Source organism: Sulfuriferula multivorans, from assembly GCF_003851125.1.
Taxonomy (GTDB): Bacteria; Pseudomonadota; Gammaproteobacteria; order Burkholderiales; family Sulfuriferulaceae; genus Sulfuriferula; species Sulfuriferula multivorans.
In genome coordinates this window covers 1-57,671 of the sequence record NZ_BGOW01000001.1, presented here as the reverse complement: position 1 = coordinate 57,671, position 57,671 = coordinate 1, and the positions used below count along the sequence as shown (strand labels likewise).

General features: G+C 55.8%; 51 protein-coding genes and 1 riboswitch (1 of these 52 running past the window's edge). Of the genes, 19 read left to right on the top strand and 32 right to left on the bottom strand.

Annotated elements, in window-relative coordinates:
* The 3 genes in view from EI185_RS00255 to EI185_RS00245 are tightly spaced (at most 32 nt apart) and all read right to left on the bottom strand, a layout consistent with a single transcriptional unit that may run on beyond the window.
* Nucleotides 1-1,232, bottom strand: the 5' portion of a protein-coding gene (locus tag EI185_RS00255) for a TolC family outer membrane protein (RefSeq protein ID WP_124703105.1). Its footprint begins 73 nt before the window's first position; only the first 1,232 of its 1,305 coding nucleotides appear in the window; it begins with the start codon at nt 1,230-1,232; its stop codon lies off the left edge, out of view.
* Nucleotides 1,233-1,264: 32 nt separating this feature from the next.
* The gene (locus EI185_RS00250; RefSeq protein WP_124703104.1) at nt 1,265-1,588 is read right to left on the bottom strand and encodes a rhodanese-like domain-containing protein; all 324 of its coding nucleotides are present in this window, start codon (nt 1,586-1,588) and stop codon (nt 1,265-1,267) included.
* A gap of 7 nt (nt 1,589-1,595) precedes the next feature.
* A complete protein-coding gene (locus EI185_RS00245; protein WP_124703103.1) occupies nt 1,596-2,249 on the bottom strand; it encodes a protein-L-isoaspartate O-methyltransferase family protein in 654 nt (217 codons plus the stop codon).
* Nucleotides 2,250-2,309: 60 nt separating this feature from the next.
* A riboswitch (TPP riboswitch) is annotated at nt 2,310-2,412 on the top strand.
* Between the two features lie 29 nt (nt 2,413-2,441).
* Between EI185_RS00245 and thiC the strand changes: the two genes are divergently transcribed.
* Nucleotides 2,442-4,358: a phosphomethylpyrimidine synthase ThiC gene (gene thiC, locus EI185_RS00240; protein WP_124703102.1), complete on the top strand. Its 1,917-nt coding sequence runs from the start codon at nt 2,442-2,444 to the stop codon at nt 4,356-4,358.
* A gap of 104 nt (nt 4,359-4,462) precedes the next feature.
* The gene (locus EI185_RS00235; protein WP_124703101.1) at nt 4,463-5,284 is read left to right on the top strand and encodes an undecaprenyl-diphosphate phosphatase; all 822 of its coding nucleotides are present in this window, start codon (nt 4,463-4,465) and stop codon (nt 5,282-5,284) included.
* 84 nt (nt 5,285-5,368) lie between these two features.
* On the opposite strand, the gene EI185_RS00230 is transcribed toward EI185_RS00235, so the two are convergent.
* From EI185_RS00230 to EI185_RS00205, 6 genes are all read right to left on the bottom strand, one after another.
* On the bottom strand, nt 5,369-10,834 hold the full coding sequence (locus EI185_RS00230) for a FimL-related protein (protein ID WP_124703100.1): 5,466 nt from the start codon (nt 10,832-10,834) through the stop codon (nt 5,369-5,371).
* Between the two features lie 62 nt (nt 10,835-10,896).
* Entirely contained in the window at nt 10,897-13,035 is a 2,139-nt protein-coding gene (locus EI185_RS00225; RefSeq protein ID WP_124703099.1) for a methyl-accepting chemotaxis protein, read from the bottom strand.
* A 54-nt stretch (nt 13,036-13,089) separates the two neighbouring features.
* Nucleotides 13,090-13,602, bottom strand: a complete 513-nt coding sequence (locus tag EI185_RS00220; RefSeq protein WP_124703098.1) for a chemotaxis protein CheW — start codon at nt 13,600-13,602, stop codon at nt 13,090-13,092.
* Nucleotides 13,603-13,634: 32 nt separating this feature from the next.
* The gene (locus EI185_RS00215) at nt 13,635-13,997 is read right to left on the bottom strand and encodes a response regulator (RefSeq protein ID WP_124703097.1); all 363 of its coding nucleotides are present in this window, start codon (nt 13,995-13,997) and stop codon (nt 13,635-13,637) included.
* 22 nt (nt 13,998-14,019) lie between these two features.
* Nucleotides 14,020-14,385 carry a response regulator gene (locus EI185_RS00210; RefSeq protein WP_124703269.1) on the bottom strand — a complete coding sequence of 122 codons (366 nt, stop codon included), beginning with the start codon at nt 14,383-14,385 and terminating at the stop codon, nt 14,020-14,022.
* Between the two features lie 161 nt (nt 14,386-14,546).
* Complete coding sequence (locus tag EI185_RS00205) at nt 14,547-14,723, bottom strand: rubredoxin (RefSeq protein ID WP_124703096.1); 177 nt, start codon at nt 14,721-14,723, stop codon at nt 14,547-14,549.
* A 76-nt stretch (nt 14,724-14,799) separates the two neighbouring features.
* Here EI185_RS00205 and thiD point away from each other — a divergent pair, with 76 nt between their 5' ends.
* From thiD to hemL, 3 genes are read left to right on the top strand one after another with little or no spacing between them, the layout of a single operon-like run.
* On the top strand, nt 14,800-15,624 hold the full coding sequence (thiD, locus tag EI185_RS00200) for a bifunctional hydroxymethylpyrimidine kinase/phosphomethylpyrimidine kinase (protein ID WP_124703095.1): 825 nt from the start codon (nt 14,800-14,802) through the stop codon (nt 15,622-15,624).
* A complete protein-coding gene (gene thiE, locus EI185_RS00195) occupies nt 15,621-16,247 on the top strand; it encodes a thiamine phosphate synthase (RefSeq protein WP_124703094.1) in 627 nt (208 codons plus the stop codon). The genes thiD and thiE overlap by 4 nt, the downstream gene beginning before the upstream one ends.
* Nucleotides 16,248-16,252: 5 nt before the next feature.
* On the top strand, nt 16,253-17,536 hold the full coding sequence (gene hemL, locus EI185_RS00190) for a glutamate-1-semialdehyde 2,1-aminomutase (protein ID WP_124703093.1): 1,284 nt from the start codon (nt 16,253-16,255) through the stop codon (nt 17,534-17,536).
* 58 nt (nt 17,537-17,594) lie between these two features.
* On the opposite strand, the gene grxD is transcribed toward hemL, so the two are convergent.
* The gene (gene grxD / locus EI185_RS00185; RefSeq protein WP_124703092.1) at nt 17,595-17,900 is read right to left on the bottom strand and encodes a Grx4 family monothiol glutaredoxin; all 306 of its coding nucleotides are present in this window, start codon (nt 17,898-17,900) and stop codon (nt 17,595-17,597) included.
* 201 nt (nt 17,901-18,101) lie between these two features.
* Here grxD and EI185_RS00180 point away from each other — a divergent pair, with 201 nt between their 5' ends.
* Complete coding sequence (locus EI185_RS00180) at nt 18,102-19,034, top strand: DnaJ C-terminal domain-containing protein (protein WP_124703091.1); 933 nt, start codon at nt 18,102-18,104, stop codon at nt 19,032-19,034.
* 5 nt (nt 19,035-19,039) lie between these two features.
* Complete coding sequence (locus EI185_RS00175) at nt 19,040-19,339, top strand: chaperone modulator CbpM (protein ID WP_124703090.1); 300 nt, start codon at nt 19,040-19,042, stop codon at nt 19,337-19,339.
* Here the strand turns inward: EI185_RS00175 and EI185_RS00170 are convergent.
* The 16 genes from EI185_RS00170 to EI185_RS00095 form a co-directional block, all read right to left on the bottom strand.
* Nucleotides 19,336-20,421, bottom strand: coding sequence for a nucleotidyltransferase domain-containing protein (locus tag EI185_RS00170; protein WP_223247579.1), 1,086 nt, complete (start codon nt 20,419-20,421; stop codon nt 19,336-19,338). The genes EI185_RS00175 and EI185_RS00170 overlap by 4 nt on opposite strands.
* Complete coding sequence (locus tag EI185_RS00165) at nt 20,408-21,307, bottom strand: HprK-related kinase A (protein WP_223247578.1); 900 nt, start codon at nt 21,305-21,307, stop codon at nt 20,408-20,410. The genes EI185_RS00170 and EI185_RS00165 overlap by 14 nt, the downstream gene beginning before the upstream one ends.
* A 20-nt stretch (nt 21,308-21,327) precedes the next feature.
* Complete coding sequence (locus tag EI185_RS00160; RefSeq protein WP_124703089.1) at nt 21,328-21,627, bottom strand: HPr-rel-A system PqqD family peptide chaperone; 300 nt, start codon at nt 21,625-21,627, stop codon at nt 21,328-21,330.
* Nucleotides 21,628-21,642: 15 nt separating this feature from the next.
* Entirely contained in the window at nt 21,643-22,305 is a 663-nt protein-coding gene (locus EI185_RS00155; RefSeq protein WP_124703088.1) for a hypothetical protein, read from the bottom strand.
* 169 nt (nt 22,306-22,474) lie between these two features.
* A complete protein-coding gene (gene prmC / locus EI185_RS00150; protein WP_223247577.1) occupies nt 22,475-23,329 on the bottom strand; it encodes a peptide chain release factor N(5)-glutamine methyltransferase in 855 nt (284 codons plus the stop codon).
* Nucleotides 23,330-23,331: 2 nt separating this feature from the next.
* Nucleotides 23,332-24,411, bottom strand: a complete 1,080-nt coding sequence (prfA, locus tag EI185_RS00145; RefSeq protein ID WP_124703087.1) for a peptide chain release factor 1 — start codon at nt 24,409-24,411, stop codon at nt 23,332-23,334.
* Nucleotides 24,408-25,658 (bottom strand): glutamyl-tRNA reductase, encoded by a 1,251-nt coding sequence (hemA, locus tag EI185_RS00140; RefSeq protein ID WP_124703086.1) that lies wholly within the window; start codon nt 25,656-25,658, stop codon nt 24,408-24,410. Before hemA ends, prfA begins: the two co-directional genes overlap by 4 nt.
* A 96-nt stretch (nt 25,659-25,754) precedes the next feature.
* Entirely contained in the window at nt 25,755-28,985 is a 3,231-nt protein-coding gene (locus tag EI185_RS00135; RefSeq protein WP_124703085.1) for a transglycosylase domain-containing protein, read from the bottom strand.
* A gap of 18 nt (nt 28,986-29,003) precedes the next feature.
* Nucleotides 29,004-29,909, bottom strand: a complete 906-nt coding sequence (hemF, locus tag EI185_RS00130) for an oxygen-dependent coproporphyrinogen oxidase (protein WP_124703084.1) — start codon at nt 29,907-29,909, stop codon at nt 29,004-29,006.
* A gap of 10 nt (nt 29,910-29,919) precedes the next feature.
* The gene (gene tsaC, locus EI185_RS00125; protein WP_223247576.1) at nt 29,920-30,477 is read right to left on the bottom strand and encodes an L-threonylcarbamoyladenylate synthase type 1 TsaC; all 558 of its coding nucleotides are present in this window, start codon (nt 30,475-30,477) and stop codon (nt 29,920-29,922) included.
* Nucleotides 30,452-31,729: a phosphoribosylamine--glycine ligase gene (gene purD, locus EI185_RS00120; protein ID WP_124703083.1), complete on the bottom strand. Its 1,278-nt coding sequence runs from the start codon at nt 31,727-31,729 to the stop codon at nt 30,452-30,454. The genes tsaC and purD overlap by 26 nt, the downstream gene beginning before the upstream one ends.
* A 17-nt stretch (nt 31,730-31,746) precedes the next feature.
* Nucleotides 31,747-33,309, bottom strand: a complete 1,563-nt coding sequence (gene purH / locus EI185_RS00115; RefSeq protein ID WP_124703082.1) for a bifunctional phosphoribosylaminoimidazolecarboxamide formyltransferase/IMP cyclohydrolase — start codon at nt 33,307-33,309, stop codon at nt 31,747-31,749.
* 114 nt (nt 33,310-33,423) lie between these two features.
* Nucleotides 33,424-33,618 (bottom strand): helix-turn-helix domain-containing protein, encoded by a 195-nt coding sequence (locus EI185_RS00110; RefSeq protein WP_124703264.1) that lies wholly within the window; start codon nt 33,616-33,618, stop codon nt 33,424-33,426.
* Between the two features lie 76 nt (nt 33,619-33,694).
* Nucleotides 33,695-34,732, bottom strand: a complete 1,038-nt coding sequence (gene dusB, locus EI185_RS00105) for a tRNA dihydrouridine synthase DusB (RefSeq protein ID WP_124703081.1) — start codon at nt 34,730-34,732, stop codon at nt 33,695-33,697.
* On the bottom strand, nt 34,696-35,625 hold the full coding sequence (locus EI185_RS00100; protein WP_124703080.1) for a M48 family metallopeptidase: 930 nt from the start codon (nt 35,623-35,625) through the stop codon (nt 34,696-34,698). The genes dusB and EI185_RS00100 overlap by 37 nt, the downstream gene beginning before the upstream one ends.
* Nucleotides 35,626-35,757: 132 nt before the next feature.
* On the bottom strand, nt 35,758-36,537 hold the full coding sequence (locus EI185_RS00095; RefSeq protein WP_124703079.1) for an outer membrane lipoprotein-sorting protein: 780 nt from the start codon (nt 36,535-36,537) through the stop codon (nt 35,758-35,760).
* A 45-nt stretch (nt 36,538-36,582) separates the two neighbouring features.
* On the opposite strand from EI185_RS00095, the gene EI185_RS00090 reads away from it, so the two are divergent.
* Together EI185_RS00090 and EI185_RS00085 are read left to right on the top strand one after the other, a co-directional pair.
* The gene (locus tag EI185_RS00090; RefSeq protein ID WP_124703078.1) at nt 36,583-37,329 is read left to right on the top strand and encodes an ABC transporter ATP-binding protein; all 747 of its coding nucleotides are present in this window, start codon (nt 36,583-36,585) and stop codon (nt 37,327-37,329) included.
* Between the two features lies 1 nt (nt 37,330).
* The gene (locus EI185_RS00085; protein ID WP_124703077.1) at nt 37,331-38,932 is read left to right on the top strand and encodes a DUF1302 family protein; all 1,602 of its coding nucleotides are present in this window, start codon (nt 37,331-37,333) and stop codon (nt 38,930-38,932) included.
* A 27-nt stretch (nt 38,933-38,959) separates the two neighbouring features.
* Here the strand turns inward: EI185_RS00085 and EI185_RS00080 are convergent, their stop codons facing one another.
* From EI185_RS00080 to polA, 3 genes are all read right to left on the bottom strand, one after another.
* The gene (locus tag EI185_RS00080; protein WP_124703076.1) at nt 38,960-40,171 is read right to left on the bottom strand and encodes an ABC transporter permease; all 1,212 of its coding nucleotides are present in this window, start codon (nt 40,169-40,171) and stop codon (nt 38,960-38,962) included.
* A gap of 12 nt (nt 40,172-40,183) precedes the next feature.
* A complete protein-coding gene (locus EI185_RS00075; protein ID WP_223247575.1) occupies nt 40,184-41,419 on the bottom strand; it encodes an ABC transporter permease in 1,236 nt (411 codons plus the stop codon).
* A 99-nt stretch (nt 41,420-41,518) separates the two neighbouring features.
* Entirely contained in the window at nt 41,519-44,248 is a 2,730-nt protein-coding gene (polA, locus tag EI185_RS00070) for a DNA polymerase I (RefSeq protein ID WP_124703075.1), read from the bottom strand.
* A gap of 11 nt (nt 44,249-44,259) precedes the next feature.
* Here polA and EI185_RS00065 point away from each other — a divergent pair, with 11 nt between their 5' ends.
* Genes EI185_RS00065 through EI185_RS00050 form a run of 4 tightly spaced genes read left to right on the top strand, consistent with a single transcriptional unit; the run spans nt 44,260 to nt 47,145 of the window.
* On the top strand, nt 44,260-44,988 hold the full coding sequence (locus tag EI185_RS00065; RefSeq protein WP_124703074.1) for an LOG family protein: 729 nt from the start codon (nt 44,260-44,262) through the stop codon (nt 44,986-44,988).
* Between the two features lie 58 nt (nt 44,989-45,046).
* Complete coding sequence (locus tag EI185_RS00060) at nt 45,047-45,385, top strand: DUF2782 domain-containing protein (protein WP_124703073.1); 339 nt, start codon at nt 45,047-45,049, stop codon at nt 45,383-45,385.
* A gap of 55 nt (nt 45,386-45,440) precedes the next feature.
* Nucleotides 45,441-46,391, top strand: coding sequence for a homoserine kinase (locus EI185_RS00055; RefSeq protein ID WP_124703072.1), 951 nt, complete (start codon nt 45,441-45,443; stop codon nt 46,389-46,391).
* A gap of 25 nt (nt 46,392-46,416) precedes the next feature.
* Complete coding sequence (locus tag EI185_RS00050; RefSeq protein WP_124703071.1) at nt 46,417-47,145, top strand: BPSS1780 family membrane protein; 729 nt, start codon at nt 46,417-46,419, stop codon at nt 47,143-47,145.
* A gap of 116 nt (nt 47,146-47,261) precedes the next feature.
* Here the strand turns inward: EI185_RS00050 and ccsB are convergent, their stop codons facing one another.
* The 3 genes from ccsB to EI185_RS00035 form a co-directional block, all read right to left on the bottom strand.
* Nucleotides 47,262-48,404, bottom strand: coding sequence for a c-type cytochrome biogenesis protein CcsB (ccsB, locus tag EI185_RS00045; protein WP_124703070.1), 1,143 nt, complete (start codon nt 48,402-48,404; stop codon nt 47,262-47,264).
* A gap of 4 nt (nt 48,405-48,408) precedes the next feature.
* Nucleotides 48,409-50,433, bottom strand: a complete 2,025-nt coding sequence (locus EI185_RS00040) for a cytochrome c biogenesis protein ResB (RefSeq protein WP_124703069.1) — start codon at nt 50,431-50,433, stop codon at nt 48,409-48,411.
* Between the two features lie 84 nt (nt 50,434-50,517).
* Nucleotides 50,518-51,147 (bottom strand): c-type cytochrome, encoded by a 630-nt coding sequence (locus EI185_RS00035; protein ID WP_124703068.1) that lies wholly within the window; start codon nt 51,145-51,147, stop codon nt 50,518-50,520.
* Nucleotides 51,148-51,236: 89 nt separating this feature from the next.
* On the opposite strand from EI185_RS00035, the gene yihA reads away from it, so the two are divergent.
* The 6 genes from yihA (at nt 51,237) to EI185_RS00005 (ending at nt 57,235) form a co-directional block, all read left to right on the top strand.
* Nucleotides 51,237-51,962, top strand: a complete 726-nt coding sequence (gene yihA, locus EI185_RS00030) for a ribosome biogenesis GTP-binding protein YihA/YsxC (RefSeq protein ID WP_124703067.1) — start codon at nt 51,237-51,239, stop codon at nt 51,960-51,962.
* 61 nt (nt 51,963-52,023) lie between these two features.
* Nucleotides 52,024-53,046 carry a porphobilinogen synthase gene (gene hemB, locus EI185_RS00025; protein WP_262982366.1) on the top strand — a complete coding sequence of 341 codons (1,023 nt, stop codon included), beginning with the start codon at nt 52,024-52,026 and terminating at the stop codon, nt 53,044-53,046.
* A 172-nt stretch (nt 53,047-53,218) separates the two neighbouring features.
* Entirely contained in the window at nt 53,219-54,004 is a 786-nt protein-coding gene (locus tag EI185_RS00020) for an N-acyl amino acid synthase FeeM domain-containing protein (protein WP_189836213.1), read from the top strand.
* A gap of 36 nt (nt 54,005-54,040) precedes the next feature.
* Nucleotides 54,041-54,928 (top strand): ThiF family adenylyltransferase, encoded by an 888-nt coding sequence (locus tag EI185_RS00015; protein ID WP_124703065.1) that lies wholly within the window; start codon nt 54,041-54,043, stop codon nt 54,926-54,928.
* 10 nt (nt 54,929-54,938) lie between these two features.
* Nucleotides 54,939-56,018, top strand: a complete 1,080-nt coding sequence (locus tag EI185_RS00010; RefSeq protein ID WP_223247574.1) for a nitroreductase family protein — start codon at nt 54,939-54,941, stop codon at nt 56,016-56,018.
* Between the two features lie 377 nt (nt 56,019-56,395).
* Nucleotides 56,396-57,235, top strand: a complete 840-nt coding sequence (locus EI185_RS00005) for a PEP-CTERM sorting domain-containing protein (protein WP_124703064.1) — start codon at nt 56,396-56,398, stop codon at nt 57,233-57,235.
* The last annotated feature ends 436 nt before the right edge of the window (nt 57,236-57,671 follow it).

Below are 57,671 nucleotides of genomic sequence, written 5' to 3'. Positions count from 1 at the left end.
AGGCGCAGGCCAGATAGAATGTAGTTGTAACGCGCAGCGGCCAGATCGCGTTTCGCAGAATACAGCTGTTGTTGTGCATTGAGTACATCCACCGTGGTGCGCACGCCGACTTCGAAGCCGAGCCGGGTGGAGTCGAGTGAAGTCTGGCTGGATATCAGCGCCTGTTCCAGTGCCTTGACCTGGGCTTCGCCACTGGTTACGCCGAGGTAGGCCTGGCTGGTATTGAGGTCGACCTGGCGCCGCGCGTCTTCGAGGTCTGCGCGCGCCTTGTCCTGGTTGGCCACCGCTTCGCGCACGCGCGAACCGACCAGGCCGCCCTGATACAGCGGCAGGTTGAACTCCACCCCGATTACCGCATTTTTGGTGTTGACCTGGAATCCGCCAAAATTCTGGTTGCGGTTGTCCGAGTAGCTGGCGACTGCATCCAGGGTCGGATAGTGGCCGGCGCGGTTCCGCTCGACCTCGCGCCGGGCGATCTCATAACCGGCGAGCTGAGCCTTGAGTACCGGGCTGCCCAGCTCGGCGCGGGCGATCCACACGTCCATGTTGGCGGGATTGGGCGGGGCCAGCTGCAGTTTATCCCCAAGCGCGTCGAGTTTGGGCGGCATTGTGCCGATGATGCGCTGCAGTGCGCGCTGCTTGATTTGCAGGTCATTGAGGGCGGCGATTCCCTGGGCATTGGCGAGATCGGAACGCGCCTGCGCTTCGTTGCTGTCGGTAATGGTGGCGGTGCCGACCTCGAAATTACGCTTGGCTTGTGCCAATTGCTCGCCGATGGCGGCCTTCTGTGCGCGCACGAAGTTGATGTTGTCCTGGCTTTGCAATACATCAAAGTACGCCTGTGCGGTGCGCAGGATCAGATCCTGCGCACCGCTGGCGAGTTGTGCCTCGGCTGCGCTGACTTGTTGCTTGGCCTGTTCGTACTGTTCCCAGTTCTGCTTGCGGTAGATCGGCTGGGTGACGGTGACAGCGGCGCTCCTGGAGGTGTAATTCATGTTGCCGAAAAGCGATGACTGGGTGTCGTTATTGAGCACGCTGGCGTTGAGGCTGGCTTGCGGCAGCAAGCCGGCGCGGCCTTGCGGCAGTTTTTCCACGCCGGCGCGATAAGCCGCACGGGCGGAAGCATAGGCAGCATCGCTGTTTTGTGCCTGATGATAAATATCTGAGAGGTTGGCGGCGAGCGCCAGGTGGCTAAATCCGATACCAATGAGTGCAAGAGACAATTGTTTCATAAAGGCATCTCGCAAATAGGTATTGATGGGTTTCAGTACGTACGCATGCCGGTGTCCACCACCCGGGCCCAGCTGTCCACGCCGCCTTGCAGATTGTAGACCTGTTCAAACCCGGCATGTTCGAGGTAACGCGCCACTTGCATGCTGCGTACGCCATGATGACAGATCACCACAATGTGCGCGTTTTTGTCGAGCGTGTCGAGTTTGCCGGGTACGCTCTGCATCGGCACCAATCGGCTATTGTCGATATGACAATACTCATATTCCCAAGGCTCGCGCACATCCAGCAAAAACGGACTGACGCGGCTTGAGTCCTGTATCCATTGCTGGAGTTCATGCGCGCCGATTTGCTGCATGCGGGGGTTAAAACACGAAGCGTTCGGGTTGCTGAGCGTTGATGAGCGGCTGAATGCTGGTTTCAAACAGTGTTACGGTATTGTAGGCGCCTTCGGCCATGCAAGTGACGAGCTGGGCCTGCATCGCGGGAGCATCACCGACAATGGCGAACATTCTCCCGCCGGGTTTCAGGTCATGCAGGAAAACTTCCGGCAATATCGGTATGGAACCGGTGAGCACAATCACGTCATACGGACCATGCCGCGACCAGCCGCGCGCGGCATCGCCCACTTCCAGCGAGGCATTGGCAAAGCCATGCGCCTTGAGTTTGGCTTCGGCGCGTGTCTTGAAGTCCGGCACGATATCCACGCTGTGAACATGATGTCCCTGATGTGCCAGTAACGCAGTGAGGTAGCCGCTACCGGTGCCGATTTCGAGAATCTTGTCGGTTTTTTTGATGGACAATTCCTGCACGATGCGTGCTTCGAGCTTGGGCTGCATCATCAGCTGGTTGTGGCCGAGCGGAATTTCCATATCCACAAACGCCAGGGTGCGATATGTCTGCGGGACAAATTCCTCACGCTTGACCTTGGACAACAGGTTGAGGATGTCCTGATCCAGCACATCCCAGGTACGGATCTGTTGCTCGACCATGTTGAAGCGGGCTTGTTCGATATTCATTGTTAAACACCTGGACGCATATTAATCCCTTGCGATTATTCCATAATTCCTTTAATTTAACACCTCTGCTAGGGGTCTGCGCGGCAGTTGGTCAGCGCAGTGAGACACACCCTTTGAACCTGATACGGGTCATACCGTCGTAGGGAAGCATCTGGCCGTGCTCCTTACGCTATTCTGCTTAAGGATTTTTTCATGAATGCCAATCCCCAGTTTATTGCCGCCACCGCGCATGTTGACGAAGCTGCTGTCCAGCCCTTGCCCAATTCGCGCAAGGTGTATGTCGAAGGCAGCCGTCCCGATATCCGCGTGCCGATGCGCGAAATCAGCCAGGCCGACACCACGGCTTCGTTTGGCGCTGAACCCAATCCGCCCATTTATGTATACGACTGCTCCGGCCCCTATACCGATCCCGCAGCACAGATTGATATCCGCGTTGGGCTGGAATCGGTGCGCGCCGGCTGGATAGAGGAGCGTAATGACACCGATGCGCTGACCGGCTTGAGTTCCGAGTACGGCCTTGAGCGCTTGAATGATTCCGCGCTGACCGCCATGCGTTTTCCGGGGCTCGCCCGCCAGCCGCGCCGTGCCAAGGCCGGCAAAAATGTTACGCAAATGCATTACGCGCGCCAGGGGATCATCACGCCGGAAATGGAGTATGTGGCGATTCGTGAAAATCTGCGCCGCAAGGAATACATCGAGTCGCTCAAGGCTGCCGGCCCCACCGGCTTGAAAATGGCGGAGTTGCTGGGCCGCCAGCATCGCGGCCAGAATTACGGTGCAGCACTGCCGGAGGAAATCACGCCCGAATTTGTGCGCGATGAAGTGGCGCGCGGCCGCGCCATCATTCCCGCCAACATCAATCACCCGGAAACCGAACCGATGATCATCGGGCGCAATTTCCTGGTCAAAATCAACGCCAACATTGGCAACTCGGCGCTCGGTTCCAGCATTCAGGAAGAAGTCGAGAAGATGACCTGGTCGATTCGCTGGGGTGGCGACACGGTGATGGATCTCTCTACGGGCAAGAACATTCACGAAACGCGCGAGTGGATTATCCGCAATTCACCGGTGCCGATCGGTACCGTGCCGATTTACCAGGCGCTGGAAAAAGTCGACGGCAAAGCCGAAAACCTGACCTGGGAAATGTTCCGCGACACCCTGATCGAGCAGGCCGAGCAGGGTGTGGATTACTTCACCATTCACGCCGGCGTGCGTCTGGCGCACGTGCCGCTCACCGCCAAACGCATGACCGGCATCGTGTCGCGCGGCGGCTCGATCATGGCCAAGTGGTGTCTGGCGCACCACAAGGAGAGTTTCCTTTACACGCATTTCGAAGACATTTGCGAAATCATGAAGGCCTATGACGTGAGCTTCAGCCTCGGCGACGGCCTGCGCCCCGGCTCGATTTACGACGCCAACGATGAAGCGCAACTGGCCGAACTGAAAACCCTGGGCGAGTTGACCCAGATCGCCTGGAAGCATGATTGCCAGGTGATGATCGAAGGCCCCGGCCACGTGCCGATGCAGCTCATCAAGGAGAACATGGATCTGCAACTGGAATGGTGCGACGAAGCGCCGTTCTATACGCTGGGGCCGCTCACAACCGACATCGCGCCGGGCTACGATCACATCACCTCGGCGATTGGCGCAGCGCAGATCGGCTGGTATGGTACCGCCATGCTGTGCTATGTCACGCCGAAAGAGCACCTCGGCCTGCCCGATAAGAACGATGTCAAGGACGGCATCATGGCGTACAAGATTGCAGCGCATGCTGCCGATCTCGCCAAGGGCCATCCGGGCGCGCAAATACGCGACAATGCCTTATCCAAGGCACGTTTCGAGTTCCGCTGGGAAGACCAGTTCAATATTGGTCTTGACCCGGACAAGGCGCGCGAATTTCACGATGAAACGCTGCCCAAGGATTCCGCCAAGGTGGCACATTTCTGCTCCATGTGCGGGCCGCATTTCTGTTCCATGAAAATCACCCAGGATGTGCGCGATTATGCCGCCCAGCAGGGCTTGTCCGACCAGGATGCCTTGCAAAAAGGCATGGAAGTGAAAGCGGTTGAGTTTGTAAAACAAGGTGCGGAAATCTACCGTAAGGCATAATCTGCATAGTTGCCTAAATTAACCGCCGCGCTGTTGGTTAAGCGCGGTTTTTTTTGTCCTGGGATGATTCAGGTCCTTAAGGACGCCTTTTTATGCGGGGATCAATGGACAATCTGATATATCTCAAGGCCTTTATCATGGGCTTGGTGGAAGGAGTGACGGAGTTTTTGCCGGTATCGTCCACCGGCCATCTGATCATTGCTGGCGACTTGTTGAATTTCAACGATAACGTAGGGAAGGTGTTCGAGATCGTTATCCAGCTCGGCGCGATTCTGGCGGTGGTGTGGGAGTTCCGGGAACGCATCGGCAAGGTGGTGAGAGGGCTCGGCCACGACCCCGTGTCCCAGCGCTTTGCCGCAAATATAATGATTGCCTTTTTGCCGGCGGCAGTTTTCGGGCTGCTGTTCATCAAAGCGATCAAGGCGCATTTGTTTACCCCGTTCTGGGTCGGGGTATTTTTTATCCTGGGTGGCTTCGTGATTTTTGCGGTGGAACGCTACGCGCGCAACCCACGCATTCTTCACGTGGATGACATGACCTGGAAAGATGCCCTCAAGGTGGGTTTTGCCCAGGCGTTTTCCATCATACCGGGCACGTCGCGCTCAGGTGCCACCATCATGGGCGGGATGATCTTCGGGTTGTCGCGGCAGGCAGCTACGGAATTTTCCTTTTTCCTCGCCATTCCCACCATGTTTGCGGCCACCTTCTACGAGCTGGCGAAACATTGGCATGAACTTCATGCCCACGATTTTGTAGTGTTCGGGATTGGCTTCGCCACGGCCTTCGTCAGTGCATTTTTCGCCGTACGCGCGCTGCTGCACTATATTTCCAACCACAGCTTCGCAATATTCGCCTGGTATCGCATCGTGTTTGGCGTGCTATTGCTGATCTATTTCCGCGATACCTTATTTGCCAGTGCGGCTTGATTGGTATGGGCTTTGGCGCACAGGGTGAACTGGCGTAGCGAGTGGCAAGGGGAAACGGCCCGCTCAGTAGCGGGCCTGTTGAATTCAGGCCGTTTCCGACAGTTGCATGTAATGTGCAACTTGAGCCAGCAACTCTTCTTCCTGGAAGGGCTTGCCGAGGTAGGCATTGACCCCCAGGCTCATGGCGTGGTCACGATGTTTATCTGCAGTGCGTGATGTGATCATGATAATGGGCACACCGGCCAGTTGCGTGTCGGCACGCATGGTTTTGGTCAGCTCAAAACCATCCATGCGCGGCATTTCGATGTCCAGCAACATCACGTCCGGGATCACGTCCTGCAGCATTTGCAATGCATCCAGGCCATCCTTGGCGGTGATGACTTCATAACCTTCACGTGCCAGCAGACGGCCGGTAATCTTGCGTACGGTAAGTGAGTCGTCTACAACCATCACCACTTTGGTGCGTACAGGTGCTATTTCTACGATGGGTGCTGGCGTAGTTTCTGTGTGTTCGCCCTGACGCAGTGCCAATTGCACCGGGTTGAGAATGAGCACTATCTGGCCATTTCCGAGTACCGTGGCGCCGGCGATACCGCTGACCCGAGCCAATTGCGGCCCGATATTTTTCACCACGACCTCGCGGTTTCCTATCAGATCATCCACAAGAATTGCGCAGCGTTGCATACCGCTACGCAGCAGAATGACCGCGTTGTAACGCTGAGTGAGGTGGGCTTGCTCTGTCTGACCCAGGAGGTGTGGCAAGTAGAACAGGCTATAGCGGTTACCCTGCCATTCGATGGCGCCGGTGGCGAGTAATTGGGCCAGGGCCTCGCTCTTGTATTCCTGCACCTGTTCGACCATGGTGGAAGGCAGGGCATACAGATGGTCAGCGGCTTTTATCAGGACTGTCTGAGTCACTGCGAGCGTGAGCGGCAGGTAGATCATGAACTGCGCGCCTTTGCCCGTTTCGCTGGATACTTCAAGGCGTCCGCCGAGACCGGTGATTTCGCTTTTCACCACATCCATGCCGATACCCCGGCCAGATAATTCGGTGACAGTTTCAGCCGTGGAAAAACCTGGTGCAAAAATAAATTGCATCAGTTGGTTGGGTGCCACGTGTATTTCTGGTTGCAATAAGTCTTTAGCAATTGCGCGAGTACGGATCGCCTCCAGATCGAGCCCGCGTCCGTCATCGCGCAACGACAGCATGACTTCGTTACCCTCCTGGCGTGCGTGTAGCACAATCTCGCCGTATTCGGATTTGCCTGCCTGTACCCTGTCTGCAGGCAGTTCCAGGCCGTGAGCAACGGCATTGCGTAACAGATGTTCGAAAGGCGCAACCATTTTTTCCAGTACGCTGCGATCAATTTCGACCTGTTCGCCGATTATTTGCAGGCTGGCTTTCTTGCCCATATCCTTGGCCGCACGCCGCACCGTGCGGTGCAGGCGATCGGCGATGCTGGACAGTGGCACGATACGAATATGCATCAATGCCTGTTGCAGGTCACGCGTCATGCGGCCTTGCTGCGTTAATGCGATTTCGGTTTCACCGAGGCCGATGGAGATGTTTTGCTGCACGGTACCGACGTCATTAATGCTCTCGGCAATCATGCGGGTAAGTTCCTGCAGTCGTGTGAAGCGGTCGAATTCCAGGGGATCGAACTGCTGGTCATCCATTTGCATATGCGACAGCGTGGATTGCATCTGGCTTTCCGCCTGGATTTCAAGTTCGCGCAACTGGCTGCGCAAGCGTCCAATATTTTCCGCCAGTTCACCCGCGTTTTGTTTGATGCCGGAGACACTGCTTTCCAGACGCGAACGCGTGATACTGATTTCGCCGGCCTCGTTGACGAGGCGATCTACCGTGTCAGCGCGGATGCGCAACATTTGCGCACGGGACTCCGACTCGATGAAAGCCACGGCCGGCGTGTGCACATGCAGTGCCTCTGGCTGAGCTGTTTGCGGCTCCTCTGTCTCGATTGGCGGCTTGATTTCCTCTGGGTTCAGCAACTGATTCAATGCATCGTTGAGACGATCCAGCTCGATTTCAAACTCATCGAAATACGCTGCTCCCAAGGCGCCAGATTCAAGCGCGTTGACCACATGGGTTTCCATGACATGGGTCAGCTCGCCAAGACGCATGGCACCGGCCATACGCGCGCTGCCCTTGAGTGTGTGCAACAGTCGCTGCAAGCTGGCAGGGGCTTCACCCTGGGTGGGATTGGCGCGCCAATTGCGGCTTTCAGCACTGATCTTCGGCATTAATTCAGCCGCTTCCTCAAGGAAGATCGGTAGCAACTGATCATCCAGGTCATCCACAATATTGCGGCGCGCCTGTTGCTCGTCGGCAGTGGCGAGCAGCGTGTTGAGGTGCGGAATGTCGGTGGCAGCTTCGATAATATTTATCGGACTGATCGAGGTGGTATCAGCCGGGCCAGCTACGATTTCGATACCAGACTCTACTACGGGTTCAATACTAACTGCATCGCTGTCGGTCAGTTGCGCTTCGTATTCGAGGGTAGCGGTCTGCAGGGCTTCCAGCGCGGCGATGAGTTCATGCGCCGGTACGGGTGGTGTTTTTGCGCGGATGTTGTCCAGCATTGCACCCAGCGCAGTGATGGTGTCGTCAGTCAACCTGCTGTCTGACGGCAACGGCGCAACGCTTTCCTGTAACTGGGTAAGCCATGCTTCAAGTGCGTGTGCGAGATCGGCCGCGGCGGTGAAACCCGTGGTGCCGGCGATGCCTGCCAGTGTATGCGCCGCACGCATGAAGTCGTATGCGACGGGTTCGCCGGGGTTGGCTTGCAGGCGTACGAATTCGCGACGCAACGTGGCGTGATGCTGCTCGGCTTCGCGCAGGAATATATCCAGCAGGGGTGCAGAGATCAGATTGGTGCCAATGCTGATACGATCATCTTCGGGGGGTGCAATCTCAACAACCGTCATTTCTTCTGCGGTGTTGAGGTTGCCGAGATCCGTCTCGGCTATTGCCGTAACAGACGAGTCATCCGTAACGGCAGGCTCGGATTGGCCGACAGTTTCTATGGGCTCATGTACCGCGCTCTCGAGTTCTGGTGTAGCGCTTTGCTCCGCCGGAGGCAATTCGGCTTGTTCGACAGCAGGTTCGGGTAATTCGCCAGTGCGCAATTGAGTTGCCCTTGCCACTAGCTCGTCAGCGACAATGTGGGCTTGTCCGCTGGATTTTAGTGATTTGATCCAGCCGTCAAAATGAACATGGGCGTCGCTCAGAACTTCCAGAACAGCATCGCTGGCAGATTTTTCATCCTGCAGCCACTGATTGAGCAATTGTTCAATGCTCCATGCAACTTCACCCAGATCCGTGAGGCCCACCATGCGTCCGCTACCCTTCAGGGTATGGAAATTGCGGCGCAGTGTAGTAAGGCTGTCGTGGTTATGGGGCTCGGCCCGGGAAATTTCCAGATGGCTGGCAATGCTATCGAGAACTTCGCCGGCTTCTTCCAGGAAGATTTCCAGTAGTTCGGCATCAATAGCCTGATTTGTGGCGGCGTCGGCAGGTGCTTCAACGGCGATTTCATGCGGTGCTGATTCGCTGCCGCTGATTTCCTGAATGGCTTGGCTCAGTGCTGGATTGGGGCCGCTGTCAGCAAGCTTGAGTGCGTCGGTTGTCTGCTGTTTGAGCGCATAGTCCCCGATGAGTTCGGCATCTTCTTCGAGCTCATGCAATGCGCTCAAAAACTTTTTTTGAGCATTTTCCTCTTCGGGGGCTTCTTGCCAGGCGCTATGCTGTTCCCGAACGTCAAGTTTCAGCGCATCCAGGCTGTCTTCAACACTGGGTGCGGACAGATCGGATGATGTGTCAGGTTCCGGTTCCCACAGACCCAGTTGCTGAAGTGCGGGGAGCAGAATGGTGTCCGCGTCGCTGCGTTGATGACGTAGTGCATCAATAAAGAGGCCGAGACTGCTCAGGGCGTCAGCGAGCACTGCAAAATCGGTCTCGTTAATCGGAAGCTGGGCATCCTGAAAACCCGACACGATATTGCGCGCAGCGCTGAGCAGCTGGCCAGCCTGGTCAAGCTGCAGAATGCTCAGTGCACCCTGTACCTGTGTCAGCGGTGCATTGATGCTGACCAAGGTTTGACGGTCATGCTCAGGGTCACGGAAAAAGGCATCCAGCACTTCTTCGGCCTGCTTCAGGTTGGATTGAATTTCTTGCGCAACCTGTGCTATGAGCAGACGTTCTTGGGCGCGGCGCGACATTTCGTCCAGCAGCGGGATTTCAGGTATCTGCGAGACATCTACGTCGCCATAAGCGGCAGCGCGCAGGCGCAGCATTTGCACATCGGCTTGCGCTACCAGCTCACCCGTGACGTTCTGGTAGTTTTCCAGGGTGTTTTGTATCAACAGCAATGCAGTGGCCATTTCCAGCCCGAGCGATTCGGTTTTGTCCGAGGCAAGCGACCCGATGGAGTTGGCGATTTCGCTGATCAGTGTCAGTAAATTCAACAACGGTGTGCTTTTGAGTTCAGCAATGCGAGTGTGCAACGTATTGATATGGGATTGGAATTGCACCAGGCTGTCGCGATTGCCGGCAGTGAATTTGAGCCAGGACTCCTTGGCTGGCGCGAGCAGGTTACGCAATTCTTTCAGCAATGGCATCAGTGCCGCCATTTCACCGGATTCACCCGCATTGTCCGGCATGATGTGGTCAAGCGAAAACGCTTCTTTGACGGCTTTGACATGGTCGCTGACATCGCCGCTTTTAGCCACAAAATAGAGAATATCCTTGAGCAGGCGTTCTGCTACCTTGTTGGAGCCCTCGGCCAGACGGCGCATTTGCAAGTCAATGCGGCCGCAAAGTTGCTTGACTGCAAAATTGGGCTCGATAGCGTGGTTAGCCAGGCAATCCACGAATGCCGTCGCACCCCACCACAATGTGCGATTGGCCGGCAGTTCCATGGCCTGTTCGATTTCGTGCACAGCCACACGCATAACCGCCAGCCCCTGGTCTGCATTCTGTTGACGCAAAAACGCCAGCAGGCCGCGCTGAAATTGGACGCGTGACTTTTTGACCAGCGCTGTCAGTTCCGCTTCGGTACGCGATGCAACAGATTGGGTCTTGGGAGCGCGTTGGCTCAGATCAGGAAAAAACAGGTCGCTTTCGGCACTATTTTCGATGCCCAGAGTGGTGCGAATTTCCTGATATAGCGGAAACAGACGCAACTCCAGATTGGGTTTGCCTTTGACCAGATCGTCCAGATAGATGCATATTGCATCAATGGTGCGTTGCAACAGATCAATCGCAGCGGCATTGACTGGCAGGGACTGGTTTTCCAGTTGTTCCAGCAGTTTTTTCGTGTCCTGGGACACGAGTGCTACGCCTTGCAAGCCGACCATCTCGATGGCGCCGCTGACCTGATTCAGGTAGGTGCGCGCATTGCGCAGTTGCGCTGGGTCGTCTTCCCCGGGGCGGAACTTGCTCAGGGTGTCCCGGGTTTGCTGCAGGGCATGGTCAATTTCGCTTTTTACCCAGCTCAGCGGGCCAGTATCATATTCCACAGTTGCGCTCATGGTGTGTCCTGTTTAGTCGGCTAATCACGGCGGCGTGCGCCATGCGCACGCCGGGAGCTGCGTTAGGCCAGTTTGAAGCCGGCAATTGATTTCTTCAGATCGGTTGCCAGGTCGCTCAAAGCACCAATCGAAGACGCGGTCTGGTTTGTGCCGTTGGTTGTCTGCTCGGTAATACTTTGGATGTCCTGCATGGTACGGGCGACTTTGGTGGCTGCAGCAGCCTGGGCTTCGGTTGCGGTTGAGATGTTTTCGATCAGTGCGGCCAGATTGCGGGACACCTGGCTGATCTCGGACAGCGCCTGGCCGGCAGCGTCGGATAGCTTTGCTCCCTCAACCACACCCTGGGTACTGGTTTCCATGGCGGCAACCGCGTCCTGCGTATCTGACTGAATGGTCTTCACAATCGCTGCAATCTGCTTGGTAGCCTGGCCGGAGCGCTCTGCCAGACGTTGCACCTCTTCCGCAACCACCGAGAAACCGCGTCCTGCTTCACCAGCCGATGCCGCCTGAATGGCAGCGTTCAATGCCAGCACGTTGGTCTGTTCGGTAATGTCGGAAATCAGTTCCACAATTTCGCCGATTTCCTGTGACGATTCGCCCAGGCGCTTGATGCGCTTGGATGTTTCCTGAATCTGCTCACGAATCCCGTTCATGCCGGAGATGGAGTTTTGTACCGCGTGCGTGCCTTTTTCTGCGGCTTCCAGTGACTGGTGCGCCACCTGTGCAGACTGGCTGGCACTGGCGGACACTTCATTAATGGATTCCGACATATCCAGAATAGCGGCAGAGGTATCTTCGATTTCACGTGACTGGCGCTGTGCGGCAGACAGGAGTTCGTCCGATACCAGTTTGGCTTGGGTGGTTGTCGAATTGACTTGCTCAGTAGCTTTATCGATACCCACAACCAGTGAGCGCAACTCATCAATAGTGAAGTTGATGGAGTCTGCAATCGCGCCGGTGATATCTTCGTTAACCGTAGCGCTGACGGTCAGATCGCCTTCCGAGAGGTCGCCCAACTCGTTCAATAGCCGCAGAATGGCTTCCTGGTTACGCTTGTTCTCGGCTTCACCTTGCAGGGCGCGACGTTTGGCTTCGTTGATGTTGATATATCCAAACAGCGCCAGACTGGCCAGCCCCAACACACCAAACAAAATGGCCAAAGCATTGCCAAGTGCCCCCAGCCCTTGATAAGCAGTGGTGATTTTTTGTGTGTCGGCCAGCAGTTTATCGCTCTCGGTAAAAATACCGTGTCCAGCCAGCTTGGCTTCCACCAGTGGCTGCATATTGGCGAGAATGTTGTTGACGTCGACCTCGAACCCTTTATAGGCAGTGATAATATCCTGCAGCTTGGCGCGAACGTCCTGGTCTGTGGCGGCGGTCAAGCGCAGCTTTTCGCTGCCGTCATTCAACCCGTTCATGATGTCCTTGTAAGTGGTCGCATCCTTGCCGAGCTGAAACGCGACGTCCTGGTCGATCACTTCACTGGACAGCAGCGTGTTGGCGTTTTTGGCCATGCGTTGGGTCAACATGACCATTTCGCTGGCCAGTGAGGTGGGGCGCTGCGGCGAATTGGCATCGTTCATGCGGCCAACAAGCTGTTCGGATAGCTCCAGCAATGTACTACTGGATTTATTGATGTTTCCCACACTTTTATGCAAACCAACCAGGGTTTTTTCCTGACCCAGAATCAAGTCGATCTGGCCGGTCATCGGCTTCCAGTCTTTGTCGAGTTGAGCCAGTAGCGGCTGAATCGAATTGGGCGAAGCAGGGATGCTGCTGTTGCCGTTTATCAAACCTGACAGGCTGTTTTTGAAGATGGTGCGGCTGTCCTGCAGTTGCTTGAATGCCTCAGGGGTGCCCAGCACAGCCTGTTGTGCACCCTTGGCGATACGCTGCGAAAGCATCTGCATTTCGGTGGAAGTACCGATATATTCGGTTTTATTACCTGTCTGAATGGTGCTGTATGTCACCAAGCCTGCTGCCAGCACGAGCAGAGCCAAGGCAGCACCCAGCGTGAGCATGTACTGCTTTTCGATCGGCAGGTGGCCAATGAGTGGTGTTTCTCCAGGGGTTTTGGCAGAAATTTTGCGTAATCCACTCATGATAAGCGTGGTGTGCTCGGGTACGTCGCGAGCACTCCTGGATTTGGCAGTTTTATCCTTGGAGGACTTAAGATTGAAACTGGGAAAGCTGATAGCCATGCTTTTCTCCGCTTAATAATTGATTAAATGAATTATTATTATGATGAAATGCGTCTAGATGCCTGCCTGGAGAAATGCCGGATGCGAAACGAGCGCGCCCATGTCCAGAACTTTCCAGAAAACATCCTGCTCATCGCGATAATGACGAGATATCCATTCCGTATCAGACACGCTGGTTTCTTTGTGACTTGTCTGTTCCGTGCTGCGTAATCCTAATGTCCGGTCGACGAGCAATGCGGCATTCACCGCGAATCGGCTGTGTACCAGCAATAATCGGGTATCCGGCCCAGGTGTAACCGTCGCGTGCCCAGAAAAAGCGGACAAATCGACAACGCTATACAATTTTCCGCGGATATTTGCGACACCCAGGAGCCAGGCCTTGGCAAGCGGCACCCGCACCCATGGACCCGGTGCAATGACTTCGCTGATATTGCCAAGTTCGACCAGCCAGTTTTCATCGCCAACGCGCACTCCCAGGCTGGTTGCCAGGGTAGTGCGGGTATTCGCATCTTGAAGACGGGTGCTCAGGTCTTGCTGGAATTGTTTGAGACTGACGCGTTTTGACATGGCTGTATGTGAATTGTCAGAAAACAGGAGACTTATAAGGTACGAATCTTTTGCAGTAAAGCAGGGCCATCAATGGGTTTGACCATATATTCAATGGCGCCTTGACGCATTCCCCATATTTTGTCGGTTTCCTGGTTTTTGGTGGTGCACAGGATGATGGGAATATGTTTGGTATCGTCGTCGCGTGTAATCGCACGAGTGGCCTGAAAACCATTGAGGCCAGGCATCACCACATCCATCAGAATCAGGTCTGGCTTGGTTTGCTTGGCTTTATCCAGCGCCTCGGTACCATTTTCAGCCATGCTGACTTCATAGCCATTTTTTCCGAGCAAATCGGCCAGGAAAAAGCGCTCGGTGGGGGAGTCGTCTACAATCAGGATGCGTTGAATAGCCATGGTAATAATCTCGTCTTAAAGGTCAGGCAGCTAAATGCTGGGTGGTGTGGCGTTGTACTGCGGTTAACAGGGTGTCTTTGGTAAATGGTTTGGTCAGGTATTCATTGGAGCCGACCATGCGCCCGCGCGCCTTGTCGAACAGGCCGTCCTTGCTTGACAGCATGACTACCGGCGTGGCTTTGAAATGGGCATTCTTCTTGATCAGCGAGCAGGTCTGGTAGCCATCCAGGCGCGGCATCATGATGTCTACAAAAACGACATCCGGCAGGTGCTCGGTGATTTTTGCCAACGCGTCAAATCCATCTTCGGCAAGAATGACCTGACAGCCGGCCTGATTGAGAAAAATCTCTGCGCTACGGCGGATTGTGTTGCTGTCATCAATCACCATCACTTTGATGCCAGCCAGATTTTTGGTGTCGCTCACGCTGTATCCCGTCCTGGTTATGTCGGTTTAAGCCTACTTAATGGTGCAGATGCAATAAGCACCAGTACAGGCTTTGAGTAAATATCGGACTGCGCGGCGAAATCTTTAGTAATTGCTGTGGTTAACTATATCTGGATTAACTCAAAGTCATCCTTGCGTGCCCCGCAATCAGGGCAAGTCCAGTTGGGTGGCACATCTTCCCAGCGGGTCCCGGGAGCAATGCCATCATCCGGGCAACCTTTTTCCTCTTCGTAGATAAAACCGCAGATCACGCACAGATAGCTGTTGAAGGGGGGTGCCATTGAGTCTCCACTTTTAAGTTAAAATGCATATTCTAACTCCTTATGCACTGAATTATTTAGTGCCGCCTCCTTGACCATGACCAACGAACTCCCGCCCATCGTACTCACTTTTGCCGCGACAGATCCTAGTGGGGGGGCAGGTATTCAGGCTGATATCCTTACGCTGACCAGCATGGGGTGTCATGCGTTGTCGGTAGTGACCGCGATAACCGTGCAGGACACGGTTGGCGTGGAAGATTATCTGCCCATCGATGCCGACTGGATTGCCGACCAGGCGCGCAGCGTACTCGAGGATATGCCGGTGGCCGCATTCAAGATCGGCCTGTTGGGCAGTATTGAGGCCATCGCCGCAATTGCCGAGATCGTCAGCGATTATCCCGATGTGCCGCTGATATTGGATCCGGTTCTGGCATCCGGGCGTGGTGATGAGCTGGCTAGTGACGACATGCAGGCGGCGCTTCTCGATATGTTGATCCCGCAGACGACCATCCTGACCCCCAATAGTATGGAAATTCGGCGTCTGTTGCAGGACGACAGTGAAGATAATGCCGAGCTTGATCTGGGTGAATGTGCCCGACGGCTGATTGATATGGGTTGCGAATATGTGCTGATTACCGGCACCCATGAGAACACCCCTCAGGTCTTCAATACGCTCTATGGTGAGAATGGTGTGTTGCGCCGAGATGCCTGGGACAGATTGCCGGGCAGTTATCATGGCTCGGGTTGTACGCTGGCATCTGCTATTGCCGCTGCTTTGGCACACGGCCTGGATCTCCCCGAGGCAGTCCGCGAAGCACAGGAATTTACCTATGAAGCGCTGCGCGCCGCGTTCCGCCCCGGCATGGGGCAGTTCATTCCGGATCGCCTGTTCTGGGCGCGTGAAGGCGAAAAGCCACAATGATCGGCGGACTTTATGCGATCACGCGCGAAACCGACGATAGCGCACGGTTATTGAACGAGGTTGAGGCGGCGCTCAGGGGCGGCGCCGCAGTTGTCCAGTACCGTGATAAAAGCGGCGACGTGGCGCGCCAGCACGAGCAAGCCAGCGAGTTGCTGGTTATATGCAAGCGCTACCGGGCGCCCTTGATTATCAACGATAGCCTGCGTTTGGCTGACCTGGTGGGTGCGGACGGCGTCCACCTTGGTCGCGACGATGGCGGCATTCGCGAAGCGCGCATAGTGCTGGGTCCGGAAAAAATTATTGGTGTGTCATGCTATCAAAGTCTGGATCTGGCATTGGCAGCTCAGGCTGCAGGTGCCGATTATGTGGCGTTTGGCAGTTTTTTCGCATCCACCACCAAGCCCGCTGCGCCGCGCGCGGATATCGCCCTGCTGCAACACGCCAGTCACATGATGCACCTGCCCATCGTGGCAATAGGCGGTATCGCGCCTGACAATGCAGAGTCGCTCATCGAGGCGGGGGCGGATGCGATTGCGGTGATTCATGCCTTGTTTGAGGCGGCCGATATCGAAGCGCGCGCGCGTTGCTTCGCCGATTTTTTCATTGCTGAAACAGAAGACTGAAAACCATGAGTAAAAATGAAGAGCTGTTTGCCCGCGCCCAGCGCCATATTCCGGGTGGGGTCAATTCACCGGTGCGCGCGTTTCGTTCGGTGGGCGGTACGCCATGTTTTTTTGAACGTGCGCTTGGTGCGCGTGTATGGGATGCCGATGGCCGCGAATACATCGACTATGTAGGTTCGTGGGGACCGATGATCGTTGGCCACAGCCACCCTGAGGTTTTGCAAGCCGTGTATGAGCGCGCTGCGCGCGGTCTGAGCTTTGGTGCACCGACGGGCCTGGAAGTTGAAATGGCCGACCTGCTGGTTGAACTGGTGCCGAGCATGGACATGGTACGTCTCACCAGTTCCGGTACCGAAGCGACGATGAGCGCGATTCGCCTGGCGCGTGGCCATACCGGGCGCGACAAGATCATCAAATTCGAGGGCTGCTACCATGGGCACGGCGACTCGCTGCTGGTCAAGGCGGGTTCCGGCGCGCTCACTTTCGGCCAGCCCAGTTCCGCCGGGGTGCCTGCTGAACTGGCTGCGCTCACGCTGGTGCTGGATTACAACGACACGCAGCAACTGGCGGATACCTTCGCCCGCATCGGTCATGAAATCGCTGCGATAATTGTCGAGCCGGTGGTGGGCAACATGAATCTGATTGCGCCGCGTGCGGAATTCCTGCAAGCCATGCGCGATTTGTGCACGCAGCATGGCGCGGTGCTGATTTTCGACGAGGTGATGACCGGGTTTCGCGTTGCGCTGGGCGGGGCACAGGCGCTGTATGGGATTACCCCGGACCTTTCCACCTTCGGCAAAGTCATTGGTGGCGGTCTGCCAGTAGGCGCATTTGGCGGGCGGCGCGAGATCATGGAAAAACTCGCGCCGCTGGGCCCGGTTTATCAGGCAGGCACGTTGTCGGGTAACCCGGTTGCAGTGGCGGCGGGTCTGGCGACACTTGGTCTCATTCGTGAACCGGGTTTTCATGAACGACTGGCTGCCACCACCACAACCCTGGTGACCGGACTGGGCGACGTTGCTTCCAGCCATGGTGTGGTGTTTTCAGCGCAGGCAGTGGGCGGCATGTTTGGCTTGTATTTCCGCGCCACAGCGCCACAAACCTATGCGGAGGTGATGGAATGCGACAAAGAGGCCTTCAACCGCTTTTTCCACGCCATGCTGGATGAGGGCGTTTACTTTGCCCCCTCAGCGTTCGAGGCCGGGTTTGTGTCTGCTGCGCACGGCGCCGCAGAGATTGAGGCCACACTGGCGGCTGCGGATAGGGTATTTGCGCAAATGGCGCGGTAATCGCTGGATGCCCAATAAAAAACGCAGCTCAGGCTGCGTTTTTTATTTGACGATTCAATCAGGCCAGCAGTTTTTGCAACTCGCCGTTCTTGAACATTTCTTGCATGATGTCGGAACCGCCAACAAACTCGCCATTCACGTAAAGCTGCGGGATGGTCGGCCAGTTTGCATATTCTTTAATACCCTGGCGAATTTCGGGGTCGGCCAGAACATTTACGGTAAACGGATCGGCTACGCCGCAGGACTTGAGAATTTGCGTGGCGTTGGCGGAAAAACCGCACTGCGGGAATTGCGGTGTACCCTTCATGTACAACACGACTTTGTGAGAAGTGACTTGCTCGCGGATGGTGTCTTGTGCGCTCATTGTTGCTGGTACTCCATGAAAATTAGGTTATAACGATGCGGGGGAATACCCGACTAAATCAATCAGGAATAATACGCGCGAGCAGACGCCCGCGTCAAGCCTCACCGGAACGCTTATTTACCAGGCTTTGCTTGAAATTGTGAGACGACAGTCCAAAATGAGAGCGTATACAAACTTGGGCACAAAAAAGGAAAAACTGCTGTGGAATATAAGGATTATTACAAGATTCTGGGGGTGGCGCGAGACGCATCGCAGGATGAAATCAAACGAGCTTATCGCAAGCTGGCGCGTAAGTACCATCCGGATGTAAGCAAGGAAGCCGATGCCGAAACACGCTTCAAGGAAATCAATGAGGCCAACGAGGTGCTCAAGGATGCCGAAAAGCGGGCGGCCTATGATCAACTCGGCAGTCGCTGGCAGGCAGGCGAACAATTCCGTCCGCCGCCTGATTGGGATGCGGGTTTTGAATTCAGCGGCGCTCCCCATCAGCGGGGACAGGCTCAGGACTTCAGCGATTTTTTCTCCGAACTGTTTGGTCGTCGGACACGCCATGCCGGCGCTGCGCAACAACGTGCAGCTGGGCAGGATCATCACGCTAAAATCATGCTCGATCTGGAAGACGCCTATCGCGGCGGTACGCATCGAATCAGCCTGCGCGTGCCGGAAATTGATGCGAGTGGACACCTTGCATACCGCGAACGCAGTCTGGATGTACAAATGCCAAAAGGGGTGCGCGCGGGACAACAAGTGCGACTCGCAGGTCAGGGAGCGGCCAGCGCGGGAGGTGCGGGAGACTTATATCTGGAAGTGCAGTTCAAACCGCATCCGCTATATCGTGTGGATGGCTCGGATCTTTATCTGAAACTGCCGGTTGCCCCATGGGAAGCCGCACTGGGTGCAACGGTGAAAGCGCCTACTCCAGGCGGAGGGGTTGAAGTGAAAATACCCCCCGGTTCCCAGTCCGGACGCAAGCTGCGCCTGAAAAGCCGCGGGTTGCCGGGCAATCCGTCGGGTGACCTGTATTTGACGCTGGAAGTGGTGCTGCCGGAAGCGACAACACCGCGCGCGCGCGAGCTATATCAAACCATGGCGCAGGAGCTGGCATTCGATCCGCGTCACTCACTGGGGGTATGACGTAGATGGGACCACATACCACGCCCGTACTGACTGCAGACTGTGTTTTTAAACTGACGCTGGAGCAGCTTGCCTGGACTTGCGGTGCTGAATCCACCTGGATATGCCAACTCGTAGACGAAGCCATCCTTAACCCGGCAGGCACCACTCTGGCCGACTGGCGTTTCAGTGCAGAAGACCTGGCACGCGCGCGCCGCGCCTGGCGGCTGTATCACGAACTGGAGGCCAACCTGGAAGTGCTGGGCTTGATGCTGGATATGCAGGACGAGATCGAACGGCTGCGCGCGCGTTTGCGCTGCGTTTAATTTGCCGCCGAGTGTGGTGGAAATAGCGCCTTGTGCGCCAGGTGATAAGCCAGTAAATGCGCCGGCATGCGCAGCCAGTGGGCGCGCGCATAGAGCAGGCCGCGCGCCGGGACAGACAGTGCATCGTGGCAGCTGACGTGATCAGGTACCAAGGCACGTTGTAGCAGCGTATTCATGAGCTGCTTTGCCGGTGTGGAGGGACGCGCGCATGCGTCGATCTCGTGCAGCACCGGGGAAGGTACCGGCGTAGCAAACAACCGCACCGCCCAGTGCAGCGCGTAATACAGCGGCCGCGCCAGATCCAGTCGTTGCGCGCGCGGCACCAAGTCATCCCAGAACCCTGCCACGGTATCGAATTCGCGCAGCAGCAAGTCGATGTCCGACAAATCGCGCAAGCCATGCTCGAATTCGCCGCAGAATAAATGACTGGCTGAGTGCAGCACCATGTCCGCGGGTGCCAGGGTGAACAGTCCAGGCTCACTAGGAATGGCTTGCGCAGCGGCGAGAAGTAAAGCGGGATCGGGTTTCAGGCGCGCGGTTTCGGGCAGTATGGCGTGATGCACGTCAATTACAGACTGGCGTTTGAGATGCATGAGCGGTGGAATTTCGTGCATCCAGGTACGGTAGTAACGCTGGTCGTAGGCGTCATGTTGAGTGGCGACCCACCCGTGCAGCATGAGCGCGGCTTCGACCTGGTCAATGCATGTTTTTGGCACCATGATGTCGACGTCGGAGAATATGCGTCCCTGACTGGCCATCAGGCCGCCCATACAATAGGCCGCGCCTTTGAGCAGAATGAGTGGTGCGCCGATGTTTACCAGTGCTTGGCAAATTTTCCTGACCTCCCATTTGACTGCACCGGCCTGTTTGCGCGCGATGACTTGCGCTGATTCGAGGTGGGCGCGCGTGGCCTCAGGCAGCGTATTGAGTACCCCGGTTTGCTCCAGTGTCCAGTGTAGTCGGGCGAGCAGGTCGGCACGCCTGCCTTGGCGAATGATTACATCCCATTCGCCGGCACTGGCCTGAACCAGGCCAGTAGGCTCGCGCAGGGCGCGAATAATGGCGCAATCAGCCGTATGCACGCTGCTGTTCTGCCAGTGCATTGAACACGCTGGCGGCCTCTTCCAGGTTGCCATAATGGAAACTGTAAGCGGTGGTGGTATCCATCAGCGTGGCCAAGCGCCGGAATCCGTCTTCCGCTAGCAGACTGTAATTAAAAGCATTGCGTGCCAGACCCAGGAATGCCTGGGCAGGCGCCATCGGCTTCAGAGTGGCGGCTGTGCCGGTGTCGAATTTCGGGAATACCACCCAGGCGGGGCGTGCTTGTTCATGTGCCCGGACAACGCTCTCTGTAGGGGCGCGCATGTGCGAGACCGTGCCTTTGAGCGTGTCCTTTACGACCCGGCCGATGCATGCTTCGGAGGCGAAGTGGCGAATAACTTCGATGGACTCATTTTTCAGGCTGACAGGGCGTGCCACGGGTTGGATCAAGCCGGCTTTCGAGATCAAGCCAAGTTCGTCCGACAGTAGCCGCCAGCCGCGATTCACCAAGCCGGCCGTGAGCGTGCTTTTGCCTGACCCCGGCGGCGCTGGCAGTATGGCGGCAAACCCCTCTTTTTCGATAACTGCCGCGTGGATGATGAGGTACTGATGGGCATGGGTGGTGATACACCAATTGAGCCCCCATTCGAACAAGGCGAACGCCTGGTTGACCGGTAATGGCTTGAATGGGGTGTAACCATCGAAGCGGAAGATCACCTGCGGCCTGAGCCAGCGGCGGTGGCTGGCGGGGCGTTCCAGTGCGACATGGAAATCAGCGAAACGCTGCTCTTCGAGAATCTGGGCATCATGGTATATCTGATGGATACCCTCCGCCACACTGGGGATGGCGCTTTGCACATGCGTAACAAACGCGCCCATACTTAAATAAATGCCCGGGCCGGCCAAGCGCCTGCGCAGTTCGGCCAAGCTATATCGGGCTGAAGCAGTCAAATGTGAAATTCGGCAATCAAGCCAAGACGGGTCAACTCTTCCGTCATGGTTTTGAGAATTTGATGAGATTCCAGTTTCGGTAAAGTTTCTGTCTGGCCGAAGACTCGCTTGGCCAAATCCTCAAAACTGGCCGCCCCAAGCTGCAAGCATTCCAGCAGGCTACCTGCTGGTTCGCTGATCAGATGGGTGTCGCCGGAGGCTTTGTCGAAAATCACGTATTCGTCGCCCCAGGTATGCAGCAGTAACCCGTGACCGGGCGTAATTTGCCAAAGTGTGTCTTTACCTCGAGCAGGCATATTCAGACGGATTATTCAATGGGAGTTGCCATTGCCGCTCGTTGGGCAAGTAAATCCTGTACCTTCTGGTTGAGAGCCCGAATCGCCTGATATTGGACAATCGCGCTGATTCAGAATCGCCAGCATGTTTTTCAGTTCCTCATGATTGGTTGCGTTTCTGAATAGCTGCAGGATTTCCGAAGCGGTATAACCGAACTGATCGGGGAAGGAGGCAGCGTTAAGCAGTGCCGCCACTGCATGCGCACCCAGTTCGGGAAAGAGCGGGTCTTCGCTGCCTTGCAACCACAGCACTTCGTACAAAGTGTAAACATGAGTAAGGGTCGGATTGCAAGTAATCTTGTATTTTTCGACACCGAAGACCGAGTTAAATGTCTCCGTGGTCTTATATCCGGTGCCAATCCAGTCATGCGAGGTAGTATCGACATGGTTGTTTTTCCAGAAACCGGGGGTGCAGCCAGCGCATGTGATCTGACCGGGTGAGGACACGTTACCCGACATCATGCCGGAAATGCTGCACTGTCCTGCCCAGACAGGACGGCTGGCCAAAGTGAAAATGACGGCTGAGCCGGTTAATCCGATTTTGGAAAAACGACGGCGGGCTTCACTCACGCCGGATGGCTCGCCTGCGCTAATCGTTGGCTGGTTCACCTCAGCTTTACCGTTATCTTTGTTTTCCATGAGAGCAATCCTTAGTATTTGGGATTTATCGTGAATAAAGTATGTGTAAATAAATATAAAGCAAGAAACATACCGTTTATAAAGATTGGCCATCCCACACCATGTGGGCAATAGCGTTTTCAGGAAAAAACGCCTTGCTACACAAATCCTTGTTGGGCCGTGTGTAAAGTTAATCGACACACCCGATGCTGACCCGATCGACCCGCGCCAAGTCAGGATAGGTTTGGGTTTCCCCGAAGCCCGCTACAGCAAGCGCATTGCGTGTGTATTCACCCTGGTCGTAACCGTGTTCAAGCAGTAGCCAGCCCTCTGGTTTGAGGTGTCGAGCGGCTGTTTGAATAAGTACTTCCAGCGCGACACGCCCTGACCCCCCCGCTGCCAGCGCATTAATCGGCTCAAAGCGTAAATCCCCCTGCGTCAGATGCAAGTCATTTGCGGCAATATACGGCGGATTGCTGACAATAACGTCAAATTTTTCGACACTGTTCAGTGCGCTGAACCAGTCACTTTCAATAAACTGTACATTGTCCGCTTTTAGATTACGGGCATTGGCTTGCGCCAATTCCAGTGCTTCCGGGCTGACATCTACGGCCACCAGTTCGGCTAACGGGCGCAGCTTGGCCAATGTGATAGCGATGATCCCGCTACCTGTGCCCAGATCGAGTACCCGGCATGGCCGATCCACGGGGATGCGCGCCAGCGCCAGCTCCACCAGCAGTTCGGTTTCCGGGCGCGGGATGAGCACGGCCGGACTGACCTTGAACATCAGGCCGTAGAATTCCTTTTCGCCAAAAATATAGGCGATCGGCTCGCCTGTCAGTCTGTGTTTGAGCCAGCTTGTATAACGCGCTGCGACGGGCGGGGCGAGCATTTCGTCATCATGCGCCAGCAGCCACGCACGGTTGACGTCAAGAGCGGCGGCCATCAAAAGCTGTGCTTCCAGGCGGGCGTCGCAGGACGCAAGACCGAGTGCCTGCACCAGTTGTGCCTGATCGGCGGCGAGACGTTCTCGTATTGCCAGCAAAATTAACGCTCGCCCATCGCTGCCAGCAATTCGGCCTGGTATTCGGACGCTAATGCGTCCAGCAGTTCGGTGAGATCGCCGTCCATGATGGCGTCGATCTTGTACAGGGTGAGGTTGATGCGGTGGTCGGTGATGCGTCCCTGCGGAAAATTGTAGGTGCGCACGCGCTCTGAGCGGTCACCGCTGCCGATCAGAGACTTGCGCGTGGCGGCTTCCTTGGCGGCGATTTCACGCAGTTGCTTGTCCTTGATGCGTGCGGCAAGGACTGACAGCGCCTGCGCCTTGTTCTTGTGCTGCGAGCGGTCATCCTGACATTCCACCACGATACCGGTGGGCAGATGGGTGATGCGCACCGCCGAGTCGGTCTTGTTGATGTGCTGGCCGCCAGCGCCGCTGGCGCGATAGGTGTCGATGCGCAGATCGGCAGGGTTGAGGTTAACCTCGGCCACTTCGTCCGCCTCCGGCATCACCGCTACTGTACAGGCAGAGGTGTGGATGCGTCCCTGAGTTTCGGTGGTAGGCACGCGTTGCACACGGTGGCCGCCGGATTCGAATTTGAGCCGCGAGTAGGCACCACGGCCGATAATCTTGATAATCACTTCCCGATAGCCGCCCAGTTCGCTCATGTTTTCCGAAATCAGCTCGATTTTCCAGCGCTGTCGTTCCGCATAACGCGTATACATGCGCAGCAAATCCGCGGAGAACAGCGCTGATTCGTCACCGCCGGTGCCAGCGCGGATTTCCAGAAAGATATTGCGCTCGTCGTTGGGATCCTTGGGCAGCAGCTCGGCTTGCAGTTCGGTCTCGAGCTGTTGCAGGCGTGCCTTGGCGTCTGCGATTTCGGCCTCGGCCAGTTCCTGCATTTCCGGGTCGGACAGCATGGCCTGGGCATTGGCAATGTCGGTTTCGGACTGACGATAAGCCTTGTAAAGCGCGACCACCGGAGAGATTTCAGCATGCTCGCGGGTGAGCTTGCGGTAATTGTCCAGATCGCTGGTAACCGTCTCGCCGGCCAGCAGACGGTTGAGTTCATCCAGCCGCTCGGTAATCTGAGCGAGCTTGGTTAGCAGGCTTGGTTTCATTCGTGGTGGAGCGAGTACATCCGGGCCAGTAGCGTGGCCAGTTCCTGGCGTTCGTTGTCGCTGGCATGGCTGAGTGCATGCGTCGGCAAATGCAGGAATTTATTGGTGAGCGCGCGCGACAGCACATCAATGACCTCGTGCGGATCGTCGCCGCGCGCGAGCATTTTTTGCGCGCGCTCCAGTTCGTGGCGGCGGTAACGTTCGGCATGGTCGCGCAAACCGCGGATGGTGGGTACCATCTCGCGGGTTTCCATCCAGTGCACAAAGGTCTCCACCCTGGCTTCGATAATCGCCTCGGCCTGGCCGACATGCGCCTGGCGATTGTCCATGCCTTGTTTGACCACTTCACCCAGATCGTCCACGGTATAGAGGAATACGTCGGCCAACTCGGCGACCTCGGTTTCAATATCGCGCGGCACGGCCAGATCCACCATGAAAATGGGACGGTGGCGACGCGCCTTGAGCGCACGCTCGACCATGCCCTTGCCGAGTATGGGAAGCGGACTGGCGGTACAGGTCACCACGATGTCGTAATTTGCCAGATGTTCTGGCAGGTCGGTCAATGCAATGGCGCTGCCGTGATGGCGGTCAGCCAGCAGGCGCGCGCGTTCTTCGGTGCGGTTGGCAACCAGAATATGTTTGGGATGGCGTGCGGCAAAATGCGTGGCGCATAGTTCGATCATTTCACCCGCGCCGATGAACAGCACGTTTTGTTCGGCAATGCTGGGGAAAATACGCTCCGCCAGCCGCACTGCGGCGGCTGCCATGGATACCGAACTGGCGCCAATTTCGGTGCTGGTGCGCACTTCCTTGGCCACTGCAAAGGTACGCTGGAACAGCTTGTGTAGCAGCATGCCCAGCGTGCCGGCGTGCTCGGCGGTTTTCACCGCCTGGCGCATCTGGCCGAGGATCTGTGTTTCACCCAGCACCATCGAATCCAGTCCGGATGCCACGCGAAATGCATGGCGCGCTGCTTCGGCTTGCGGCAGTGCATACAGGTAGGGTTGGATAACCGAGCGCTTGAGCTGGTGATAGCGCGCCAGCCAATCCAGCGCGGCTTCACCCTGCTTGGTGTTGCAATATACCTCGGTGCGATTGCAGGTGGACAGGATGGCCGCTTCCTTCACCGGCGTCTGCGTAGTCAGGTCGCGCAGCGCCTCCTCCATGCGGTCGGCATGAAACGCCACCTGCTCACGAATGCTGAGCGGTGCGGTCTGGTGATTAATGCCGAATGTAAATAACTGCATGGATGTGTTGAAACACTATAACCGTTCTATTTTAACCAATTGTTGAAGACAGCGCAGACTTGGGTGTGTTCAACCTTGATACGAGCTCCTGGGTGTTCAATAGGTTTCCTCACTCTTGGGCTTATGTTCTTCATCGGACGCAGGTAACTCAGGTAGTGGAGAGCTGATGTTTGTATCGGGTTTGAGCGGAGTACCAGGGGTGGTTTCCTCTGGCTCAGAGTCAGGTGCCGGCTTTACAGGCGGCATGGGTGTTGATGCCTTTTTGCTGGAAGAGGGCGACTGTGAATGCTGCGGTTTGGCTTGCGACGGTTGTGGTACCGTTGTGGAGTCTTGACCAGTTTCGGCAGCAGTCTGGCCTTCAATGGGCGCCAGAACATTGCTTAATTCCGGCCCCATTTCCTTGAGCAGTTGAGCCGGCAAGGAGCTGGTAAAACGGTACTTGGCTGCTTCTTCACCGGGGACCAACGCGGTCATGGTGCCGAAGAAACGGTCGCCGAGGAAAAACACCATGGTAGCGGTACGATTTACTACCCGTGAGGTGAGCAGATTGCCGCCTGCCCCAAAAGTTTTGTAGCGGTGGTCGCCGGTGCCGGTCTTGCCCCCCATGATAATGGGATTACCTTTGGCGTCCTTGAACGCGCCATTCAGACGCGCGGCGGTGCCATGCTCCACCACGCCCTGCAATGCGCGCCGCACTACCTGTGTGAGTTCGACGGGGAGCAGGCGCTCGCCTTGCGGTTGCTGGCGCACAAACACGGTTTCGTAGGGTGTTCCGGCAGCAAAGTGCAGTTCCTGGATGGATACCGCCGGCAGACGCACGCCGTTGTTGACTACCACGCCCATCAGTTCGGCGAGTGCGGCGGGGCGGTCTGCCGAGCTGCCGATGGCGGTGGCATAGGAAGGCACCAGACTGTCAAACGGGTAGCCAAGCCGCTTCCAGTCGCGATAGATGTTCTGGAAAGCTTCGACTTCGAGCAGGCTGTGGATGCGCTGATCCTGAGCATTTTTGCGGCTGGTCTTGAACAGCCAGTTATACACCTCGATGCGCTGATCATGGCTGGCAGCGACGATGTCGGCAAAAGTAGCAGTCGGGTGGCTGCGCAGATAGCGCACCAGCCATAATTCCAGCGGATGAATCTGCGCGATGTAGCCACGGTCTGCGAGCGAGTAAGCATCGGTTGCGTTCTGCGAGTAAAGCGTCTGAATTTCCCTGTCCGACAGCGTCGTACCATCCAGCGCGCGGCCCCGCAGAAAGCTGGAAAATGCACTTAAAGACGCGTCCGGAGCGATATATCGGTAAATCGCTGCCAGCCTGCGCGGCACCGGATGTACCTCGGAAAACAGCTTTTCAGTAACCTGGGTGGGCTTCAAACCGCGGTATTTTTTATGAAAACGCAGCAGGAAGGCTTGCCCTTCCCGGTCGGCAAAGCGCTCCAGATAGGTTTTACGCGCAGGGTTGCTGGCATCTTCGAGGATTCTGCCTACGACGCCCGGGTTTTGCGCGATATAGTGACGAACAATATCGCGCATCACGCGGATATAGACCAGGTTGACCGAATTGCGTGTGGCTTCCCACAGATTCATGCGGCGACCATTGTCGTCCTTGTTGAAGTTGACGAAATGGAGCAAGCCGCCACCAGTGAAAAAACCAGTGGATGGGTCCGCCGAATAAGTGCGATTCATCGCGCCCTCCAGCATCGCAGCGAGGCTTTTGTCCTGTGCAGTCAACAGGTATTGAGCGGCCCACTGGGCAATCGCATCGTTATCCTGGTGAGCAATTTCATGCAGGCGCTTGTCAGGCAATTGCAGATACGCATTGCGCAGCTTGCTGACGATTTCCAGATAACTGATCAGGGTGCGCAGTTTGGCGGTGGAACCCAGATCCAGTTTGGCGCCCTTGTTGATGTCGAACGGCTGGTTGAGGTTATCCGCCTGGACCCGCAACAGTGCGCCTTGCGGGCTTATTTCATACAGGGTAAAGCTGTAGATGATCTTCGATAGATCATTCTCCGGACTCAAAAGGTTTTTGCCATAGATGCCTACTGCGTGCGCACCCTCAGGCGAGTTGAGGCTTATCAATAAGCGGCTTACCGCCTTTTGCGCGATAGCGTTCAGGGTGCTGCTGGCGGACAGGTCGAGGCGGTCCACGTCGTACAGACGATTCATGCCAAGCAAGCCGGCCAGCCGTGAACGTACGGCATTGGCGGCTTTTTGTTCGACAAAGTCACGGCTACTGACCGCGCGCTGGATATTGAAGCGCAAAGGAATAGCCAGCGCGGCGTCGCGCAGCGCCGGGCTGATCAGTCCGGCTTTGGCCAGCAGGCGCAGGTAGATGTTGGTGTGATCGTTCAGAGCCTTGCGATTGCTGCCCAGATAAAACGACGGTTTGCGCTGCGCAATCAGCAGCGACAATACGTGTTTGAAGGCATTGGCGGTGGCGTGATCAGGTTGATTGGCATTGAGCAGACGCACCACCTCCCGGTAGTCCAGGTCGTACCATGCCCACAGCGCGTCGGGCAGGCCGATCACTTCGCCAAAGCCGGGCGCGGCAGAGAGCGGCACCGTGTTGAGATAATCCAGCACCACCCTGCGGCGCGCGGGCAGGGTGTTCTCGCCGTCCAGATAAGCTCGTACCGATGCCGATTCCATTTGCTGAAGCTTGTCGCCCATGGACAGGGTCAGGCCATCCGGCGAATGCCGGTATTTTTCGATCTGTGTGGCAAGCGTGCTGCCGCCCGGCACGTCGTGCTCGGGACGGAAAATCTGCACGATCTTGTCCATCACCGCCTGCGCCAGCCGGTCCCATTCCACTGCCGGATTGCGCTTGGGGTTATCCGTCGACAACAGTTCGCGGTTTTCGATAAACAGCAGCGAGTCTCGCATCAGCGCAGGAATGCTCTGAAAATCGCTGAATACGCGTTGCGGCGTGCGGCTGGAAAACATCACCGCGCCGGTGGTGTCGTACAGGGTGAGGCCGGTCTGGTCTTTTTCATGGTAAGGGAGGAACAGATCGCTATCGGCCATTTGCGCCATGGCCGGACTGATGAGCGCCTGCGCAGCGATCGCGAAGCCTGAACTTGTCAGGCGCTTGCTGAAGTCCGGCAGACGGGTATAACCAAGGCGCACGTCATAAGGTCCATCGTGCGGAAAGCGGATGGATGGGCTGGGGCCTGGTTCCAGCTTGAAATGCATGCGCGCGGCATACTCGCTGAGATACTTTGCCTGCAAGGTGGAAGTGGTGAACTCCCAGGCGAGAAAGCCTGCCAGTACGCCCACGATGAGCAGGCCGCTACCGGTAATAATGAGTTTGCTGCGTGTGGATGCCATGATGCCGCTTAGACCCGGTTAAGCACTGGCGAGCCAGTCTTTGCCAGTGAGAAAATCGCTGTACAGGCGCGCCTCCGCCGTACCCGCTTCGGGTTGCCAGTGGTAGCGCCATTTGACCACCGGAGGCATGGATACCAGGATGGATTCGGCACGGCCATTGGATTGCAGGCCGAACAGCGTGCCGCGATCATACACCAGGTTGAATTCCACATAGCGACCTCGCCGATACGCCTGAAAATCGCGTTCGTGTTCGCCGTAAGGGGTATCCATGCGGCGTTCCAGGATGGGCGCGTAGGCGGAAAGGAAATGATCACCCACACTTTGCATCAGGTTGAAACTGAAATCGAAATCGCCCTCGTTGAAATCGTCAAAGAATATCCCGCCGATACCGCGCGGCTCGTTGCGATGCCTGAGAAAAAAATACTTGTCGCACCATTGCTTGAAACGCGGGTAATAGGCGGTGTCAAACGGATTCAGCGCGTTGCGGCAGACGTGATGAAAATGCACCGCATCCTCCTCGAAGCCGTAATACGGCGTCAAGTCCATGCCGCCACCAAACCACCACACAGGCTCGGCGCCAGGCTTGGTGGCCATGAAAAAGCGCACATTGAGATGCACGGTGGGGGCATAGGGATTGCGCGGGTGGAATACCAGCGACACACCCATGGCTTCGAAGCTGCGTCCTGCCAGTTCCGGCCGCACCGCGCTGGCGGAAGGTGGCAGGTTGTCGCCGAACACGTGGGAGAAATTCACCCCGCCACGCTCCAGCACGTTGCCGTCTTCCAGTACGCAACTGATGCCGCCACCGCCCTCCGGGCGCGCCCAGCTGTCGCGCAGGAAGGGCTTGCCGTCAATCTGTTCCATGCGCTCGACAATGAGCTCTTGCAGTTCCAGAAGATATTCCTTGATTGAATCTGTGTTCATGTTTCGTTCCTTAGCTGCGCAGGATATCGCCACTGGCAAAATCGATAATGGTGCTGGGACGCCGGGCTGTGCCGATTTTACCGGGAATGACGCGGATTTGATTGCCGAACATCCGGTGGCAGTCGCGAGCGTTTTTCAGCGGCCTGCCGCCTGCCCGATTGGCGCTGGTGGAAACCAGCGCCATGCCGAGGCGCTCGCACAACGAGGCCGCGAGCGGGTGCGCGGTGACGCGTACCGCCAGCTTGGTGTGGCGTCCGCTGAGCCAGGGCGGGCAATGTCCGGCCGCGGGCAGCAGCAAAGTGACCGGCCCCGGCCAATAGCCGGAATGCTTGGCAGCCTGTAATGCTTCGGCATCCACGTAGCGTTTGAGTTGTTCGACGCGCGCAGCGATCAGTATCAGTCCCTTGGATTTCGGCCGTCCCTTGAGCTGCAGAATGCGCCGGACGGCGTGCGGGTTCATCGGGTCGCAACCCAGCCCATAGCAGGATTCGGTGGGGTAGGCAATGACGCCGCCTGTCTTCAGCCAGCCACGCAACGCGGAATCAACGGGGTTTTTTGTCAATTGCACGGTAACCGATATCACGCCGCATCTGACAGCCGTCGAAGTGGATCTGATCGGCAATCTCGTAGGCGCGGCGCTGCGCAATTTTCACGCTGTCGCCCAGTGCGGTGACGCATAACACGCGCCCACCGCTGGCCAGCACTTTGCCATCCTTGAGCGCCGTGCCGGCGTGAAATACATGGAAGTCTTCCTCATCCCTGGGCAGGCCGGCAATCTCGTCGCCGCTGCGCGGCGCATCCGGGTAATTCGCCGCCGCCAGCACCACGCCCAGCGCGGTACGCCGGTCCCACTCGGCTTCCACTTTGTCCAGCGTGCCATTGACGGCGTGTTCCATGATGCCGACCAGATCGGATTTCAGGCGCAGCATGATGGGCTGGGTTTCCGGATCCCCCATGCGGCAGTTGAATTCCAGCACCTTGATATGGCCTGCGGCGTCGATCATCAGTCCGGCATAAAGAAATCCGGTGTAGGGCACGCCTTCTTTTTTCATGCCGGCCATTACCGGGGCGATGACTTCGCGCAGCACGCGCGCATGGATTTCCGGGGTGACCACCGGCGCCGGCGAATACGCGCCCATGCCGCCGGTATTGGGTCCGGCGTCGCCGTCCAGCAGGCGCTTGTGGTCCTGGCTGGTGGCCAGCGGCAGCACGTGCTCGCCGTCGCACATCACGATGAAGCTGGCTTCCTCACCGGTGAGGAATTCCTCGATCACCACGCGCGCGCCGGCGCTGCCGAGTTTGTTTCCTTCCAGCATCATGTCCACCGCCGCGTGAGCCTCTGCCAGGGTTTGCGCGACCACCACGCCCTTGCCTGCCGCCAGCCCATCGGCCTTGATGACGATAGGCGCGCCGTTGGCGTCGATGTATGCATGAGCTGGTTGTGCGGCACTGAAAGTCTGGTATTTTGCGCTGGGAATGTTGTGCCGTGCCATGAATGCCTTGGCGAAATCCTTGGAGGCTTCGAGCTGGGCAGCAGCCTGGGTGGGGCCGAAAATTTTCTGGCCGGCCGCACGGAATGCGTCCACGATGCCGGCCGCCAGCGGCGCCTCCGGCCCTACCACGGTGAACGCGACATCTTCGCGCCGGGCAAACTCCACCAGGCTGAGGATGGCGCTGACCGGCACATTGGTGAGCGCCGTATCCCGCGCCGTGCCGGCATTGCCGGGCGCCACCAGCACTTTTGAAATGCGTGGTGACTGAGCCAGCCGCCAGGCCAGAGCATGTTCGCGACCACCGGAACCAATGACTAGAGCTTTCATAGTTGACCTGTCAAAACTCAGTGACGGAAATGCCGGTGCCCGGTAAATACCATGGCGATTCCATGCTCATCTGCAGCGGCGATGACTTCAGCATCCTTGATGCTGCCGCCCGGCTGAATCACCGCCTTGGCACCGGCGCTGGCAAGAATGTCGACGCCGTCGCGGAACGGGAAGAATGCATCGGAAGCGACAGCACAACCAGTCAGAGGCAAGTTGGTTTGACCGGCCTTGATGACGGCGATGCGGGTGGAATCCACCCGGCTCATCTGGCCGGCACCCACACCCAAGGTCTGGCCGTTGGCGGCAAATACAATGGCGTTGGATTTGACGAATTTGGCCACGCGCCAGGCGAACAGCATGTCCTGAATTTCCTGTGGGCTGGGTTGGCGCTGCGTGACCACTTTCAAATCGGCGGCGCTGATGTTGAAGGTGTCCGCGCTTTGTACCAGCAAGCCGCCGCCGACGCGTTTGAGCTCCAGCGCGTTGTGGCCTGCAGCAAGCGGCACGGCGAGCACACGCACGTTCACCTTTTTCGCCAGCAGTGCCAGTGCGGCCGCAGTGTAGGCCGGTGCAATCAACACTTCCATGAACTGGCCGGATACCGCTTCGGCGGTGGCGGCATCGACCTCGCGGTTGAAGGCGATAATGCCGCCAAACGCCGAGGTCGGGTCGGTAGCCAGTGCGCGCTGGTAGGCGCCGAGCGTATCAGGTGCCAGCGCCACGCCGCAGGGGTTGGCGTGTTTGATAATGACGCAGGCCGGCGTATCGAAAGTCTTGATGCATTCCCACGCTGCGTCGGCGTCGCCGATATTGTTGTAGGACAATTCCTTGCCCTGCAACTGGGTGTAATGTGCCAGCGTGCCTGCGGCCGGTTTGATGTCGCGGTAGAACGCCGCTGCCTGGTGCGGATTTTCACCATAGCGCATCGACTGCATGCGCTCGAAATTGAGGTTGAGACGGCTGGGAAAATCGGCGCGTTCGCCATTCAGCTCGCGCGCGGTCAGGTAATTGGAAATCGCGCTGTCGTACTCGGCGGTATGCGAAAACGCCTTGCGCGCCAGGTTGTAGCAGCTGGCGGTGGTTACCGAGCCGTGGTTGGCTTTGAGTTCGGCGAGCACGCTGGCGTAATCGGCCGGATCCGTCACCACCGCAACGTGCTGGTAGTTCTTGGCCGCGGAGCGCACCATGGTCGGGCCGCCAATGTCGATATTCTCGATTGCCTCGGGCAGGGTGCAATCGGGCTTGGCGACAGTCTGACTGAACGGATAGAGGTTCACCACCACCATGTCGATGTAACCGATGTCGGCTGCGCGTACCGCCTCGGCGTGTTCGGCGAGGTCGCGGCGCGCCAGAATGCCGCCGTGGATTTTTGGATGCAGGGTTTTCACCCGGCCATCGAGCATTTCCGGGAAGCCGGTGTAATCCGCCACTTCGGTCACCTGGACGCCATGTTCGGCAAGCATTTTGGCGGTGCCGCCGGTGGACAGAATTTCGATATTGAATTCGCGCAAGCCTTTGGCAAATTCCAGCACACCGGTCTTGTCGGAAACGCTGATCAGCGCGCGCTCAATGTATGCCATGTTGTTTATCCTGATTGTTTAAAAAGCTTTTGCCACGGAGTTCACAGAAAACGCAGAGATGAACGGCATATTTCTTCTCTGTGTTTTCTGTGAACTCCGTGGCTAAAAATAAGTTTATTTGATTCCGTATTGCGCCATTTTCTTGCGCAGGGTATTTCTGTTAATGCCCAGGTATTCAGCGGCGCGAGTCTGGTTGCCTTCAGCGAAAAGCAGGACTTGCTCCAATAGTGGCTGCTCCACGCAGGCCATTACCATGTCGTATATTCCTGTCGGCACTTCCCCGTCCAGATCGCGAAAGTAATCATCCATGGCGCGTGCCACACATGCCGGAATATCATTTTCTTTTTCTTTTCTCACCTTGCTGAATCTCCCTGTGCTCGCCGCATCATGCGGCAAGCGATGTTTCGTTAAAGTTGTTATTGTCGGGTTCTACGTAATCGAGGCGCTGTCCGCGTGCGCGGCACCGGTCGAAAAATTCGTTCACTGCAGCTTCCTGTTCGGCAACGTTCTGTAACTGGTTCATGGCGTGGCGAAAGGTGGCAGAGTCCTGCAGGCCTTTGGTGTACCAGGAGATATGTTTGCGGGCAATGCGTACTCCTGCATATTCGCCATAAAACCCGTAGAGATCGTGCAAATGATCGAGTAATACGTGGTGGATTTCATCGACTTCAGGTGCGGGCAAGTGCGAGCCGGTTTGCAGGAAGTATTCGATTTCGCGAAAAATCCACGGGCGACCCTGGGCGGCGCGGCCAATCATGACAGCATCCGCACCAGTGTAGTCGAGCACGAATTTCGCTTTTTCCGGTGTGGTGATATCACCGTTTGCGATGATGGGGATGTGTGCTGCGGCCTTGACTGCAGCAATGGTGTCGTACTCGGCATTGCCGGTGTAGCCGCAGGCACGGGTACGGCCATGCATCGCCAGCGCCTGGATGCCGCTGTTCTGTGCAATATTCAAAATGGTGAGCGCATTTTTGTGCTGCTTGTCCCAGCCGGTGCGTATTTTAAGTGTGACCGGCACATTGGGCACGGCATTGACAACCGCTTCCAGGATCCGCGCCACCAGCGGTTCGTCCTGCAGCAGCGCCGAGCCCGCCATCACGTTGCAGATTTTCTTGGCCGGGCAACCCATATTGATATCGATGATTTGCGCGCCGCGATCAACATTATGACGCGCTGCCTCTGCCATCATCGCGGGGTCGGCGCCGGCAATCTGTACCGAAATCGGGTCCACTTCGCCGTCATGGTTGGCGCGGCGCGCGGTCTTGGTCGAGCCATATAACAGCGAGTTGGAAGTTACCATCTCCGACACTGCCATACCCGCCCCCATCTGCTTGCACAGCTGGCGAAATGGCCGATCGGTCACGCCCGCCATGGGAGCGACTATCAGATTGTTCTTGAGGGTGTGCACACCAATGCGCATGTGAGGGCAGGAGTGAAGAAAAGGCTGCCTATTTTATACGCAATCCGCAGTCGCGGCAAAACTGTATGGCTAGTTTTTTTTGCCTGCAAATACAACGGCATTACTTTTTCTGCGTATTGCTGCAGATCACGCATGCGTGATTCCGGATTGGGGTGGGTACTCAGAAATTCCGGTGGGCGGCTGCCGCCGAGCCGGGTCATTTTTTGCCACACCGAGATGGCGGCGCGTGGATCATAGCCAGCGCGCGCCGCGAGTTCCACACCGATACGATCGGCTTCGGTTTCATGCGTGCGGCTATGCGGCAAACCGATGCCGAGTTGGTACAGCTGACTCCCTGCATTGACCGTGTTCTGGCCTGCGCCGGCCAGCGATGCGCCCAGCAATCCCAATTGCGCCAGCGTCTGCTCGGAAGCTTGCTCGCGCGCATGCTCGCGCAGCGCGTGAGCGATTTCATGTCCCATCACCGCAGCGATCTCATCATCGCTCAGTTTCAGTTTGTCGAGTATGCCGGTGTAGATGGCGATCTTTCCTCCGGGCATACACCACGCATTGACATCCGGCGAGCGGATGACGTTGACCTGCCAGTTCCATTTCAATGCATCCGGTCTGAACACAGCGGTCTGTGGGATCAGGCGGTCAACAATGCGCCGTACGCGCGCAGTTTGTGCCGGATCAGGATTCAGATCACCTTGTTTGGCTTCCTTGCCTATCAGGTCGGTATAAGCCAGGGATGCCTGTTGTTCGAGTTGCCGGCTGGAGACCAGCGGCGACATGATTTGTTTGCGATCTACGCCAATCGCGCCACCTTGCGTTGTATTAACGGTTTCACAGGAAGCGGTGAGCAGGGTGCTTGCTGTAATCAGGGTAATCAAGGCAAGACGTGATTGGGTCATTGTTTGTTCTCCTGAAACCATTTCGCGGATAGTTTGCGTATTTCCGTGCTTTGCAACAGACCTGATTTCAGTGTACCCCATAGAGCAAATGTCAATGGGCACTGAAGCTTGTTCTGAAGCCGGCTAAATGATTTATTGCAGTTTCTTGAGATAGTCTTTGTTAAAAACCTTGTCGGGCAGATCACGCAATTTCATGTTGCTGTAGTCCAGCACTGATGTGTCGCCGACCTTGAGCGCATCCTGTATGAGCATGCGAGCAGGTCGCGGTTTTCCCGCCATGGTTTCGAAGTTTTCGTACGTGCTGGTCTTCAGCAGACGGCCGGAGAGGGAATAGAATTCGGCTTTGCGCGGGCGATAGTTGGATTTGTTGACCCATAGCATGACTCGATGGTAGGTCACGCTTCGGTCCACGGCGTCCAGTTCGAGGACGTAGTACTCTTCACCGTCGAGTTTTTCGGTGCGCAGCAATTTGGAGTTGTAATCGCCTGAGAAATTGGCGCGTGCCAGATCGCCGTTGGCGACCTGGCCGGTCAGGCGTTGGGCCAGCCCAAGCCGAATGGGCTGGGAGACGTCGGGCATGAAGACCCAGAGGTCACGGCCTTTCATTAACATGATCTGCCCCCGTTCTGACGCCGGTTCTAGTATCATGACCACCGTATTCTCATTACCTTTGGAGAGAATCCGGTATTTTCGCTTTTCCGGTGTAACTCCGGGCGAAGAGCTGATGATATCGACGTCGACCTGGAAGCCTTGGGCTGGAAATCGTATCTCGTCGGATTTTTCCAGGATGCTGCGTGCAAGCGAGTCTGCCTTGGAATCAGAAGGCGACTCGGCAGCGATGGCGGTACTCGCCAAGGCCAGGAACAGGAAACTTGTTAAAAAACCGGCACGAAAAATGGAGGTCATGGACATGGTATTAATCCTTCAAACGATGCTGCCTTGTACGGATATGATGCGATGAGTCTGGTCCGGGTCGAAGGCGTAACCAAGGAATATTTACTCGGGGAGCAAAAGGTTATTGCGCTCGAAGATATCACACTCTCCATCGAGGAGGGGGTGTTTTTGGCCATTGCCGGGCCTTCCGGTAGTGGCAAAACGACGCTGTTAAATATCATTGGCTGTATAGACAACCCGACTCATGGCAAGGTTTTTATCGACGATGTCGAAGTGACCGGTCGCTCACCCAATCAGCTGGCTGACTTGCGTGCACGCACCACGGGATTTATCTTTCAAACCTTTAACCTGTTTCCGGTACTGACAGCCTGGGAAAATGTGGAATACCCGCTGCTTCAGCTCCCGGAAATCACTCGCGAAGAGCGGCATAAACGGGTCAAGAAGTTTCTGAATGTGGTTGGGCTGGAGCGCTACGGCAAGCATATGCCTAATCAGCTGAGCGGCGGACAACGCCAGAGAGTCGCGATTGCAAGGGCGCTGGTAATCAATCCGCGCATTGTTCTGGCTGACGAACCAACCGCCAACCTTGATAGCAAAACGGGTGAGAGCATTCTGAATCTGATGAAAGAGATCAACAGGCGTTACGGTACAACTTTCATTTTTTCTACCCATGATCGCCGTGTCATGTCGATGGCGGATCGTTTGATACGCATCGATGATGGTCATGTCACCATGCTTGGCATTAAAACTGACAAGAAATGGAACTCGGTTAGTACAAATTCCACAATGGCGAGTGAGCGAGAGGGATAGCATGATTTTACGTTGGGCAAGGGCGGTAGGGATGGTGGTGCTGGGTGCGCCTGTCCTGGCGGGCGCGTCTGGAACGGATGCCTTGAATATATCCGGCAAACAAGGCGCTTTCTTGCTGGCTGCCGGAAATTCTGAAATGCCGATATCCAGGGATGCGCTCTTCGATGCGCCTCCTGCGACGAGCAGCACAGATAAATCCGTTTCCAAAAAGGCGGCTGAGGCTGCGCCGGAATCAAAGGATTCATTGTTTGGTATCGATTCTGACTCGGATCCGGGCAGCAAGTCCGTGACCAAGGCGGAGAAAGGTGTGCCGGACAGCAAAGCATCGCTTTTCGATGATGCGGGGTTATCGTCAGGCAAGGATAAGGCGCCGTCGCGATGGCACGGGTTTGCCCAAACCGAGTTTGCCTACACTTATCCGCATCCTGCGCATTGGTCGAAAGTCATGGGGCGTTTTGAGCTTGGCACAGAGGGCAACCTGGGTCAGGGTATGCATTGGAAAGTCAGTGGACGCCTGGACTACAACGCAGTTTACGACCTCACCAATTACTATCAGGATGCAGTACGTGATGACCAGCGGTTCGGGCTCCAGTTTCGTGAAACCTATCTGGACTTTAGCGGAGGAGGCCTGGATTGGCGTGTAGGGCGTCAACAGATTGTGTGGGGAGAAATGGTGGGGGTATTCGTTGCCGACGTAGTCTCCGCCAAGGATTTACGCGAATTCATCCTGCCTGACTTCCAGGTGCTGCGCATCCCCCAATGGGCGGCTCGCGCCGAGTATTTCAAGAACGATTTTCATGCTGAGATGATCTGGATCCCCGTCCCCAGCTACGACAAGATCGGCAAGCCGAAAGACTTTAGTCAGCCCGGTGCCGGATCGGATTTCTATCCCTATCCGGCGACGCCTGCGGGTTACCCGGTTGCGTTCCGGGACGAAGTGTTGCCCGGAAATCGCTTAAGCAATACCAATTACGGCTTGCGGCTTAACCAGTTGACCAATGGCTGGGACATGTCGGGTTTCTTTTATAGCAGCATGGATAGCCAGCAAACCTTCTATCGTCAGTTGGTGACTGCACCCACGCCGTATTTCGTATACACACCCAGACATGACCGCATCTGGCAAACCGGTGGAACTCTGGCCAAGGATTTGGGCTCATTCGTGCTTAAGGCTGAAGCGGTGTATACCAGCGGACGCAGTTACAATACGCTGAGTCCTGCTGATATCAACGGTCTGGTGAAACAGAATACGCTCGACTGGATTGTTGGTCTGGATTTCAATCCTACTTCGAAGACCCGGATCAATACGCAGTTCTTCCAGCGTGTTTATTTCAATCACGATCCGAATATTGTTCCCGACCGGATTGAGAATGACGTCTCTCTGCTGGTCAATCATAAGCTTGGCCACAACTGGGAAGTGGAGGCGCTGGCGGTGCATAGCCTAAATCGTAGCGACTGGATGTTCCGACCGAAAATAACATGGGGGTTTGAACGCAACTGGCGTCTGGCATTCGGGCTGGATACCTTCGGCGGTCCGCCCACCGGCTTGTTCGGTCAGTACAACAAGCAGGATCGAGTCTATACGGAACTGCGCCGCGATTTTTAGCCGGGATTCCCGGTGCAGAGCGAAAACTTAAACGTTCTGGCGGAGTGCATCCACCACAGGTATGCGATGTACACGCGCTGCTGGTAGAAACGCTGCGATGAAGGTGGCAATCAGCCCCACTGCGAAAGCGCCTGCGACTACCGAGGGTACGACACGGATGTGAGCGGTGTAGCTCAGATCCGCGTTGGGGGGCGGTGGCATGGGAATGCCGATGGCAGAGATGATCAGCGCCAGGACGATGCCCAGCACCACGCCGAGAGTGGCTCCAGCCAGGCCGATAATCGTGTTCTCCGTGATGATCAGAGCGAATACTTTGCTACTGCGATTGCCCAGAGCCATCATGGTGCCGAATTCGCCCACACGCTCGTACACACTCATATTGACGCTATTGATCACGCTCAACAACACCATTAACAGGATGATGATGCGCAGCACGCCGAACTGCACGTCATACATCTTCACGGTCTTGGCGTAAAAGTCGTTCAACTCCAGCCAGGTTTTTGTTTCCAGGCCGGTTCCGGCAAATTTTCTGGACAAGACAGCGGTGATCGGTGCCGTGTCCCGGGTGTGCTTTAATGACACCACCAGCGTATTGACCCCATGTGTGGCCAGCAGATATTGGGCGGCTGACAGAGGGATGCGCACAGCACGTGCGTCATAATCCTTGGCTAAGGTCTGAAAGACCCCCACGACCTGGAAGTCGAGGCTGTTCAAAGCGCCGTCGGCGGTGTTCATCACCAGGGTTGCCCAGTCGCCAGGTTTGAGTTTCAGCGCGTGGGCCAGTCCGTAACCTACCATCATGCCTTGAGTATCTTTGTCCTCTAGCATTCGTCCAGCCGAGATTACCATACCGCTGCCAAGCCTCGCCTCTCGGGATGCCTCCACACCCTCCCCAACAATGGGCAGATCGGAACGGCCATTATTGAGCAGGCCGGCAAAATAGATTCTGCCCATCACATCCTCCACTCCTTTGATGGCAGAGATTTCCCGGCGTATCGGCTCGGGTTGTGCGATCAGATATTTCTCTGGGCTGCGGGCGCCATGTTCGAAATATCCGGTGCGCGAAAGTTGTATGTGGCCGGATTGAGAATGGATAAGAGCTTCACCTAGCTGAGTGAAGATATCCTGGACGAAACCGCCGCTCAGGATCAGGCCTACTACGCCGGCGATGATTGCCAATAGCGTCATGCCGGTTCGGGCTTTGTGGCGCAGGACATTGCGCAGGGCGAGTTTCCACATACCTGGAGTTCCTCAGCGATTGTGGCGCAGCGCGTCGACAATGACCAGTTGCGATGCACGCCAGGCCGGATAGATGCTGGCGATGAGGGTGGTCGTTAGGGCCAGCAACAAGGCCTGCCAGATAATCGTGGGCGTGATCATGATTGCGGCGATGAACCCGCGCGACATGCCTGGCGCTGGCGGCATGGGAATGCCGATTGCCGAGATGGTGTGGGCCGCCAGATAACCGAGTATTACGCCGCAAGCGCCCCCAATCGCACCCAACAGCGATCCTTCCATCAGGAACAGGCCTAGGATGCGCTGACGTCTGACACCCAAGGCCATCGCCGTGCCAATCTCGACTGTGCGCTCCAATACGCTCATGGTCATGGTATTGCTGATGCTGAGTATGATGATCAGAGCGATGATGGACTTGACTACACTCATCTGGCGGGAAAACAGCGCGACGGTTTTGTTATAGAAGTCTGCAAGTTTCGTCCAAGGCACGATTTCGTAACCCTTTAGTGCCGGGTCTGTTTTCAGTTGTTTCATGGCTTCATCAGTCATTTCCGTGTGTTGCAGAGACACGACCCATAGATGAGAACCCTTGGTACGCAGCAATGTACGCGCCATTTCGATCGGCACACGCAGCATGGTGTCGTCGTATTCCTTCATTGAAGTTGACGACAAACCGCGTACATGTCCTTCCACTGCATTGATGCCACCCGATGCCGTGTTGGCCAGCAACACCACTGTATCGCCGGTTTTTACCCCCAGATTGGCGGCCAGTCCGGTTCCCATCAGGATACCCTTCGGGTCATTTGCATTGAGTCCTTGCCCGTCCATGATGGCCAGATTGCGAGCCGATGGATCCTTGGTTGGGTCAATGCCCTCGCCAATGAAGGAGATGGTGTTTTCGCCATGACTTATCAGGCCGTTGAAAGCCAGGCGAGGCGTCACCGACTTTACACCGTGAATGTGTTCGAGAACATTCAATGCGGGGGCGTTTTCCGGAAGCAGAAAGGCCCAAGGGTTTGCCTGGCCTTCTTCGTGATACCCCGGTTTACTCACTTGTATGTGGCCGAGCTGGTTAACGCTGGTCAGTTCACGGTTTGCCCAGAAAATCCATTCGATGTAGCCTGAAGATAGCATCATGGCGATCACGCCAAAGCCGATGGCAACAACAGCGATGAAGCTGCGCCGGCGCTGACGCAGGATATTGCGCAGCGCAAGGCGGAAATCGACAGCTAGAGTATTGACGATCGACAAGTTGTTAAATAGTAGGCCGCAAAAAAGTTTGCTGGGTAAGCATACTCGACATCATTTGCATCATCAAACCCTTGCGGCACTATGGTGTGTTCTTGGGGATCAATGCGCGGCTTCCCAGTTTAATCCAACACCCAGTCCGATTTTAAGCGGCACTGCCAGCTTGGTCACGTCGCACATCAAACCGGGTAACGCACCGCGTACGCGTTCCAGTTCAACATCCGGCACTTCCAGCACCAGTTCGTCGTGTACCTGCATGATCAGACGGCTGTGCAGGCGCTCGCGTTCCAGCCAGCCCTGCACGGCGATCATGGCGAGCTTGATGAGGTCGGCCGCGGTGCCTTGCATGGGGGCGTTGATGGCGGCGCGCTCGGCGCCGTCGCGCCGCTGTTTGTTGGCGCTGCGGATTTCCGGCAGCCACAGCCGGCGCCCGAATACGGTTTCCACATAGCCCTGTTCGCGCGCCTGTTCGCGCGTGCGTTGCATGTAGTCGGCGACGCCGGGATAGCGGGCGAAGTAGCGGTCAATATAGGACTGCGCCGCCGCGCGGTCGATGCCCAGCTGGCTGGCCAGGCCAAAAGCGGACATGCCGTAGATCAGCCCGAAGTTGATGGTCTTGGCGACGCGGCGCTGTTCCGGGCCAATCTCCTGCTGGGGCATGCCGAAGATTTCGGCGGCAGTGGCGCTGTGGATGTCGGCGTCCTCGGCGAAGGCCTTGAGCAGGCTGGCATCATTGGAGAGGTGCGCCATGATGCGCAGTTCGATTTGCGAGTAGTCGGCGGAAACAATGTGGCTGCCCGGCGGCGCGATGAAGGCCTCGCGGATACGCCGGCCTTCGGCGGTTTTTACCGGAATGTTCTGCAGGTTGGGGTCGGAGCTGGACAGCCGCCCGGTTACCGCCACCGCTTGCGAATAGCTGGTATGCACGCGTCCGGTGGCGGGGTTGACCATGCGCGGCAGCTTGTCGGTATAGGTGGACTTGAGCTTGGCCAGGCCGCGGTATTCCAGCAACAGCTTGGGTAGCGGGTAATCCAGGGCGAGCTGGGTGAGCACGTCCTCGTCGGTGGAAGGTACGCCTCCCGGGGTTTTCTTGATTATCGGCAAGCCCAGCTGGGTGAACAGGATTTCCTGAATCTGCTTGGGCGAGTTGAGGTTGAACGGCTGGCCGGCGGTCGTGTGCGCCTGCTGTTCCAGTGCCAGCATTTTTTGTCCGAGTTCGCGGCTTTGCGCGTCGAGTAATTTAACATCGAGCAGTACGCCGTTGCGCTCGATTTTCCAGAGTATCGATAACACGGGTATTTCCAGCTGGCGGTATACATAGTCCAGCCTGGCGTCAGCGGCGATTCGCGGGTACATGGATTGATGGAGCTGGAGTGTGACGTCGGCATCCTCGGCGGCGTATTCGGCGGCGCGCGCCACGTCTACCTGCTCAAAGCCGATTTGTCCGGCACCCTTGCCGGCGACTTCGGCATAGGTGATGGTGGTTACCCCCAGGTGGCGCAAGGCAAGACTATCCATGTTGCGCGACTGGTGCGATTCCACCACGTAGGACTGCAGCAGGGTGTCGTGTGCCACCCCGGCCAGTTGAATGCCGTGGTTGGCAAGTACGTGCATGTCGTATTTGAGGTTCTGGCCGAGTTTGGCGCGGGTGGCATCTTCCAGCCAGGGCTTGAGTTGCGCCAGCACGCTGTCGCGGTCCAACTGCTGAGGCGCATCCGGCCCGACGTGCGCCAGCGGCAGGTAGGCTGCAGAGTGCGGCTCGATGGCGAAAGACATACCCACAATGCGCGCCTGGAGTGGGTCGAGGCTGGTGGTTTCGGTATCCACGCATACCAGCGCGGCGGCCATCAGCCTGGTCAGCCAGGCATCAAGCTGTGCCTGGGTGAGCAGGGTGTCGTAATGATGCGGCGCGGGCGTTGCGGGCAGCGCGTCGCTGGCGAACATGTCTGTTATGGTGGGAGCCGCGGAAGGGGAGGGCGCGCCATTGTCGAGGTCGCGCAGCCAGCTCTTGAATTCATAGTGGGTGTAGAGCGCACCAAGTGCGGCTTTGTCTGGCGCATCCATTAACAGCTCATGTATATCCACGGGCAAAGGGACATCGGTGCGGATGGTGATCAGCTTGCGGCCGGTGGGTAGCCAGTCCAGCGCGCGACGCAGGTTGTCGCCCACGGCACCTTTCACTTGCCCGGCGTGGGTGATGAGATTGTCCAGCGTGCCGTATTCGGTGAGCCATTTCACCGCGGTTTTGGGACCGACTTTTTCCACCCCCGGCACATTGTCCACCGCGTCGCCCACCAGCGTCAGGTAGTCCACAATGCGTGCCGGAGGAATACCGAACTTGATCAGCACCGCAGCTTCATCCAGGGTTTCGTTGGTCATGGTATTGATCAGAGTGACGTGGTTGTTGACCAGTTGCGCCATGTCCTTGTCGCCGGTAGATACGATGCTGTGCATGCCCTCGGCTTCGGCCATTTTGACCAATGTGCCGATCACATCGTCGGCCTCGACGCCGTCTATCATCAACAGCGGCCAGCCCATGGCACGGATGGCGTTGTGCAGCGGTTCGATCTGGCGTGCCAGATCGTCTGGCATGGATGGCCGGTGCGCTTTATACTCGGGATACCAGTCGTCGCGGAAGGTTTTGCCTTTGGCGTCAAATACGCAGGCACTATAATCGGCGGCGATATCTTTTTTCAACCGGCGCAGCATGTTGAGCACGCCGTAAATGGCGCTGGTGGGTTCACCGGCACTGTTGCGCATATCCGGCAGCGCGTGAAATGCCCGATACAGATACGACGATCCATCCACCAACAGCAGCTTTTTTGTCACCACGATACCCCAAAATGCTTAAAGAAAAATTGCCTCTGCCCGCCGATCCGGAACTTGCTGCCCATGCAGGCTATAACGCACGCGAATCCTGGCGCATGTTCGAGATTATGTCAGAGTTTGTATCGGCTACCGAACGTCTGGGCGAGATCCGTCCGGCGGTGAGTATGTTCGGCAGTGCCCGCACACCTGCCGACCATCCTTACTATGGACTCACCGAGCGCATCGCACGGCAACTGTCGGATGCTGGTTTTTCGGTCATCTCGGGCGGTGGCCCCGGTATTATGGAAGCTGCCAACAAGGGCGCCTATTTTGGCAAATCACCGAGTGTGGGTTTGAACATTCAACTCCCGCACGAGCAGCATGACAACCCTTATCAGGATATCTCGCAGAGCTTCACGCATTTTTTTGCGCGCAAGGTGATGTTCGTCAAGTTTGCCTCGGCATACGTGGTGATGCCCGGCGGTTTTGGCACCATGGATGAATTAATGGAAGCGCTTACCCTGGTACAGACAGGGAAAACCCGCAAAATCCCCATCATACTGGTTCATGAGCCCTTCTGGCGCGGGTTGCTGGACTGGTTCAGGGTCACGTTGGTAAACGAGGGCATGATAGGTGCGGAGGATATGGATTTGATCAAGGTGATTGATCAGCCCGAAGAAGTGGTGCGGGCAATTTTTGACCATTATGAGAAACGCGGTTTTGAGCCTTCGGCGCGGGAACGTGAAATTCAACTTTATTTGTAGGGTGGCGTTGCAGGCTCTGCTAAAATCAAAACAATCGTATAAACATAAGGACGCCACCATGCGCCGTCTCATTGCCGCCTTGCTAATCATACTGCCCATTGCTGCTGCAGCAGCGGATCGCCCGAATAACCTGCAGCCTTTGCCGGATGCGCCACCCCCACCGCCGCCGCCAGGGTTGACCAATGACGCCAATGCGCCTCAGATAACCATCAAGAAACGCGGTCAGGAGAAAGTCGAAGAATACCGTGTGCACGGCAAGCTCTATATGATCAAGGTCACGCCGGCCGTGGGCAAACCTTATTATCTGGTTGACCAGTTGGGCGACGGCACCTTTGCACGTCAGGAAGGCCTGGGTTCAAACATCCATCCACCGATGTGGGTGGTACACGAGTGGTAGTCCCGGCGTTCTAATTTCTGGCCGCGAATTTGCGGCCACGGTCATCTTAGTAACCATGTCTGTATTTACTACCGTTACCCCCGACGAAGCCAGTACCTGGCTTGGCCAGTATGCTATCGGCACGCTGGTCGAACTCAACGGTATTTCTTCGGGGATCGAAAATACCAATTACTTCCTCACCACCACGCATGGCCGTTATGTATTGACGCTGTTCGAAAAGCTGACGCATGATGAGCTGCCGTATTTTCTCAATCTCATGGATCACCTGGCGCGGCATGGCGTGCCGTGCCCGCAACCGGTGGCAACCATCGCCGACAGCCTGCTGACCAGCCTGAACGGCAAGCCGGCCAGTATCGTATCGTGTCTGTCGGGCAAGTCATTGGAAACGCCGGGCATCGCGCATTGCGCTCAGGTGGGTGAAACCCTGGCCGATATTCATTTGGCGGGCAAGACTTTCCCTTTCCAGCGTGACAATCCGCGGGGTGCTGCATGGTGGAAGGTGACGGCACAGCAGCTTATGCCGTTTCTGGATGCCGACTCGGCGCAGGTGTTGCTCGACGAGGTGCGTTTTCAGGCGTTGCACCGTTTGCAGGATCTGCCACGTGGTGTGGTGCATGCAGACCTGTTTCGCGATAACGTGCTGTTCGACGGCGAACGCCTGAGCGGGGTGATCGATTTTTATTTTTCCTGCCAGGATGTATGGCTCTACGATGTGGCGATTTCCGTCAATGACTGGTGTGTGAGCGATGAGGGCGGGCTGGATGAGGAACGCATGCTGGCATTACTGAGTGCGTATCATGCTGTGCGGCCATTTACCCCGATCGAGCGGGGTGCCTGGCCGGTAATGCTGCGTGCTGCGGCGCTGCGTTTCTGGGTGTCGCGATTGTATGACTTGCACTTTCCGCGCCCCGGCGAACTTACCCATGCCAAAGATCCGGTGCATTTTGAACGTATTCTGCGTCAGCGCGTAACCGCTCAGTCGCAGCTGCAACGTGTCTGGGTTTGATTTCCGGTTTCAACAGGTAAATACCATGCAAACCATCCCCGAATTTCGTCGCGTACCTGCCGGTCACGGCTGGTTATGGATCAAACAGGCGTTTGGTCTGTTCAAGCAGAGCCCGCTGATCTGGATAGCGCTATCGGTCAGTATTTTTTTAGTGGCAGGTTTGCTGGGGATTATCCCGCGCATCGGCAGCGTGGTATTTCAACTTATCTCACCGGCATTCACCGCGGGGCTGATGCTTGGATGCAAGGCGATGGAATCAGGTGAGGAACTGGAAATAGCGCACCTGTTCGCCGGTTTTAAATCACATGGTGCGCAACTGGTGACTGTAGGCGGAATTTACCTGGTGGGCTTGATCCTGATTGCCGGCGTCATGACGGCGCTAGGCGGCGGAGCATTGGTTACCATGATGTTACAAGGGCACCCGGAGGCCGGCAATGTCGTTACGCCGGAAATGCTCGGCAGCGGTACCGGCCTGGCCGTATTGGTGGCGCTGGCCTTGTTGATACCATTGTTGATGGCATATTGGTTTGCACCCACACTGGTGGTGTTTCGCAACATGGGCGCAGTCGATGCGATGAAGCTCAGCATGCGCGCGGCGTGGGCAAACATGATCCCTTTTCTGGTTTATGGGATGATCGTATTTGTTCTGTTCGTTGTGGCGGCCATACCGCTGATGCTCGGTTTCCTGATCATGCTTCCTCTGGCATTCATCACTTATTACACTAGCTACAAAGATGTATTTGACGTGACTTGATGAGCTTAGCAGTCAATTAAAAAAGGCACCTCGTAACCAGCGAGGTGCCTTTTTTATCCATGCATCGATACAGTCATGTCACGATGCGTTTCCCCGGCAGGCGGGATGCCGTGCGATTAGAGTGTGCCGTAGGAATGCAAGCCGGACAGGAACATATTCACGCCCAGAAAGGCGAACAGGGTTACGAACAGGCCGACCACTGCCCACCAGGCCAGCATCGGGCCGCGCAAACCCTTCACCAGGCGGATATGCAGCCACGCAGCGTAGTTGAGCCAGACAATGAGCGCCCAGGTTTCCTTGGGATCCCAGGACCAGTATCCGCCCCAGGCTTCCGCCGCCCACAGCGAGCCGAGAATCGTGGCAATCGTGAAGAAGCCAAAACCTACGGCGATGGATTTGTACATGACATCATCAAGCACTTCCAGTTTCGGCAGACGCGAGGCGAGTATGCCTTTGGAAGCCAGCAGATACGCAATGCCCACCATCGCGGCAAGTGAAAACGAACCATAGCCGATGAAGTTGGCCGGGACATGGATTTTCATCCAGTAGGATTGCAGCGCCGGTACCAGGGGTTGAATTTCCTGAGCCTGGCGATCAAATGCATACCACAGCAAAAAACCTACCGCGGCACTGATCACGGGCAACACGAAAGCGCCCATTTGACGGTTGTTATAGAGACGTTCGTAATGCAGATACAGTAATGAGGTGATGATGGAAAACAGGATGAAAACTTCGTACAGGTTGGAAATGGGAATGTGGCCTACATCAGGGCTGATCAGATAGGATTCATACCACCGCACCATCAAGCCGATCAGCCCCATCAGGATGGCGGCCCAGGTCAGTCCGCTGCCTACCTTGGCGGCGAATTCCGAGCGCGTGGCCAGGCTGAGCCAGTAGCTTAAAGTTGCCATGATGAACAGGGCGCTCATCCACATGATGGCGGACTGGCTGGCAAACAGATACTTCAGGAAAAATGCCTGATTGCCACGCGCCAGATCGCCGTGATAATTCGAGATGGCGAACATGCTCAACACGGCTACCCCAATCATCAGGGGGCGAATGGGTTTCCAGTTCCAGCCGAGTATGGAAAAAACCCCGACTGCGGCCAGCAAAATGCTTTTATCGTAGACATTCATGTAGCTGCTATACAGGCTCAATGCGTAGCCGGCGCCGCCGATGAGAAAAGCGGCAAACAGCCAATCGAACCACGATAGGCGCTTGAAAAACGATTCCTGCGGAGCGGTTTGGGTCAGTTCCATGGCTTCAGTCCTTCACGATTGCGGAAATGCGCTGCTTATGGCGCTCAAACTCATTTTCAAAATCCAGGGTTTTGCGGTTGCTTGACATGGCAAACAATACTTGCCCGGGTTTGACGAGTAGCCACAGTCTTCGTTCCCGGATAAAGAACATGGCGAATATGCCCAGTACCAGTAATCCAGAGCCCCCGAAAACAATATTCTCGCCGGGGGAGCGTGTCAACTGCAAACCGCTGGCATTCACCTGGTCATATTCAGCCAGTTGCAAATAAACAGGCGCGCCATAAAAAAAGATATCACTGATGCTATTGAGCGAATCGCGAATAAACCAGCCGGTATCCTCGTCAGCTTTGGGTGCCGGGGCGCCCGCTTTCTGCTCTGCCATGATATAGGCTTCAAATGAAGATAATTCAAGGATTTTCAGATAGGTTTGTGCAGCACGATCACGCTCGGCTGCAGGGATGTGTTTTTCTATAAAATCCGACAATGCCTGGTAGCCACCCTTGCCAAACAGGTCGAGTACTTTGGTTGTGCTATCGGCCAATTTGGTACGTACATCGACTGGAACATTCCCTCCCTGAATAGCACTGGCAGCAAAACGGCGTGCAATTTCAGCGTGTGTAGATGGGTCCAGCAGCATTCCGCGTAGACGCATGAAACCATCCAGGCGCCGATCCTGATCCAGAGGAAAGCGGATATAGTGAAGCGGGTCACCGGGGTTGTTACGCACGCCCGAGAGCATGTACCAGCGTTTGTCGACCAATAAGGGCAGCATGTAATTGCTGTATTCGTGTGCCTGACCCTGCGCATCGCGCACCTTGTACTGGAAGCTGGGTCCGACATTATGCAGGTTGGATTTGTCGCCCACAGCATTGCCCACCATCACGCTGCGCGCATCTTTATTCCGTTGCTCCGCGGAAGGCAATTGACCGGTGTTTTCGATATTGAAGGGACGAAAATCGGTGAATTCCAATGTGTATTGCTGATTATCGGCAGTGATTTTGGTTTTGCTGTTGACCACACCATTCACATCGAACGGCTTGCTGCTGGCCGAGAATAGATTCCAGCCATTCATTTTCAGTTTGGTGCCGCCATCGCCAAAGCTGGCCTGGAAGATCGCAACGCCATCATAAATGAGGGGGTGGTTGACCGTTAGCGTGTGCTCCAGTATCTGCTTGCCGGTGGCATTGTCGAGAATGGCGATGTCGCTGGCAAACATTTTCGGTTGCCCGGTGCTGTAATGCTCAATGTGGAATTTTTTCAATGCAATGGTGAAGGGCAGATCCTGCACCATGTAGCCATCGCCGATATTGAGAAATACCACGTCGGCGCTGGCGCCCTCCGGGATGGTGACGTTGCCGCGAAACGACAGGCTGTTCGGCGCCAGGCGGCTAATGGCGGGTACCTGGCTCTCGGGGATGTCGCGGGTTTCGATGCGTTTCAGCCCGAAGGTCTGTTCAATCTTGAGCGGAATATTGCTGTCGATCAGGGCGCCCAGGCAGATAATAACGATAGCTGAATGGGTAAAAATATATCCGAGCCGGTTAACGCTGCCCACCTTGGCTGCCAACAAGGTGCCTGCGCCATTATCCAATGCGCGCTGTTTGTAACGATAACCTTGTTCCGTCAGGTATTGGATCAAAGCCTCAAGATGGGTGCCGTGCGTAGTAAATTCTGCATGATGCTGAAAGTGGCGTAATGAATTTTCGCTGGCCAGTTCACGATAGCTGCGCATTTCACGCAGCATGCTGGGCATATTGCGGTAGATGCAGGTACTGGTGGATGCGACCAGGAAAGCCAGTATGGTCACAAACCAGGTGGTGCGATAAACGTCATAGAGTCCCAGCCATTTGAATACGGTAAACCAGTATTGACCAAATTGAAGCACGTAATTCAGATACGGCTCGTTTTGCTTGAGCACCGTCCCGATAATTGAAGCAATGGCCAGCACCGTCAGCAAACTGATGGCAAAGCGCATCGAACTCATCAGTTCGTATACTGATTTTGAGAATGTGGCGGAGGATTTACTCATGGCGTGCCTGGAAAAATAAGGGGTGACTCGCGCCACCCCCTATTGATTGCTTATATGCCGGCAGGTTCCGGCAGGCAGGGTAATTTAATGCAGACCGGAAATATATTCAGCAACGGCCTTCATTTCCTGATCGGTCAATTTTGCAGCAATGACGCGCATCATTTTGCCGCCGTCGTTGGCGCGGTCGCCATTCCAGAAGTTGTGTAATTGCGCCAGAACGTACTCACTGTGCTGGCTAGCCAGGCGTGGGAATTGTACGGGAATGCCCGCGCCCGTAGGGCCGTGGCAGGCTGCGCAGGCGGGTACGCCGCTACCGGCATTGCCGCCCTTGAATATTTTCTCGCCTTCCAGAGCCAGTTCCTTGTTTTTGGCGCTACCTGGTTTGGGTGTCTGTGCAGAGAAGTAGGCACCCAGGTTTTTCATGTCGTCCGGGGTCAGGTTGTTGGAGGTAACAATGCCCTGCATGATCGGACTTTTGCGTGCGCCGGACTTAAAGTCCATCAATTGCTTGGTGATATACTCTGCTCCTTGGCCAGCCAGATTCGGGTTGGCCGGCGATGTGCTGTTGCCGTCTGCACCGTGGCAGGCTGCGCAAACCGATGTCACCAGCTGTTGAGCTTTGGCTGGGTCACCTTTGGTGGTGGCGACTTCAGCTTGAGCCGGGGAGAGGGCAGTGAACGCGGCAAGCGCCGCAAGCGCCATGGTGTATTTCATTTTAGTGAGTTCCTCTTACCGTAACATTCTAAAAAGCTAATATTTTAGCTGCGTTTTGGTTTCGACGCCAGTTCCCGGAATACCTATACATGAATCTATTTCAGCATGCAGAGTTTTACACAACGGTAAATCATTTACGTGACTTGCCTCCTGAAAGCGCCATTGAGGTGGCTTTTGCCGGGCGCTCAAATGCCGGTAAATCCAGCGCAATCAATACGTTGGCTAACCGGACTCGATTGGCTTTCGTCAGCAAAACCCCCGGACGAACACAACACATCAATTATTTCAGCCTGGGGCAGAATCGTTTTTTGGTAGATTTGCCCGGCTACGGCTATGCCAAAGTGCCGGGAGCCATTAAAGATCATTGGCGTGAGTTGCTGGCGCAATATCTGGCACAGCGTGAGCAGCTTGCGGGCTTGATCCTGATTATGGATTCTCGTCATCCGATGACCGACCTGGATCGGCAGATGCTGGAATGGTTTTTGCCCACCGGCAAGCCGGTGCATTGCTTGCTGACCAAAAGTGACAAATTGAATCGCAGTGATTCCTCGAGTACTTTACGCTTTGTGAGCAAGGAACTTGCAGCCTTGTCGCCGCTCTACACAGCGCAGTTGTTTTCAAGCCCCAAGCGTCTGGGCATGGATGAAGCAGGAGAGGTATTTGCCAGATGGCTCGGTATTGACACAAAAATAGCGGGCATAAAAGAGCCCCGGTTAAAGGGGAGTAAAACCGGGGCCAAAAAAGCCTCAACTGGTGTCGAGGCGCCCGCTCAGGGAGGAGAAGCGGGAGACGGCAGCGAGCCGTCTGCAAAGTAAGATGGCTCGTTAATAAAGAAGTTCATTTTTTTTTAAATTCTTTATCAAATAATTGATTAATATGATTATTAATATAGGAAGTAAGTATCCGCAGACGCGGATGCGGCGCATGCGCCGAGACGATTTCTCACGTCGACTAATGCGTGAAAACCGGCTCTCCGTGGATGACCTGATCTACCCGGTTTTTGTGCTGGATGGCGCGGGCCGAAGCGAGGCTATCAGTTCGATGCCGGGGGTGAACAGGATTTCTCTGGATATTCTGCTGGAGGTCGCTGCGCAGTGCGTCAGCCTGGGTATCCCGGCAATTGCCCTGTTCCCGGTAATCGAACCTGGATTGAAAACCTTGGGCGCGGAGGAGGCGTTTAATCCTGACGGTCTGGTGCCGCGCACCGTGCGCGCACTCAAGCAAAGATTCCCCGGATTGGGCGTCATTACCGACATCGCGCTTGATCCCTATACCAGCCATGGGCAGGACGGCCTGATTGATGTCCAGGGTTATGTGATGAATGATGTGACGATCAATGTGCTGGTACAACAAGCGTTGACTCATGCCGAAGCCGGCGCCGACGTGGTGGCGCCATCAGACATGATGGATGGCCGTGTGGGCGCCATACGCCAGTCGCTGGATGCAGCAGGCTGTATCCACACGCGGATTCTGGCGTATGCGGCCAAATATGCCTCCAGTTTTTATGGGCCATTCCGCGACGCAGTGGGGTCCACAGCCAATCTGGGTGCGGGCAGCAAGGAAACCTACCAGATGGATCCCGCCAACAGCGATGAGGCGCTGCGTGAAGTGACGCAGGACATAGCAGAAGGCGCAGATATGGTCATGGTCAAGCCTGGCATGCCATATCTGGATATCGTGCGGCGGGTAAAAGATACCTTTGGTGTACCAACCTTCGCTTATCAGGTGAGCGGCGAATATGCCATGCTCAAGGCCGCTGCCGCCAATGGCTGGTTGGATGAAAAGAAATGTGTATTGGAATCTCTGCTATGCTTCAAGCGTGCCGGGGCAGACGGTATCCTTACTTATTTTGCTCTGGATGCGGCAGAGTGGCTAAATCAGGCTCAATTAAATAAATAGAAGAAACTTATGGGCTATGTACAGGTCGGGTCGGCGCTGAACAATCTGCAACTTCTGTTCCTTAAGATTTGTTTTTTTCTAAACTGTCTGCTGTTTTATCCGTTAAATTCAATAAGCATCTGTAATTAATCGGTGTCTCGTTAATTTAGTAGTGGGTCTCACAGGTAGTAAAATGATGACTATTCAACGCAGAAAACCGGCAGACGAGTGGTCCAAGACCATTGTGGAGTTTCAATCTCCCCATAAACTGAGGGAAATGTGTATTCCGCAAAGCGGTGACCAGGTCAGCGCCAAAAATATCACGGTCGACCAGCAGAAATTCAAGATTCGGCTTGCCACGAGCGATGACCGAGTGCAGTCGGCCAGCCTGCTTATCCATAAGATGTATTCTTGGCGTGGTTATGATGCCGCCACAATCAACCGCGATCCCAACCGAGTTACACTGCTTGCCTTTGATCAGGACGCCATCGTAGGTACACTGACGCTGGGGCTGGACTCATCCGTTGGTTTGCAGGTTGACGACCTCTACAAAGCGGAGATTGACGCGTTGCGCGCGGACGGGCGCAAGGTGTGTGAGCTCACCAAGCTCGCGGTTGACGAAAGCGTGAAATCCAAGCAGGTGCTAGCCGCACTATTCCATATTGCTTACATTTATGGACGCAATATTCACAATGGGACGGACTTTGTTATTGAGGTCAACCCGCGCCATGTTCTGTTTTACAAGAGAATGTTGGGCTTCAATCACTTCGGCCCGGAGCGGCATTGCGAACGTGTGAGCGCGCCAGCCGTACTGCTGCGATTGGAGCTTGAGTATAGCGAGCGCGAGATTGCACGGCTCGGCGGTCTTGGAAAAAATGCAGTGAACGAGAAGTCGCTTTACCCCTATTTTTTTTCCAAGCAAGACGAACTTGGTATCACGGCGCGCCTGCAGCGCGGAGAGAACAACCCCGGCGCCTGACAATAATGGTTATGGCGCCCACATGATCGAAATCTTATGCCGGTTTTTTCATACGATGAGGCTTTTTCGCGCAATATCGGTTGGGTAACGCTCGAGGAACAATCGCTCCTGCGGGGCAAGCGCGTGGCCATCGCAGGCTTGGGAGGCGTCGGCGGCTCGCATCTGCTCACCTTGGTTCGGCTCGGTATCGGCGCCTTTAACATTGCAGACTTCGATACCTTTGACCTTCCCAACTTCAACCGCCAGGCAGGCGCCTCCATGTCGGCTCTGGGCGAGACCAAAGTGGAGGTGATGGTGGCTTTGGCCAGGGATATTAACCCCGATCTGGACATCAAAATCTTTCCCAAGGGCGTTGACTCAGATAATTTGGCGGATTTTTTTACTGGGGTCGATCTCTACCTGGATGGCTTGGATTTCTTTGCCTTCGATGCTAGAAGAGCTGTCTTCACTGCGTGCACCCGGTTCGATATTCCCGCCATCACTGCTGCGCCCTTGGGTATGGGGGTCGCGCTGCTGAATTTTCTGCCCGGCGGTATGACGTTCGAGGAATATTTCCGTCTGGAGGGGTGTGACGAAGGCGAGCAGGCGCTACGCTTCCTGCTCGGCTTGTCTCCGGCGATGCTGCAGATGGGATATCTCGTTGACCCGTCGCGGGTCGATCTGGCCGAGCATCGAGGCCCCTCCACGGTAATGGCGTGCCAATTGTGCGCCGGCTTTGCGGCAACTGAAGCATTGAAAATCCTGCTTAAGCGAGGCAAAGTACAAGCTGCGCCTTACGGCGTACACTTTGACGCCTATCGCAACAAACTGGCCCATACTTGGCGTCCGGGGGGCAATCTCAATCCGCTGCAGCGCCTTGCCCTCACGATTGCCAGGAAACGCTTGGCGGCTAAAGCCGCGACTAAATTCACCCCAAATCAGTAGGAGCGGTGCCTTGCCAGGAGTCGCAGAACAGATTCTCGATCTCGCCCGCTGGGCGCCCTCCGGCGACAACACCCAGCCATGGCGCTTTGAAATCATCGACGACCGCCATCTGGTCGTTCACGCTTTCGATACCCGTAACCATTGCGTCTATGACCTGGATGGTCACCCCAGCCAGATTGCCTTGGGCGCGCTTCTGGAAACCATCGCCATAGCCGCCAGTGCGCATGGGCTGCGGGCCGAATTCAGTCGCCGCCCTGATTCTCCAGATACGCACCCCGACTATTCTGTGGAGCTGATCTCTGACAGCCATTTGATGCCTGATCCATTGTTGGCACATATCAAACAGCGTTCCGTACAGCGTCGGCGCATGCGTACTACCCCTCTGATCGAATCGCAAAAACAGGCCTTGCAAAACGCTGTCGGTAATGTTTACACTATTCGCTGGTTCGAGGGAGGAGCGCAACGCTGGCAGCTGGCCAAACTGATGTTTGACAATGCCAAGCTCAGGCTTACCTTGCCAGAAGCCTATCCCGTCCACCGCGACATCATCGAATGGAAAACTCGTTTTAGCGAAGACAAAGTACCCGACCAGGCCCTCGGGCTGGATGCCATGACCCTTAAACTGATGCGCTGGGCCATGACTAGTTGGCAGCGTGTCGAATTCCTTAACACTTATTTGGCTGGGCATCTGGTTCCACGGATTGAAATGGATCTATTGCCCGGTGTGTTCTGTGCCGCACACTTTGCCATTCTGGCTAACAAAGCGCCTGAGACGATAGGTGATTATGTGGCTGCAGGCCGGGCAGTTCAGCGTTTCTGGCTCACTGCCACCAGTTTGGGAATAGGGTTGCAGCCAGAATTAACCCCTTTGATTTTCTCTCGTTATGTGCGCGAGGAAAGGCAATTTTCACAATCTGCTGGGGCTTGGATACAGGCGAAAACACTGGCGGGACGACTGAAGACAGTGTTGGAGGATGACACGCCCCGGACGGTGTTCATCGGACGAATCGGGCATGGCGCCTCCCCTTGGGCGCGCTCTTTGCGCAAGAGTGTGTCGTCCCTCCAGCAGCCTTTAGAGAAACTGCCTTAATAAACTTTTAATTTGTTCTTCCAAGCGTGCCTTACTCCACAGTTTGGACGCTATGCATGCAGCGGTTTTTAACTAAGCCATGCGTGTTCCATTCATGCGAATTCTTTGCAACTATATGTTTTATTATTCTTTAATAAACAAATTTCGGGCTACACCTCATTTTTCTGGTGCACCGGGAGGAGCTTACTGTCATGGACGGGCTAGGGTTGATGGAAGTTGTCGGAGTTTCTTACAAAATCTCTATTGGAAACTGGGATAATAATATTTAATATTTAATATTCAATATGTTGAGTTTGTTGGCATGCTGTGTGCTTTATTACGAACAGCAAACGTAGCAACAGTGAATTTTAGAATTATCAATTTAAGGAGTCCTCGAAATGACACGCAACCGCCTTGCAGCACTAATTAGCACCGCCGTCGCTGTAACTGCATTTTCTTCGTTCGCATCGGCAACCCAAATCACAAACTGGAACCTTGATCTGACCGGGCAAGGGGGTGGTAACACCACAGGTATTAGCAATCTAGCCTTCAATGGAGAGAGTTTTGTCCAAAATACTGGGGCGGGGCCCGTCTATAGCTTTAATGATCTCGGCGTATTTAACATTAACCAATATAACGGTGGCTTAAGTCTTAAACTAAACGGCGGAGAACTGACGGCTGTATTCAAGGGTACAGGCACTACCAACCTCACCACCGGCGCATTTACTTTTAACGCAGGTGGTAGCTTGGATTTTTATTATCAAGCTCTGGGTAGCGCGAATTACGGGACCACCGCTGCGAATTATTATGGGGCAGGTGACGGCACCCACATTGCTACATTTACCCAATTGGCAGGGTACGGTGGTGCGATCAACCCAGATGGGACACCAGCTGCAAATGGCGTGGTCACGGCGGGATTTACGCTAACAAATGAACCAATTGCTGGTATCTGGAAATATCTGGGTGTGGATCTTCCACTTTACTTGACGCTTGGTTTCGTTACAACCAATGCGAGTCAGGATAACTCTGCAAATAGCGGAACCTATACTATTGACCCGAATTTGGTCTTGGCACTGAGTGGTGCGGCAGGAACAACAAATAATGCTCCTTCACACTTCTTCGTTAATAACGGCGGCCAGTTCAAACTGGAAACCGTGCCAGAACCTGCTACGCTTGCCTTGCTAGGGATTGGCCTGCTGGGTATGGGCGTTGGTGGTATGCGTCGTCGGAAAGCATAATCTCGGGAAATCTACAAACGGGAACAGCTATCCAATAGTTGTCCTTTCCAGAATAAAAGCCCCGACCACTTGGTCGGGGCTTTTGTTTTTTTGGATCTCTCCAGATTTCTAATGAATTTGCAATGCGCCGAAAAAATGTATCGATGGATGGATTTCCGCTACAACAGGAATAACGGTGAAGCGGAGCTTTCGAAGTACACAATGACCGGTTTCGCATCAATTAGTCGCTCCCGATAGATATTACATTACATCGCCTTGCATGGCTGAATGGCGCGCAGTCCGTCCCCAGTCAAGCTCAGCAAGTCTTTTCCCGATGTCCTTGAAACTCAATATGGAGGCGGATGTAGTGGTCTAATTTACACAGACACTCCGATAGGTGGATCATTCACCTATGGAGAAACCTGGATGGGCAAGCAACGTCGGTAATTTGATGCTG

Coding starts and splice junctions, on each gene's coding strand:
- EI185_RS00250 (WP_124703104.1), bottom strand. CDS start 1,588: ATGCAGCAAATCGGCGCGCATGAACTCCAGCAATGGATACAGGACTCA.
- EI185_RS00245 (WP_124703103.1), bottom strand. CDS start 2,249: ATGAATATCGAACAAGCCCGCTTCAACATGGTCGAGCAACAGATCCGT.
- thiC (WP_124703102.1), top strand. CDS start 2,442: ATGAATGCCAATCCCCAGTTTATTGCCGCCACCGCGCATGTTGACGAA.
- EI185_RS00235 (WP_124703101.1), top strand. CDS start 4,463: ATGGACAATCTGATATATCTCAAGGCCTTTATCATGGGCTTGGTGGAA.
- EI185_RS00230 (WP_124703100.1), bottom strand. CDS start 10,834: ATGAGCGCAACTGTGGAATATGATACTGGCCCGCTGAGCTGGGTAAAA.
- EI185_RS00225 (WP_124703099.1), bottom strand. CDS start 13,035: ATGGCTATCAGCTTTCCCAGTTTCAATCTTAAGTCCTCCAAGGATAAA.
- EI185_RS00220 (WP_124703098.1), bottom strand. CDS start 13,602: ATGTCAAAACGCGTCAGTCTCAAACAATTCCAGCAAGACCTGAGCACC.
- EI185_RS00215 (WP_124703097.1), bottom strand. CDS start 13,997: ATGGCTATTCAACGCATCCTGATTGTAGACGACTCCCCCACCGAGCGC.
- EI185_RS00210 (WP_124703269.1), bottom strand. CDS start 14,385: ATGGTGATTGATGACAGCAACACAATCCGCCGTAGCGCAGAGATTTTT.
- EI185_RS00205 (WP_124703096.1), bottom strand. CDS start 14,723: ATGGCACCCCCCTTCAACAGCTATCTGTGCGTGATCTGCGGTTTTATC.
- thiD (WP_124703095.1), top strand. CDS start 14,800: ATGACCAACGAACTCCCGCCCATCGTACTCACTTTTGCCGCGACAGAT.
- thiE (WP_124703094.1), top strand. CDS start 15,621: ATGATCGGCGGACTTTATGCGATCACGCGCGAAACCGACGATAGCGCA.
- hemL (WP_124703093.1), top strand. CDS start 16,253: ATGAGTAAAAATGAAGAGCTGTTTGCCCGCGCCCAGCGCCATATTCCG.
- grxD (WP_124703092.1), bottom strand. CDS start 17,900: ATGAGCGCACAAGACACCATCCGCGAGCAAGTCACTTCTCACAAAGTC.
- EI185_RS00175 (WP_124703090.1), top strand. CDS start 19,040: ATGGGACCACATACCACGCCCGTACTGACTGCAGACTGTGTTTTTAAA.
- EI185_RS00160 (WP_124703089.1), bottom strand. CDS start 21,627: ATGCCTGCTCGAGGTAAAGACACACTTTGGCAAATTACGCCCGGTCAC.
- EI185_RS00155 (WP_124703088.1), bottom strand. CDS start 22,305: ATGGAAAACAAAGATAACGGTAAAGCTGAGGTGAACCAGCCAACGATT.
- prfA (WP_124703087.1), bottom strand. CDS start 24,411: ATGAAACCAAGCCTGCTAACCAAGCTCGCTCAGATTACCGAGCGGCTG.
- hemA (WP_124703086.1), bottom strand. CDS start 25,658: ATGCAGTTATTTACATTCGGCATTAATCACCAGACCGCACCGCTCAGC.
- EI185_RS00135 (WP_124703085.1), bottom strand. CDS start 28,985: ATGGCATCCACACGCAGCAAACTCATTATTACCGGTAGCGGCCTGCTC.
- hemF (WP_124703084.1), bottom strand. CDS start 29,909: ATGAACACAGATTCAATCAAGGAATATCTTCTGGAACTGCAAGAGCTC.
- purD (WP_124703083.1), bottom strand. CDS start 31,729: ATGAAAGCTCTAGTCATTGGTTCCGGTGGTCGCGAACATGCTCTGGCC.
- purH (WP_124703082.1), bottom strand. CDS start 33,309: ATGGCATACATTGAGCGCGCGCTGATCAGCGTTTCCGACAAGACCGGT.
- EI185_RS00110 (WP_124703264.1), bottom strand. CDS start 33,618: ATGGATGATTACTTTCGCGATCTGGACGGGGAAGTGCCGACAGGAATA.
- dusB (WP_124703081.1), bottom strand. CDS start 34,732: ATGCGCATTGGTGTGCACACCCTCAAGAACAATCTGATAGTCGCTCCC.
- EI185_RS00100 (WP_124703080.1), bottom strand. CDS start 35,625: ATGACCCAATCACGTCTTGCCTTGATTACCCTGATTACAGCAAGCACC.
- EI185_RS00095 (WP_124703079.1), bottom strand. CDS start 36,537: ATGTCCATGACCTCCATTTTTCGTGCCGGTTTTTTAACAAGTTTCCTG.
- EI185_RS00090 (WP_124703078.1), top strand. CDS start 36,583: ATGAGTCTGGTCCGGGTCGAAGGCGTAACCAAGGAATATTTACTCGGG.
- EI185_RS00085 (WP_124703077.1), top strand. CDS start 37,331: ATGATTTTACGTTGGGCAAGGGCGGTAGGGATGGTGGTGCTGGGTGCG.
- EI185_RS00080 (WP_124703076.1), bottom strand. CDS start 40,171: ATGTGGAAACTCGCCCTGCGCAATGTCCTGCGCCACAAAGCCCGAACC.
- EI185_RS00065 (WP_124703074.1), top strand. CDS start 44,260: ATGCTTAAAGAAAAATTGCCTCTGCCCGCCGATCCGGAACTTGCTGCC.
- EI185_RS00060 (WP_124703073.1), top strand. CDS start 45,047: ATGCGCCGTCTCATTGCCGCCTTGCTAATCATACTGCCCATTGCTGCT.
- EI185_RS00055 (WP_124703072.1), top strand. CDS start 45,441: ATGTCTGTATTTACTACCGTTACCCCCGACGAAGCCAGTACCTGGCTT.
- EI185_RS00050 (WP_124703071.1), top strand. CDS start 46,417: ATGCAAACCATCCCCGAATTTCGTCGCGTACCTGCCGGTCACGGCTGG.
- ccsB (WP_124703070.1), bottom strand. CDS start 48,404: ATGGAACTGACCCAAACCGCTCCGCAGGAATCGTTTTTCAAGCGCCTA.
- EI185_RS00040 (WP_124703069.1), bottom strand. CDS start 50,433: ATGAGTAAATCCTCCGCCACATTCTCAAAATCAGTATACGAACTGATG.
- EI185_RS00035 (WP_124703068.1), bottom strand. CDS start 51,147: ATGAAATACACCATGGCGCTTGCGGCGCTTGCCGCGTTCACTGCCCTC.
- yihA (WP_124703067.1), top strand. CDS start 51,237: ATGAATCTATTTCAGCATGCAGAGTTTTACACAACGGTAAATCATTTA.
- hemB (WP_262982366.1), top strand. CDS start 52,024: ATGATTATTAATATAGGAAGTAAGTATCCGCAGACGCGGATGCGGCGC.
- EI185_RS00020 (WP_189836213.1), top strand. CDS start 53,219: ATGATGACTATTCAACGCAGAAAACCGGCAGACGAGTGGTCCAAGACC.
- EI185_RS00015 (WP_124703065.1), top strand. CDS start 54,041: ATGCCGGTTTTTTCATACGATGAGGCTTTTTCGCGCAATATCGGTTGG.
- EI185_RS00005 (WP_124703064.1), top strand. CDS start 56,396: ATGACACGCAACCGCCTTGCAGCACTAATTAGCACCGCCGTCGCTGTA.